This is a genomic window from Streptomyces morookaense, assembly GCF_013030945.1.
GTDB classification, from domain to species: Bacteria; Actinomycetota; Actinomycetes; order Streptomycetales; family Streptomycetaceae; genus Streptomyces; species Streptomyces morookaensis.
In genome coordinates this window covers 57,672-113,464 of record NZ_JABBXF010000044.1, presented here as the reverse complement: position 1 = coordinate 113,464, position 55,793 = coordinate 57,672, and the positions used below count along the sequence as shown (strand labels likewise).

56 protein-coding genes and 1 pseudogene (1 of these 57 only partly in view) are annotated in these 55,793 nt (G+C 72.7%); 33 read left to right on the top strand and 24 right to left on the bottom strand.

Annotation, left to right across the window (positions count from 1 at the left end; genetic code table 11):
- Positions 1-898: the 5' portion of a glycosyltransferase family 4 protein gene (locus HG542_RS20215; RefSeq protein ID WP_171083426.1), read on the bottom strand. Its footprint begins 245 nt before the window's first position; 898 of the gene's 1,143 nt are visible here — the first part of the coding sequence; its start codon is at positions 896-898; its stop codon lies off the left edge, out of view.
- A gap of 180 nt (positions 899-1,078) precedes the next feature.
- Between HG542_RS20215 and HG542_RS20210 the strand changes: the two genes are divergently transcribed.
- From HG542_RS20210 to HG542_RS20195, 4 genes are all read left to right on the top strand, one after another.
- Positions 1,079-1,507: an SPW repeat protein gene (locus HG542_RS20210; RefSeq protein ID WP_190076322.1), complete on the top strand. Its 429-nt coding sequence runs from the start codon at positions 1,079-1,081 to the stop codon at positions 1,505-1,507.
- Positions 1,508-1,954: 447 nt separating this feature from the next.
- Positions 1,955-2,092 (top strand): hypothetical protein, encoded by a 138-nt coding sequence (locus HG542_RS20205; protein ID WP_171083424.1) that lies wholly within the window; start codon positions 1,955-1,957, stop codon positions 2,090-2,092.
- Positions 2,089-3,528: a cytochrome P450 gene (locus HG542_RS20200; protein WP_171083422.1), complete on the top strand. Its 1,440-nt coding sequence runs from the start codon at positions 2,089-2,091 to the stop codon at positions 3,526-3,528. Before HG542_RS20205 ends, HG542_RS20200 begins: the two co-directional genes overlap by 4 nt.
- Positions 3,525-5,279: a peroxidase family protein gene (locus HG542_RS20195; protein WP_171083420.1), complete on the top strand. Its 1,755-nt coding sequence runs from the start codon at positions 3,525-3,527 to the stop codon at positions 5,277-5,279. The genes HG542_RS20200 and HG542_RS20195 overlap by 4 nt, the downstream gene beginning before the upstream one ends.
- Positions 5,280-5,379: 100 nt before the next feature.
- Here the strand turns inward: HG542_RS20195 and HG542_RS20190 are convergent, their stop codons facing one another.
- Positions 5,380-5,691: a hypothetical protein gene (locus HG542_RS20190; RefSeq protein ID WP_171083417.1), complete on the bottom strand. Its 312-nt coding sequence runs from the start codon at positions 5,689-5,691 to the stop codon at positions 5,380-5,382.
- 483 nt (positions 5,692-6,174) lie between these two features.
- Here HG542_RS20190 and HG542_RS20185 point away from each other — a divergent pair, with 483 nt between their 5' ends.
- A complete protein-coding gene (locus HG542_RS20185; RefSeq protein ID WP_227724886.1) occupies positions 6,175-7,464 on the top strand; it encodes an FtsW/RodA/SpoVE family cell cycle protein in 1,290 nt (429 codons plus the stop codon).
- Positions 7,465-7,500: 36 nt separating this feature from the next.
- The gene (locus HG542_RS20180; RefSeq protein ID WP_171083414.1) at positions 7,501-9,033 is read left to right on the top strand and encodes an ATP-dependent DNA ligase; all 1,533 of its coding nucleotides are present in this window, start codon (positions 7,501-7,503) and stop codon (positions 9,031-9,033) included.
- Positions 9,034-9,065: 32 nt separating this feature from the next.
- On the opposite strand, the gene HG542_RS20175 is transcribed toward HG542_RS20180, so the two are convergent.
- Positions 9,066-9,485, bottom strand: coding sequence for an ankyrin repeat domain-containing protein (locus tag HG542_RS20175; RefSeq protein ID WP_171083412.1), 420 nt, complete (start codon positions 9,483-9,485; stop codon positions 9,066-9,068).
- A gap of 104 nt (positions 9,486-9,589) precedes the next feature.
- On the opposite strand from HG542_RS20175, the gene HG542_RS20170 reads away from it, so the two are divergent.
- Both HG542_RS20170 and HG542_RS20165 read left to right on the top strand, forming a co-directional pair.
- Positions 9,590-9,784, top strand: a complete 195-nt coding sequence (locus HG542_RS20170) for a hypothetical protein (RefSeq protein WP_171083410.1) — start codon at positions 9,590-9,592, stop codon at positions 9,782-9,784.
- 22 nt (positions 9,785-9,806) lie between these two features.
- Entirely contained in the window at positions 9,807-11,363 is a 1,557-nt protein-coding gene (locus tag HG542_RS20165; protein ID WP_171083408.1) for a hypothetical protein, read from the top strand.
- On the opposite strand, the gene HG542_RS20160 is transcribed toward HG542_RS20165, so the two are convergent.
- Positions 11,351-12,859: an SCO1417 family PLP biosynthesis transcription factor gene (locus HG542_RS20160; RefSeq protein WP_171083405.1), complete on the bottom strand. Its 1,509-nt coding sequence runs from the start codon at positions 12,857-12,859 to the stop codon at positions 11,351-11,353. The two genes, HG542_RS20165 and HG542_RS20160, sit on opposite strands and share 13 nt — an antisense overlap.
- Before the next feature lie 121 nt (positions 12,860-12,980).
- On the opposite strand from HG542_RS20160, the gene yczE reads away from it, so the two are divergent.
- Positions 12,981-13,661, top strand: coding sequence for a membrane protein YczE (gene yczE, locus HG542_RS20155; protein ID WP_171083403.1), 681 nt, complete (start codon positions 12,981-12,983; stop codon positions 13,659-13,661).
- Positions 13,662-13,881: 220 nt separating this feature from the next.
- Positions 13,882-14,256, top strand: a complete 375-nt coding sequence (locus HG542_RS20150; RefSeq protein WP_004948858.1) for an RNA polymerase-binding protein RbpA — start codon at positions 13,882-13,884, stop codon at positions 14,254-14,256.
- Between the two features lie 87 nt (positions 14,257-14,343).
- On the opposite strand, the gene fxsA is transcribed toward HG542_RS20150, so the two are convergent.
- On the bottom strand, positions 14,344-14,940 hold the full coding sequence (fxsA, locus tag HG542_RS20145) for an FxsA family membrane protein (protein ID WP_171083401.1): 597 nt from the start codon (positions 14,938-14,940) through the stop codon (positions 14,344-14,346).
- Complete coding sequence (locus HG542_RS20140) at positions 14,937-16,181, bottom strand: FAD-dependent monooxygenase (protein ID WP_171083398.1); 1,245 nt, start codon at positions 16,179-16,181, stop codon at positions 14,937-14,939. The genes fxsA and HG542_RS20140 overlap by 4 nt, the downstream gene beginning before the upstream one ends.
- Before the next feature lie 95 nt (positions 16,182-16,276).
- Here HG542_RS20140 and HG542_RS34545 point away from each other — a divergent pair, with 95 nt between their 5' ends.
- Positions 16,277-16,942 (top strand): TetR/AcrR family transcriptional regulator, encoded by a 666-nt coding sequence (locus HG542_RS34545; RefSeq protein WP_218039058.1) that lies wholly within the window; start codon positions 16,277-16,279, stop codon positions 16,940-16,942.
- A 182-nt stretch (positions 16,943-17,124) separates the two neighbouring features.
- Here the strand turns inward: HG542_RS34545 and HG542_RS20130 are convergent, their stop codons facing one another.
- The 5 genes from HG542_RS20130 to HG542_RS20110 form a co-directional block, all read right to left on the bottom strand.
- A complete protein-coding gene (locus tag HG542_RS20130; protein ID WP_171083396.1) occupies positions 17,125-18,195 on the bottom strand; it encodes a methyltransferase in 1,071 nt (356 codons plus the stop codon).
- A 230-nt stretch (positions 18,196-18,425) separates the two neighbouring features.
- The gene (locus HG542_RS20125) at positions 18,426-19,196 is read right to left on the bottom strand and encodes a polyprenol monophosphomannose synthase (protein ID WP_171083394.1); all 771 of its coding nucleotides are present in this window, start codon (positions 19,194-19,196) and stop codon (positions 18,426-18,428) included.
- Positions 19,193-20,845 (bottom strand): apolipoprotein N-acyltransferase, encoded by a 1,653-nt coding sequence (gene lnt / locus HG542_RS20120; RefSeq protein ID WP_373313222.1) that lies wholly within the window; start codon positions 20,843-20,845, stop codon positions 19,193-19,195. The genes HG542_RS20125 and lnt overlap by 4 nt, the downstream gene beginning before the upstream one ends.
- Before the next feature lie 514 nt (positions 20,846-21,359).
- Entirely contained in the window at positions 21,360-22,979 is a 1,620-nt protein-coding gene (locus HG542_RS20115; protein ID WP_171083390.1) for an amidohydrolase, read from the bottom strand.
- 24 nt (positions 22,980-23,003) lie between these two features.
- Entirely contained in the window at positions 23,004-23,447 is a 444-nt protein-coding gene (locus tag HG542_RS20110) for an Lrp/AsnC family transcriptional regulator (protein WP_030365423.1), read from the bottom strand.
- 191 nt (positions 23,448-23,638) lie between these two features.
- Here HG542_RS20110 and HG542_RS20105 point away from each other — a divergent pair, with 191 nt between their 5' ends.
- Positions 23,639-23,998 (top strand): hypothetical protein, encoded by a 360-nt coding sequence (locus tag HG542_RS20105; protein WP_171083388.1) that lies wholly within the window; start codon positions 23,639-23,641, stop codon positions 23,996-23,998.
- 176 nt (positions 23,999-24,174) lie between these two features.
- Here HG542_RS20105 and HG542_RS20100 read toward each other — a convergent pair whose 3' ends face one another.
- Positions 24,175-25,347: an acyl-CoA dehydrogenase family protein gene (locus HG542_RS20100; RefSeq protein WP_171083387.1), complete on the bottom strand. Its 1,173-nt coding sequence runs from the start codon at positions 25,345-25,347 to the stop codon at positions 24,175-24,177.
- Between the two features lie 293 nt (positions 25,348-25,640).
- Between HG542_RS20100 and HG542_RS20095 the strand changes: the two genes are divergently transcribed.
- Positions 25,641-26,861, top strand: a complete 1,221-nt coding sequence (locus HG542_RS20095; RefSeq protein WP_171083384.1) for a glycoside hydrolase family 18 protein — start codon at positions 25,641-25,643, stop codon at positions 26,859-26,861.
- Between the two features lie 27 nt (positions 26,862-26,888).
- On the opposite strand, the gene HG542_RS20090 is transcribed toward HG542_RS20095, so the two are convergent.
- Positions 26,889-27,518, bottom strand: a complete 630-nt coding sequence (locus tag HG542_RS20090) for a TetR/AcrR family transcriptional regulator (protein ID WP_171083382.1) — start codon at positions 27,516-27,518, stop codon at positions 26,889-26,891.
- A gap of 80 nt (positions 27,519-27,598) precedes the next feature.
- Between HG542_RS20090 and HG542_RS20085 the strand changes: the two genes are divergently transcribed.
- The 5 genes and pseudogenes from HG542_RS20085 to HG542_RS20065 all read left to right on the top strand — a co-directional run bounded on the left by HG542_RS20085 (position 27,599) and on the right by HG542_RS20065 (position 31,409).
- Positions 27,599-28,213, top strand: a complete 615-nt coding sequence (locus HG542_RS20085) for a DUF6230 family protein (RefSeq protein ID WP_171083380.1) — start codon at positions 27,599-27,601, stop codon at positions 28,211-28,213.
- On the top strand, positions 28,204-29,046 hold the full coding sequence (locus HG542_RS20080; protein WP_171083379.1) for a DUF6114 domain-containing protein: 843 nt from the start codon (positions 28,204-28,206) through the stop codon (positions 29,044-29,046). The genes HG542_RS20085 and HG542_RS20080 overlap by 10 nt, the downstream gene beginning before the upstream one ends.
- Positions 29,047-29,071: 25 nt before the next feature.
- Positions 29,072-29,695 (top strand): annotated as a pseudogene (gene dhaL, locus HG542_RS35195) (dihydroxyacetone kinase subunit DhaL); the annotation flags it as partial.
- Positions 29,696-29,782: 87 nt separating this feature from the next.
- Positions 29,783-30,175, top strand: coding sequence for a PTS-dependent dihydroxyacetone kinase phosphotransferase subunit DhaM (locus tag HG542_RS35190; protein ID WP_227724882.1), 393 nt, complete (start codon positions 29,783-29,785; stop codon positions 30,173-30,175).
- Between the two features lie 73 nt (positions 30,176-30,248).
- Positions 30,249-31,409 carry a PP2C family protein-serine/threonine phosphatase gene (locus HG542_RS20065; RefSeq protein WP_171083377.1) on the top strand — a complete coding sequence of 387 codons (1,161 nt, stop codon included), beginning with the start codon at positions 30,249-30,251 and terminating at the stop codon, positions 31,407-31,409.
- Here HG542_RS20065 and HG542_RS20060 read toward each other — a convergent pair.
- The gene (locus HG542_RS20060; RefSeq protein WP_171083375.1) at positions 31,399-32,130 is read right to left on the bottom strand and encodes a PIG-L deacetylase family protein; all 732 of its coding nucleotides are present in this window, start codon (positions 32,128-32,130) and stop codon (positions 31,399-31,401) included. The genes HG542_RS20065 and HG542_RS20060 overlap by 11 nt on opposite strands.
- 158 nt (positions 32,131-32,288) lie before the next feature.
- On the opposite strand from HG542_RS20060, the gene HG542_RS20055 reads away from it, so the two are divergent.
- From HG542_RS20055 to HG542_RS20045, 3 genes are read left to right on the top strand one after another with little or no spacing between them, the layout of a single operon-like run.
- Positions 32,289-33,356, top strand: coding sequence for an ABC transporter substrate-binding protein (locus HG542_RS20055; RefSeq protein WP_171083373.1), 1,068 nt, complete (start codon positions 32,289-32,291; stop codon positions 33,354-33,356).
- Positions 33,357-34,424, top strand: a complete 1,068-nt coding sequence (locus HG542_RS20050) for a FecCD family ABC transporter permease (RefSeq protein WP_171083372.1) — start codon at positions 33,357-33,359, stop codon at positions 34,422-34,424.
- Positions 34,425-34,429: 5 nt separating this feature from the next.
- A complete protein-coding gene (locus tag HG542_RS20045) occupies positions 34,430-35,218 on the top strand; it encodes an ABC transporter ATP-binding protein (RefSeq protein WP_171083369.1) in 789 nt (262 codons plus the stop codon).
- A 9-nt stretch (positions 35,219-35,227) separates the two neighbouring features.
- On the opposite strand, the gene HG542_RS20040 is transcribed toward HG542_RS20045, so the two are convergent.
- Positions 35,228-36,151 carry an L-tyrosine/L-tryptophan isonitrile synthase family protein gene (locus tag HG542_RS20040; protein ID WP_171083367.1) on the bottom strand — a complete coding sequence of 308 codons (924 nt, stop codon included), beginning with the start codon at positions 36,149-36,151 and terminating at the stop codon, positions 35,228-35,230.
- 4 nt (positions 36,152-36,155) lie between these two features.
- The gene (locus tag HG542_RS20035; RefSeq protein ID WP_171083365.1) at positions 36,156-37,430 is read right to left on the bottom strand and encodes a cytochrome P450 family protein; all 1,275 of its coding nucleotides are present in this window, start codon (positions 37,428-37,430) and stop codon (positions 36,156-36,158) included.
- A gap of 219 nt (positions 37,431-37,649) precedes the next feature.
- Between HG542_RS20035 and HG542_RS20030 the strand changes: the two genes are divergently transcribed.
- From HG542_RS20030 to HG542_RS20020, 3 genes are read left to right on the top strand one after another with little or no spacing between them, the layout of a single operon-like run.
- Complete coding sequence (locus HG542_RS20030; protein ID WP_171083363.1) at positions 37,650-37,859, top strand: hypothetical protein; 210 nt, start codon at positions 37,650-37,652, stop codon at positions 37,857-37,859.
- Positions 37,859-40,285, top strand: coding sequence for a heavy metal translocating P-type ATPase (locus HG542_RS20025; protein WP_171083361.1), 2,427 nt, complete (start codon positions 37,859-37,861; stop codon positions 40,283-40,285). The genes HG542_RS20030 and HG542_RS20025 overlap by 1 nt, the downstream gene beginning before the upstream one ends.
- Before the next feature lie 9 nt (positions 40,286-40,294).
- Positions 40,295-40,771 carry a copper chaperone PCu(A)C gene (locus HG542_RS20020; RefSeq protein WP_171083359.1) on the top strand — a complete coding sequence of 159 codons (477 nt, stop codon included), beginning with the start codon at positions 40,295-40,297 and terminating at the stop codon, positions 40,769-40,771.
- Positions 40,772-40,835: 64 nt separating this feature from the next.
- On the opposite strand, the gene HG542_RS20015 is transcribed toward HG542_RS20020, so the two are convergent.
- On the bottom strand, positions 40,836-41,423 hold the full coding sequence (locus HG542_RS20015; protein WP_171083358.1) for a sigma-70 family RNA polymerase sigma factor: 588 nt from the start codon (positions 41,421-41,423) through the stop codon (positions 40,836-40,838).
- 25 nt (positions 41,424-41,448) lie between these two features.
- Between HG542_RS20015 and HG542_RS20010 the strand changes: the two genes are divergently transcribed.
- Positions 41,449-41,673: a zf-HC2 domain-containing protein gene (locus HG542_RS20010; RefSeq protein WP_171083356.1), complete on the top strand. Its 225-nt coding sequence runs from the start codon at positions 41,449-41,451 to the stop codon at positions 41,671-41,673.
- Positions 41,674-41,795: 122 nt separating this feature from the next.
- Here HG542_RS20010 and HG542_RS20005 read toward each other — a convergent pair whose 3' ends face one another.
- Together HG542_RS20005 and HG542_RS20000 are read right to left on the bottom strand one after the other, a co-directional pair.
- A complete protein-coding gene (locus HG542_RS20005; protein ID WP_229922879.1) occupies positions 41,796-42,449 on the bottom strand; it encodes a hypothetical protein in 654 nt (217 codons plus the stop codon).
- Positions 42,450-42,765: 316 nt separating this feature from the next.
- Entirely contained in the window at positions 42,766-43,005 is a 240-nt protein-coding gene (locus HG542_RS20000) for a holin (protein ID WP_171083351.1), read from the bottom strand.
- Positions 43,006-43,146: 141 nt separating this feature from the next.
- Here HG542_RS20000 and HG542_RS19995 point away from each other — a divergent pair, with 141 nt between their 5' ends.
- Both HG542_RS19995 and exaC read left to right on the top strand, forming a co-directional pair.
- A complete protein-coding gene (locus HG542_RS19995) occupies positions 43,147-44,391 on the top strand; it encodes a helix-turn-helix domain-containing protein (protein ID WP_171083442.1) in 1,245 nt (414 codons plus the stop codon).
- A gap of 56 nt (positions 44,392-44,447) precedes the next feature.
- Positions 44,448-45,971: an acetaldehyde dehydrogenase ExaC gene (gene exaC / locus HG542_RS19990; RefSeq protein ID WP_171083349.1), complete on the top strand. Its 1,524-nt coding sequence runs from the start codon at positions 44,448-44,450 to the stop codon at positions 45,969-45,971.
- Positions 45,972-46,233: 262 nt separating this feature from the next.
- Here the strand turns inward: exaC and HG542_RS19985 are convergent, their stop codons facing one another.
- Positions 46,234-47,283: a fatty acid desaturase family protein gene (locus tag HG542_RS19985; RefSeq protein ID WP_229922881.1), complete on the bottom strand. Its 1,050-nt coding sequence runs from the start codon at positions 47,281-47,283 to the stop codon at positions 46,234-46,236.
- A 780-nt stretch (positions 47,284-48,063) separates the two neighbouring features.
- Between HG542_RS19985 and HG542_RS19980 the strand changes: the two genes are divergently transcribed.
- From HG542_RS19980 to HG542_RS19965, 4 genes are all read left to right on the top strand, one after another.
- Positions 48,064-48,432, top strand: coding sequence for a hypothetical protein (locus HG542_RS19980; protein WP_171083347.1), 369 nt, complete (start codon positions 48,064-48,066; stop codon positions 48,430-48,432).
- Positions 48,433-48,536: 104 nt separating this feature from the next.
- Positions 48,537-48,716 carry a hypothetical protein gene (locus HG542_RS19975; RefSeq protein ID WP_171083345.1) on the top strand — a complete coding sequence of 60 codons (180 nt, stop codon included), beginning with the start codon at positions 48,537-48,539 and terminating at the stop codon, positions 48,714-48,716.
- Between the two features lie 340 nt (positions 48,717-49,056).
- Entirely contained in the window at positions 49,057-49,398 is a 342-nt protein-coding gene (locus HG542_RS35180; protein WP_227724767.1) for a DUF6083 domain-containing protein, read from the top strand.
- A 246-nt stretch (positions 49,399-49,644) separates the two neighbouring features.
- Positions 49,645-50,049 (top strand): FKBP-type peptidyl-prolyl cis-trans isomerase, encoded by a 405-nt coding sequence (locus HG542_RS19965; protein WP_171083341.1) that lies wholly within the window; start codon positions 49,645-49,647, stop codon positions 50,047-50,049.
- Positions 50,050-50,724: 675 nt separating this feature from the next.
- On the opposite strand, the gene HG542_RS19960 is transcribed toward HG542_RS19965, so the two are convergent.
- On the bottom strand, positions 50,725-51,726 hold the full coding sequence (locus HG542_RS19960) for an ACP S-malonyltransferase (protein ID WP_171083340.1): 1,002 nt from the start codon (positions 51,724-51,726) through the stop codon (positions 50,725-50,727).
- Positions 51,727-52,111: 385 nt separating this feature from the next.
- On the opposite strand from HG542_RS19960, the gene HG542_RS19955 reads away from it, so the two are divergent.
- Positions 52,112-52,291: a hypothetical protein gene (locus HG542_RS19955; RefSeq protein WP_171083339.1), complete on the top strand. Its 180-nt coding sequence runs from the start codon at positions 52,112-52,114 to the stop codon at positions 52,289-52,291.
- Positions 52,292-52,328: 37 nt separating this feature from the next.
- Positions 52,329-52,568 (top strand): hypothetical protein, encoded by a 240-nt coding sequence (locus tag HG542_RS19950; protein ID WP_171083338.1) that lies wholly within the window; start codon positions 52,329-52,331, stop codon positions 52,566-52,568.
- Between the two features lie 70 nt (positions 52,569-52,638).
- Here the strand turns inward: HG542_RS19950 and HG542_RS19945 are convergent, their stop codons facing one another.
- Genes HG542_RS19945 through HG542_RS19935 form a run of 3 tightly spaced genes read right to left on the bottom strand, consistent with a single transcriptional unit; the run spans position 52,639 to position 55,542 of the window.
- Complete coding sequence (locus HG542_RS19945; protein ID WP_171083337.1) at positions 52,639-53,589, bottom strand: DMT family transporter; 951 nt, start codon at positions 53,587-53,589, stop codon at positions 52,639-52,641.
- The gene (locus HG542_RS19940) at positions 53,586-55,115 is read right to left on the bottom strand and encodes an acyl-CoA dehydrogenase family protein (RefSeq protein WP_171083336.1); all 1,530 of its coding nucleotides are present in this window, start codon (positions 55,113-55,115) and stop codon (positions 53,586-53,588) included. The genes HG542_RS19945 and HG542_RS19940 overlap by 4 nt, the downstream gene beginning before the upstream one ends.
- Positions 55,116-55,161: 46 nt before the next feature.
- A complete protein-coding gene (locus HG542_RS19935; protein WP_218039056.1) occupies positions 55,162-55,542 on the bottom strand; it encodes an acyl-CoA thioesterase in 381 nt (126 codons plus the stop codon).
- Positions 55,543-55,793: the final 251 nt, after the last annotated feature.

The window sequence follows — 55,793 nt, the reverse complement described above, 5'->3', positions numbered from 1 at the left end:
CGCCCGCCGCGGGGGCCACCACGGGGACGCCGCTGGCCTGCGCCTCCTGGACCGTCTGGCAGAACGTCTCCTGCGGGCCTGGGTGCACGAAGACGTCGAGCGAGGCGAAGATGCGGGCGAGTTCGCGGCCGGTGCGGGTGCCGAGGAAGCGCGCCCCGGGCAGGGCGGCCCGCAGCCGGGCCGCGTGCGGGCCGTCGCCGACGACGACCACGCGCACGCCGGGCAGGGCGCAGACCGGGGCGAGCAACTCCACCCGTTTCTCGGGCGCGAGGCGGCCGACGTAGCCGACGATCAGCTCCCCGCCGGGGGCGAGGGCGCGCCGCAGCTCCAGGTCGCGGTGGGCGGGGTGGAAGCGCTCGGAGTCCACTCCGCGCGGCCACAGCCACACCCGCGGGACGCCGTGGCCGATCAGGTCGCGGGCGGCGGCGGTGGACGGGGCGAGGGTGCGGTCGGCGGCGCGGTGCACGGCCCTGATGCGGCGCCAGGCGACGCCTTCGCCGGTGCCCAGGTAGGTACGGGCGTAGCCGCCGAGGTCGGTCTGGTAGACGGCGACGGCCGGCACGCCGAGCCGGGCGGCGGCCGCCATGCCGCGCGCACCGAGCACGAAGGGGCTCGCGAGGTGGACGACGTCGGGGCGGTGCGCGGCCAGCGCGCCGGCCAGGCGACGGCCCGGCAGGGCGACCCGGACCTGCGGATAGCCGGGCAGCGGCAGCGAGGGCACCCGCACGACCGGGCAGGGCGCGCCGTCCGGGTCCCCGGCGGCGTGCCCGGCGCCCGCCGGGGTCACGACGAGCGGTTCGTGCCCGCGGCGCCGCAGGTGCCGGGCGGTCTGCCAGGCGCAGTGGGCGACGCCGTTGACGTCCGGCGGAAACGATTCGGTGACGATGGCGACCCGCATACGGCTGTTGTCGGCCCTGCGCGCGTGGTGCGGGCCACGTGGATCTTTCCGCCCGGCGAACGTCCTATGAGCGTTGGCCCGGGCCGGCCCGGATTCCACCCTCCCCATTCGGGTGAATTCAGGGGGAATTGGGTTAAAATAGGGACAGGTCCGACTTGACAGCGAAAGAAGGTGGCTGATGTGACCGCCCCTACGTCGCCCCGGATCGACCAGCACCCGGACATCATGGCGCTCCGCGCCCACTCCGAGGAGACGACGGCGACCCCCGCCGCCCAGGCCGTCGAGGCCCTGGCCGTTCTCTGTGGCATCTATCTGGCCGCTTCACCATGGATTGTGGGCTTCAACGCCGCACCCACGCTGACCATCACCAACCTGATCACCGGTGTCGCCTTTGCCTGTCTGGTAGGCATCGGTCCCGCGTACGAACGCACACACTCCATGAGCTGGGCCGCCCTGGGCATCGGCGCGTGGGCGATCATCGCCCCCTTCGTGGTGGCGGGCCATGCGTTCGTCACCCGTGCCGTCGTCAGCAACGTCATCGTCGGAGCCGTGGCCTTCCTGACGGCCCTGGCCCTGGCGGGCCTGGGCAGCGCGAGGCTGCGCCGCTGACCGCGCACCGCCCCCCGTAAGGGGCGCGGGGAACTGCGCGAGCAACCACGACGCGCCCGCAGTCAAAGTTCTCGGGGGGCGGGGCGAAGCCCCGGGACTTCGGCTGCGGGCGCGTCGTGCCCGGTCGCGCAGTTCCCCGCGCCCCTTACGGGGCGCCCCGTGTGCGGCCCCGGCTCCGGATCCGCCTCACCGGCCGGGGGCTCGGCCGCCCGGCCGGCCCGCTTGCGGAGTTGCACGTTCATGTCCCGGCGGATACGTCGGATCATCTCATCCATGTCATGCATGCGGTGAAGGTAGAGCCCCCGGTTCCGCAACGCCGCGCCCGCCCGGGGCTGTTCACCCGCGCGGATGAATACTCAGGTGATCTTCGGCTGCCGTGGCTTCGCGCGACGGGAAGTGGCAATGCTCCCCTCTCCCGACCGGCCCCCACCCCAAGAGGTACGAGGCATGACGTCCGTACGCGCAACCGCCGCCGAGCCGTTGCCGTCCCGCCCCGCCGAACTCGCCCCGCACGCACGGGACTCCGGGCCCGACGGCCCGCCGCGCGCCCCGCGGCCGCCGCACCGCGGGAGGGCCGCCGCATGAGCACGGCGAACGGCGCCCGCAGCGGCACGGGCGGGGAAGGCGGGCTGCCCGTCGCCTCGGCCGGCGAGAACCTGCGGCTGGCCCTCGTGTACTTCCTCCCCGACCACCTCAAGGGCGTCTTCCGCTGCCGTCCCCGGATGGCCCGGCTCATGGCCCGGCTGGACCCGGGGCGGCGGCGGCTGGAGGCGATGCGCGGGCTGCGCCGCAGGCACGGCCGCGGGCCCGTCGTGGTGCACGGCACCTGCGGCCCCACCCTGCTGGTGCTGGACGCCGAGGACGCCCGGCAGGTGCTCTCCGGGCCGGTGGACGTCTACGCGGTGGACACCTGGGAGAAGGTGAACGGCTTCGCGGCCGTGCAGCCCGATGCCCTCGTCGCCTCGCACGGCCGCCAGCGCACCGCCCGCCGCGCCTTCAACGACGCAGTGCTGGACGCCGGTTGCGACGTGCACCGGCTGGCGGGCCACTTCCTGCGGGTCGTGGGCGAGGAGGCCCGCAGGCTGCTGGGCCCCGAGGCGGAGGCCGGGCTGACGGCCGACGTGGTGCGCGAGCGCTTCGAGCGGATCGGGCGGCGCTGCTTCCTGGGCGAAGCGGCCGCCGACGACACGGAGTTCTCCCGCCTCCTGGGCGAACTCCTCGCCGAGGCCAACTGGATGGGCGCCCGGCGCTGGCGCACGGGCCGGGCCCGCAGGACCCGGCGGACGATGATGCAGCGCCAGTCGCGCTACCTGTGCGACGCCGACCCGCGCAGCCTGACCGGGCTGTTCCGCAGCGCGCCCCGCGGCCCCGAGACCGCGCCCGAGAGCCAGCTCACCCAGTGGTTCATGGCCCTGGCCGTGGTGCACAGCGCCGTCGTGCAGACCCTGGCCCTGCTCGCCACGCACCCGGAGCACCACAGCCGCGCCGCGGCCGAGGTCGCCGACGCCGACCGGCGGCACGGCCCGCGCACGGTGGCCGGCTTCCAGGCCATGCCCTACGTGCGCGCCTGCATCCAGGACGCGGCCCGGCTGTGGGCACCCGTGCCCAGCCTGCTGCGCCGCACCACGGCCGAGACCCGCTGGCGGACGGCGGTCGCGCCGGGCGGGATGAACGTCCTGGTGCCCGCCGCCTTCCACGCCCGCGACGACGAACGGCTCGACTACGCGCACCGGTTCGCGCCCGAGAAGTGGATGGACGGCACGGCCGAGCGGGACTGGGCCGTCAGCCCCTTCAGCCGAGGAGAGGCCCGGTGCAGCGGCATGGAACTGGGGCTGCTGCTGGCCACCGGCTTCGTCGCGGAGTTCCTGCGCGGCGGCGAACTGGCCGTCGCGGGCGTGCGGTTGACCCACCGCAAACCGCTGCCGCACACCTTCGACACCACCCGCCTGCGGATCGGCTACCGCGCCCACCGGTCCCCGGCCCGCACCGTCCCCCCGCCCGTCCTGGAGAGCGACCGATGACCCAGGCCCCCCGCCCGCGCCGCGAATGGCACGCCCTGCCCCTCCCCCTGGCGCTCCTGGAGCTGCGCCGGCAGCGCCGGTTGCTGCGCGCCCACAACCTGTACGACGCCCACGGCGGAGCACGGCCCCCGGAGCCGGCCCGCGAACTGCTGCCCCACCGCGGCTACGACGGGTCGGGCTCCTGCCCCTCCGACACCGCCATGGGCCGCGCGGGCACCCGCTTCGACCGCAACTGCGCGCTGCCGCAGGCCTTCCCCGAACCCGAGGACGACGGCCTGTTCTCGCCCAGCCCGCGCGAGGTGAGCCGGCGGCTCCTGGCCCGCACCACGGGCTTCCGCCCGGCCCCGACGCTCAACCTGCTGGCCGCGGCCTGGCTCCAGTTCCAGCAGCACGGCTGGTTCCATCACGGGGACCGGCCCGCCGCCCCGCCGCTGGACGTCCCCCTCGCCGCCGACGACGACTGGCCGCAGTGCCCGATGCTGCTGCGCCGCACCCTGCCCGACCCGGCAGGCCCCGCCGACGCCTCCCTGCCGCCCGCCTACGCGAACACGGTGACCCACTGGTGGGACGGCTCGCAGATCTACGGGTCGGACGAGGAGCAGTGCCGGGCGCTGCGCACCGGCGAGGGCGGCAGACTCGCCGTCGTGGACGGCAGACTGCCGGACGAGGAACGGGCGGGCCTGTCCGGCATCGACCGCACCGGCTTCAACGAGGACTACTGGGCCGGCCTGTCGCTGCTGCACACGCTCTTCGCCAAGGAGCACAACGCGGTCTGCGACCGGATCGCCTCGGCCCACCCCACCTGGGACGACGAGCGCCTCTTCCAGACGGCGCGGCTGGTCGTCACCGCCGTCATGGCCAAGATCCACACGGTGGAGTGGATGCCCGCCGCCGTCGACCGGCCGGTGACCCGGGCCGCGATGCACCTCGACTGGTACGGGGTGCTCCCCGCCCGGCTGCGCCGCCGCGTGCGGCGGTTCGGCCGGGGCGAGACGCTGTTCGGCATCCCGGGCTCGCCGACCCGGCACCACACGGCCCCGTACGCGATGACGGAGGAGGCCGTCGCCGCCCACCGGATGCACCCGATGATCCGGGACGAGTACGAGATCCGCTCGCACCTGACGGGCGACCTCGTGGAGCGCACGGACTTCGAACCGCTCCAGGCGCTCGCCACCCGCAAGGCCGTCGACCGCTGGGGCACGGCCGACCTGCTCTACTCCTTCGGCACCATGCACGCGGGCGACGTCGTCCTGCACAACCATCCCGACTGCCTGCGCGAGCTGGTGCGCGTCTCCGGGGAGCGCATCGACCTCGGCACGGTCGACGTGCTGCGCGACCGCGAGCGCGGCGTCCCCCGCTACACCGCCCTCCGCGCGGCGCTGCACCGGCCGCCGGTGCGCAGCTTCGACGAGCTCACGGGCGGGGACACCGTCCTGGCCGGTGAGCTGCGCGAGGTCTACGGCGGGCGGCTGGAGCGGGTCGACACCCTGGTCGGCCTGTACGCGGAACCCCGGCCGCGCGGCTTCGCGTTCAGCGACACGGCGTTCCGGATGCTCGCGCTGATGACGGCGCGGCGGCTGAAGAGCGACCGCTTCTTCACCGCCGACTACCGGCCGGAGGTCTACACGGCCGAGGGCCTGGAGTGGATCGACCGCACCTCGCTGGGCGATGTCCTGCTGCGCCACCATCCGGAGCTGGCGCCGGCCCTGGAGGGGGCACGCAATGTGTTCGCACCCTGGAGGCTGCTGTAACAGCGCCCCGCAAGGGGCGCTGGGGGAGGAACTGCGCGAGCAACCACGACGTGCCCGCACAGTTCCCCGCGCCCCTTGCGGGGCGCGACATACCGCCGTCTCAGCGGCTGGCGTACCAGCGGTCGCCGCGCAGCTCCGCCAGGCCGTGGCCCGCGAGGCCCTGCACGTGCTTGAGGATCGTGCGCGACTGATAGCCCACGGACGCGCACAGTTCGTCGACGGAGGCTCCCCCGTCCCCGCAGGCCTGCAGGCCGTCCCAGGTGCGGGCCTCGTGGCGGCCGAGGGCGGGGAGCACCCGCTGGGGCTCGGGCCGCGCCTCCGGCCGCGGGGCGTACGGGCGGGAGGCGGCGCCCATGGGGCGCGGGGTGCGGTTGACCCGGCGGTGCCGGCGGCCCTTCTGGCGTTTGCTCATGGCTGAGACCACTGCTCCGTCCTGCGTGCGAATCGTTCTTCTTCCACCGTGTTCCGTCGCGTCAACTCGACGCGTTGTCGGCCGGTTACGGCCGCCACCACCGAGTGTGCGCGACGTCACGCGCCGTCACGCAGCACCCACGCCGGAGGGCGTGACTCCGCCCCGGCCGCCGGACCGGCGGACCTGGCGCCGCCGGATGCCCGGCACCCCGCGTACGCTTGACCGTCACCGCCGACGTGCCCGTGCCGCTGCACGGACGCCCGTGCGCGCGTCCCCGGACGAGCGGGCGCGGGAGGCGGTGCCGGAGGTGGCCGACGACGGTGCCGGGACCCCGGCGGCGGAGCGGCAGCGGGTCTTCAGCCGACCCCGAGGATCATGGACGGTGTGACCGTGGAAACCGTACGAGTCGAGAGCGACGACGGGAGCGGCGTGTCCGCCGAGGCACGCGCGGCCTCGGCGAAGTGGCGCCGCCACGAGGCGGTCATGCTCTGCTTCGGCGTGCTGATCTGTGTCGCCGGCTATGCGTACACGGGCCTTTCGACCACCGGCCGCATCCCCGGCGGGCTCGCCGGATTCGCGGCCAGCATGGTGTGCCTGGCCCTGGTGCCGCACCTGGCGGTGCGCCGCTGGGCGCCGTACGCGGACCCGCTGATCCTGCCGCTGGCCGTGCTGCTGTCCGGGCTCGGGCTGGTGCTGCTCTACCGGCTGGACTACTCCTACAAGGAACGGTTCAACTCCGCCCCGACCGCCTCCGGCCAGCTGATGTGGACGGTCATCGGGGTGGCGGTCTGCGTCGCCGTGCTGGTGCTGCTGAAGGACCACCGCTGGCTGCAGCGCTACATCTACCTGATGATGGCGGTCGCCCTGGTGCTGCTGATGGCGCCGGCCTTCTTCCCCGGCGACACCTACGGCGCCAAGCGCTGGATCTTCCTGGGCCCGCTGTCCTTCCAGCCGGGCGAGTTCGTCAAGACCATGATCGCGGTCTTCTTCGCCGGCTATCTGGTCATCCACCGCGACGCGCTCGCGCTCACCGGCCGGAAGGTCCTCGGCATCCGGCTGCCCCCGGGCCGCCAGCTGGGGCCCATCCTGGCCGTGTGGCTGCTGAGCCTGTTCGTCCTGATCATCGAACGGGACCTGGGCACCTCGCTGATCTTCTTCGGCCTGTTCGTGGTGATGCTCTACGCGGCCACCGAGCGCGGCAGCTGGGTGATCGTCGGCGTGCTGATGGCGTCGGTCGGCGCGGTCGTCGTCGGCTCGATGGAGCCGCACGTCAAGGGCCGCATCCTGGCGTGGCAGCACCCCTTCGACGCGTACAAGCCGGGCAGCGGGGTCTCCACCCAGCTGGCGAACGCGCTGTTCGGCTTCGGCAGCGGCGGCGTCACGGGCACCGGCCTCGGCCAGGGCCACCCGGAGCTGATCGGCTTCGCGGGCCGCAGCGACTTCATCCTCACCACGGTGGGCGAGGAGCTCGGTCTGGCCGGGGTGATGGTGGTGCTCACCCTGTACGGGCTGATGGTCCAGCGCGGCCTGAGCGTGGCCCTGCGCTCGCGCGACCCGTTCGGCAAGCTGCTGGCGGTGGGCCTGGCGGGCGCGCTGGCCCTGCAGGTCTTCGTGGTGGCGGGCGGTGTGATGGGCCTGATCCCGCTGACGGGCAAGGCCCTGCCCTTCCTGGCGAAGAGCGGTTCGTCCCTGGTGGCCAACTGGCTGATGGTGGCGGTGCTGATCCGGATCAGCGACGGGGCGGGCCGCGGGAGGATCCGCCCCGGTCCCTGACCTGCACCCGCGGCGCGCCCGCTGCACGATGGAGCCATGCTCCTGGCCGACCTCGCCCGCGTCTCCGCGGCCGTCGCCGCGACCCGCTCCCGCTCGGAAAAGGTCCGCCTCCTGGCGGACCTTTTCCGTCGTGCCGCACCGGAGGACGCCCCGGTCGTCATCCCGTACCTGGCCGGCCGCCTCCCCCAGCGCCGCACCGGCGTCGGCTGGAGCACCCTCCGCACCGCCCCCGCCCCTGCCGCCGCCCCCGCCCTGACCGTCACCGAGGTGGACGCCGCCCTCACCGGCATCGCCGCCGTGGCCGGCCAGGGCGCACAGGCCGAACGCAAGCGCCGGGTGGACGCCCTGCTGGCCCGCGCCACGGCGGAGGAGCAGCACTTCCTGCTCCGTCTCATCGGCGGCGAGCTCCGCCAGGGCGCCCTGGACGCGCTGGCCGCCGAGGGCCTCGCGGCGGCAGCGGGCGCACCGCCGGAGGACGTCCGGCGTGCGGTGATGCTCGGCGGTTCGCTGGGCACCGTGGCCCGTGCCCTGCTGGCGCGGGGCCCCGCCGCCCTGGCGGAGTTCCGGCTGGAGGTGGGGCGCCCGGTGCTGCCGATGCTGGCGCAGAGCGCCGCGGACCTCGACGAGGCGCTGGACCGGGTGGGCCCGTGCGCGGTGGAGGAGAAGCTGGACGGCATCCGGGTGCAGGTGCACCGGGACGGCGACGAGATCCACGTCTACACCCGCACCCTGGACGAGATCACCGGCCGGCTGCCGGAACTGGCCGCGGCGGCACGGGCGCTGCCGGTGGCGTCCGCCGTGCTGGACGGCGAGGTGATCGCCCTGGACGGGACGGGCCGGCCGCGGCCGTTCCAGGAGGTCGCGGGCCGGGTGGGCACCCGGCAGCCGGTGGCCGGCACGGCCGTGCCCCTCTCGCCGGTCTTCTTCGACGCGCTGTCCGTGGACGGCCGCGACCTGCTCGCCCTGCCGACGCGCGAGCGGCACGCGGAGCTGGCGCGCGTGGTGCCCGTGCCGATGCGGGTGCGGCGGCTGGCGGTGGAGGACCCCGCGGACCCGGGGGCCCGGGCGGCGGCACGGGAGTTCGCGGCGGACGTGCTGCGGCGCGGCCACGAGGGCGTGCTGGTCAAGGCGCTGGAGGCACCGTACGCCGCGGGCCGGCGCGGGGCGTCCTGGGTGAAGGTCAAGCCCGTGCACACCCTGGACCTGGTGGTGCTCGCGGCCGAGTGGGGGCACGGGCGGCGGACGGGGAAGCTGTCCAATCTGCACCTGGGGGCGCGGCGGCCGGACGGCTCGTTCGCCATGCTCGGCAAGACCTTCAAGGGGATGACGGACGCCATCCTGGCCTGGCAGACCGAGCAGTTGCTGGGGCTGGCGGTGCAGGACGACGGCCATGTGGTGACCGTCCGGCCCGAACTGGTCGTGGAAATAGCCTTCGACGGCCTCCAGCGGTCCTCGCGCTACCCGGCGGGCGTGACACTGCGCTTCGCCCGGCTGATCCGCTACCGCGAGGACAAGGGGCCGGAGGATGCGGACACGGTGGAGACGGTATGGGCGCTTCGCGCCCCTTAAGGAGGCGCTGCCCATGGGGAGTTGACGTTGCGTCACCCGTTGCCGCGGAACAGCTCCATGAGGTCCTGGCGCCCGAAGACCTGCGCCGCCTCCACAGCGGAAGGCGTCCCGGCGGACGGGTCGGCGCCGTGTGCCAGCAGGATGCGCACGACCTCCTCCTCGCCCTTGAAGACCGCGCCCGCGAGAGGCGTCTGGCCGCGGTCGTTGGTCCTGTCGGGGTCGGCGCCGCGGTCCAGCAGCGCGGTGACGGCGTCGGGGTGCCCGTGGTAGGCGGCAAGCATGACGAGCGAATCGCCGCGGTCGTTGGTGAGGTTGACCGGGACGCCTGCGTCCACGTAGGCGGCGAGGGTGGCGGTGTCACCGTGCCGGGCCAGGTCGAAGACCTTGGCCGCGAGCTGGAGCACCTCGGGGTCGTGGGCGGGCTCGGTCGACTCGGGGGTGGGTCCGGTCATGGTGGGCGGTCCTCCGCTCGGGTTACCAACAGTTGCCGTGCTGACGCATTCTGTGAAGCTGGAGGAGCTCATGGTGACCGTCCCCCAGCACCCAGGAGATTCCCATGATCCTCTCCATCTCCGGCGTCGTCCTGCTCGGTGTCGTGGTGTTCCTGTTCTTCCGCAAGGACGGGCTCAAGGCTTCGCACCTGATCGTCTGCTCCTTGTTCGGCTTCTACCTCGCCAGCACCGGGATCGCCCCGAGCATCAAGGCCGGCGGCGCCAGCCTGGCGAGCCTGCTGGGCGGGATCAAGTTCTAGCGGCGCCCGTCAGGAGACCGACGTGGGCCGGCGAGGACTTCCGCGCACCGTGCACCGCAGCCCCCGGCTGCCGCAGGGCCGGGAGTTCGCACAGACGGTCGCCGAGAGTGCCCGGGACGTCTTCCACCCGCTGATCGTCATCACCCGCGGCCTGCAGGCGCTGGCCGTCTCCGGGCGGCGGCGGTGGGCGGAGACCCCTCGGGAGCGGCGCGGCTCGGCGGTGCTCCTGGCGGCCTCCTGCCTGGCCATCGTGGCGCTGGTGCCGTACGGGCCGCCGCTGGCCACGGTCTCGCTGCTGGCGGCCGGCGCCTGGGCCGGCCGCGCCCGGCGGACTCAGCGGACGCAGGACCCCGAGCCCGCCGAGGCGGCCCGGCTGCAGGCGCTCTACGAGGCCCTGGTGCCCTACCTGTCCGACCCGCAGGACCCGCGCCCGCTGTACGAGCACGGGGGCAGCTGGCGGAAGGCGTTCGACGAGTACGTCTTCGACGACCGGGGGCGGCTGGCCGCGCTCCAGCTGCGCTACCCGGGCTGGTTCACCGACGGCGAGAACGCCTCCCGCGCCCGGATCGAGCAGCTGCTGCGCCTCAAGGCCGGGCGGGACCGGGAGTACGGCTTCGACTGGGACGAGTCCGCCAACCGGCTGTGCCTCACCGTGCTGCCCCCGCTGCCGACGGACGTCCGCGCCCAGCGCTTCGTGACCGCCCCCGGCGAGACCGTGCTGGGCTTCACCGACCCCGAGGCGGTCCAGCGCACCCTGCCGGTGGCCGACGGCGACGAGCTGCACGACGCCTCGCCCGTGGTGTGGCGCACGGGCCCGCGCTCCGCCGAACCGCACCTGCTGGCGCTGGGCCGGCCGGGTGCGGGCGTCACGACCCTGCTGCGCTCGGTCCTGCTCCAGGCGCTCCCGCACGGCGACGCGGTGATCGTGGACGGCGGCGGCACCGGGGAGTACGCGGCGCTCGCCGGGCGCCACGGGGTGCTGGCCGTGGAATCCTCGCTCACCGGGGCCCTCGCCGTGCTGGAGTGGGCGGGGCACGAGACGGAGCGGCGCCTCATGGCCGTCAACTCGGCACGGCAGCAGGGGCATCCGGTGCCGGAGGACGCCCGCCGCCCGCTGTGGATCGTCGTGGACCGGCCCGTGGCGCTGAGCCGCCTCGCCGCCGCCCAGGGACGCCCCGACCCGCAGATGCTGCTGCAGGTGCCGCTGTTCAACGGCCGGGTCGCGAACGTCACCGTCGCGATCGGCGAACAGCTCGACGCCGAGGGGCTGCTGGACGCCCAGGTGCGCACCCAGGCCCTCGCCCGGGTGCTGCTCGGCGGGGTCACCTCCGAGCAGGTGCTCGCGGCGCTGGGCACCCCCGCCCGCTCCACGACCGTCGACGACGTGCCGCCGGGCCGGGGTTACGCGCGGCTGGGCTCCGGTCCCGTGCACCGCCTGCAGGTGCCGGCCACCCCGGACCCGTACGACGAGGACGCCGGCGAGGCCCAGCGGCAGGCCGTGCTGGACCTGCTGCCGGAGGCGGTTTTCCCGACGGTCCCGACGACCCCGGCGTACCCGGCGGCGGATCAGGCCACGTAGGTGCGCGGCGTCTCGGCCGCCGCGGTCGCCCCGCTGGCCACCAGGTGCGCGGCCTCGGCCAGCCGGGTGGCGGCCTCCTCGGCGACCGCCCCGTTGACGGTGAACGGCAGCCGTACATAGCCCTCGAAGGCACCGTCGACCCCGAACCGCGGCCCGGACGGCACCCGCACCCCGAGCCGCTCCCCCGCCTCGGCGATCCGTGAGCCGGAGAGTCCGCCGGTGCGCGCCCACAGGGTCAGGCCGCCGTGCGGGACGGTGTACTCCCAGTCGGGCAGGTGCCGTTGGAGCGCGTCGACGAGCGCGTCGCGGTTCTCGCGGGTCGTGGAGCGCCGTATGGCGATGGACTCCTCCCAGCCCTCGGTGTTGAGCAGCCAGGTGACGGCGAGCTGGTCGAGCACGGGGGTGGCCAGGTCGGCCCAGGCGCGGGCGGCGACGAGGCTGCGGATGATGTCGGGCGCGGCCCGCACCCAGCCGATGCGCAGGCCGGCCCAGAACGACTTGCTGGCCGAGCCGACGGTGATGACAGAGCTGCCCGCGGGGTCGAAGGCGCAGACGGGACGCGGCAGTTCCACGTCCTCGTCGAGCACCAGGTCCGACATGGTCTCGTCGGCGATCAGCACCGTGCCCGCGGCCCGCGCCGCCTCGACGAGCTCGCGGCGCTGCTCCTCGGGGGCGAGGGCACCGGTGGGGTTGTGGAAGTCGGCGATGACGTAGGCCATGCGCGGGGCGGCGTCCCGCAGCACCTGGCGCCAGGCCGCCAGGTCCCAGCCGGCGAGCCGGTCCGCCATGGCGACGGGCACCAGCCGCGCCCCGGCCTCGCGCATCAGCTGCAGGACATTGGCGTAGGAGGGCGACTCGACGGCGACCCGCTCGCCGCGCCCGGCCAGCAGCTTGCAGATGGCGGCGACGGCGCCCATGGCCCCGGTGGTGACCATGATCTGCTCGGGCATGGTGGGGATGCCGCGGGCGGTGTAGCGGTCGGCCAGGGCCTGGCGGAGCGCGGGCAGGCCCGCGGGATAGTCGCCGTGCGTGTGGGCGTAGGGCGGAAGTTCGCCGAGGGCGCCCTGGAAGGCGCGGGTCAGCCAGGGCTCGGGGGCGGTGAGGGCGGCGCAGCCGAGGTCGATCACCGAGCCGGCGGCCTCCGGCGGCAGCGGGTCCAGGCCGCGCGTGGGCAGCGGGTTCCCCGCGGGCACGGCGGTCCAGCTGCCCGCGCCGCGCCGGGACTCCAGGAACCCCTCGCCGCGCAGGGCCTCGTAGGCGGCGGCGACGGTGGTGCGGCTGACGGAGAGGGCGGCGGCCAGCTCCCGCTCGGCGGGCAGCCGGGCGGCCACGGGGACGCGGCCTTCGAAGACCAGCAGCCGGATGCCGTCCGCGAGCGACCGGTAGGCGGGCGCCCGGCGGCCGCCCAGCGGCGTCACGGTGCCGCCGCGGGAGTGCTGCGAGCCGAGGAGGCGCGCAAGTTGCGTCGCCCCCACCGAAGAAGTCCACTGACTCATCGTTCCGGTCCACCTTTCCGGGATTGGCCATGGATCTTGTCTTGACCCAGTCCACAGACTGTCACGCCACAGGCCACTTGCACCACTGCCGGGAGCTGCCCGGAACCACCGAGGAGGAGTCTTGTCCGCATCAGGGGGGTCGCACCTCGCCCGCCGTCTCGTCCAGCTCTACGGCGGGCTCACGCTGTACGGGATCAGCTGCGCGCTGCAGCTGCGGGCGGGACTGGGGCTGGCGCCGTGGGACGTGCTCAACCAGGGCATCGCACGGCATTCCGGGCTGTCGGTCGGCACGGCCACGATCCTCGTCGGGGTCGCGGTCCTGCTGCTGTGGATCCCGCTGCGGCAGCGGCCGGGACTGGGAACGGTCTCCAACGTGCTGCTGATCGGCCTGGTCATGGACGCCACGCTGAGCCTGGTGCCCGCGCCCGGGTCGCTGTGGGTGCGGGTGCCGCTGCTGCTGTTCTCGGTCGTCCTGTGCGCACTGGCGACAGGCCTCTACATCACACCCCGCTTCGGCCCGGGCCCGCGCGACGGGCTGATGACCGGGCTGCACCGCAGGACGGGACGCTCGGTGCGGCTGGTGCGCACGTGCATCGAGATCGTGGTGCTGGCGACGGGGTACCTGCTCGGGGGCACGGCCGGCGTGGGGACGGTGCTGTTCGCGGCGGCCATCGGCCCGCTCTCGCAGCTCTTCCTGCGGCTGTTCGCCCCGCGTCCGGAGGTGCGCGGCGAGCCCGTGGCATCCGGAACAGGGGCCCTGGTGCAGGCGCCGGAAATGCGAACCGGTAGTGTACGCCTTTGATTCACCGGACGGACCGTTACTGCGCGCTGAAGCATCAAAAGCGCAGGGTGACATCTATTGCCAGATGTGACAAACCGGGCGCCGGTGGGTACAAAAGGGGCGGCACGACGGGCGACGCATGTCCCTCAACGGGGAATCTTCACCGCCGACCGGACGTTGACCGGATGACGACGACAGCGACACCTGTCCTGTGGGCGACAAAGCCCGGGAGGCACGATTCATGAGTGAGCGAGCTCTCCGCGGCACGCGACTTGTGGTTACCAGCTACGAGACCGACCGCGGCATCGATCTGGCCCCGCGCCAGGCGGTGGAGTACGCATGCCCGAACGGCCATCGATTCGAGATGCCGTTCTCGGTGGAGGCGGAGATTCCGCCGGAGTGGGAGTGCAAGGCGTGCGGCGCCGTGGCACTCCTGGTGGACGGGGACGGTCCCGAGGAGAAGAAGGGGAAGCCCGCGCGTACGCACTGGGACATGCTCATGGAGCGGCGCACCCGCGAGGAGCTCGAGGAGGTGCTGGCCGAACGGCTGGCGGTCCTGCGCTCCGGCGCCATGAACATCGCGGTGCATCCGCGGGACACCCGCAAGTCCGCCTGACGGCGGCGGGGTACAGACCCGAACAGAGGGCCCGGGCCGCTGCGTTCGCAGCGGCCCGGGCCCTTTTGTGCATATGGAACCGAAGACTCAGCGCGGCAGCTGGGGGTCGCCGTGGCGCGGCGCCGGGGGCTCGTCGTCCCGGATGACCTCGCCCTGGACGACCTTGCCGTCCGGCTGATGCATACGTGCCTGCCGGAAGGCGTCGCCGAGCGAGCCCGGCGCCGGGGCCGTACGGCCCATCCGGCGCTCGAAGCCCTTGCGCAGCAGGTTGCGGGTCGGCGGGAAGAGGCACAGCAGCCCCGCCACGTCGGAGATCAGGCCGGGCACCATCAGCAGCAGCCCGCCCAGCATCGTCAGGGCGTTGCCGCCGCCCGCCCCATCCCGGCCGCCGACCTCGTCCCGGCCGGCGGCGGACGGCTCCTGGGGCTGCTGCATCGAGCGGGTCAGCCGCTGCCAGGCACGCCGCCCCGCGCGCTTGATCACGTACGCACCCGCCACCACGCCCGCGGCCAGCAGGGCGGCGACGGCGACCCCGCCCGCCGCCCCGGCCACGAGCGTCAGCAGCCAGATCTCCAGGACGGCCCAGACGGCCACTCCCAGCGGGACGAGCCTGCGGGCGCCGCCGCCCCGGGGCGGACGGCTTGCTCGGCTGCGGGCGGACTGCTGCTGTGCTCCGAACGTCATGCCTCAAGTGTGCCTGGACCGCGGCGGAACCCGGCCGCCGCACCCTGCGGCCGCAGCAGACCGCCCAGGAACCGGCCCACCGCCTGCGTGCCGGGGCTGGAGGCGACCCTGACGAACGCATCACGAGCCAGCTTGCCGACGGTGTTGGCCGGCATGAAGTAGTGCTGCATGTAGAGCGCCGTCTTCTGGTGTCTGGCGATCTCCGGGCGCAATTCCTGCTCCCACGCACCGAGGGCGACGGCGATGTCCCCGGGGTGCTCTGCCAGCTTGCGGGCGAGCAGTTCCCCGCCCGCGATGCCCATGCCCGAGCCCTGGCCCGAGTGGAGCGTCATGCACCACGCCGAGTCGCCGACGAGCACCACGCGTCCCTGGCTCCAGCGGTTGATGTGGATCTGGCTGACCTGGTCGAAGGCGGTGGACTCCGCGCCGTCCATCGCCGCCAGCATCGGCGGCACGATGCGCCCGCCGAACCCGGCGAAGGCGGCGCGCAGCGCATCGGCGGGCGGTTTGCGGACCTCGGCGGCGGGCCAGGGGGTGCGGTAGACGAAGAAGGCCACCGGCGGGTGATCCACGTAGCTGGTGATCCATGCGGCGCGGCCGGCATCGGTGGCGATCATGCAGTCGCCGTCCTTCAGCCCCGGAATGGACCGGTCCATCACACAGGCCGCGACGACGTGGCCGAAGTCCTTGCGGTAGAGGTCCTCGGGCCCGAACACCAGGGAACGGACGGTGGAATGGATGCCGTCGGCCCCGACGAGGAGGTCGGCGCTCTCCTCGCCACCATCGGCGAACACGGCCGTCACCCGGTTCCGGTCCTGGGTGATGCGCACCGGGCTCGTGCTGTAGCGGATCTCCACGCGGTCGCGCACCTGCTCGTACAACACCTGCTCCAGATCGCTGCGGAGCAGGGTGAGCAGCGGGGTGCCGCCCATGAACTTCGGGAAGGCCAGCCCGCGGGAGAGACGGCCCCGGTGGTCCACCTCGTACACGCGCCCGCGGGGATGGCGCCGGTCCGGTAACTCCCCGACGATGCCCAGGCGTTCGGCCGCCCGGTAGCCCGGGCCGTTGAAGCGGACGAAGTAGCCGCCGGTGCGGCGCCGGGGGGCGCGTTCGACGATCAGCGCGTCCCAGCCCGCCCGGTGCAGGGCGAGGGCGGTGGTGAGGCCCGAGATGCCGGAACCGACGATCAGAGCGCGGGGACGGTGTGAACTGTGAGACGAGGGGGGCGTCTGTGGCGTCATATCGGCGACCGTAACACCGCGCAATACCGGGTGACCAAGTTTGAAATTCAGTCATACAGGTCCCGGACGGCGGTTTTCGGCTACATTCCGGACCCATGGACGACGAGCGCGCCGAGCGCATTCTGGGGGCGGCCCGCGAGCTGCTGCTGCGCTGGGGCTACAAGCGGGTCACCGTCGACGACGTGGCCCGCCGGGCCCAGGTCGGCAAGGGCACCCTGTATCTGCACTGGAAGACCAAGGAGGAGCTCTTCACGACGCTCCTGCGGCGCGAGTTCGCGGCGATGCTCGGCGACGTGGCCGCCCGGATCGAGGAGGACCCGGCGGGCGTCCTCCCGCACCGGCTGCTGCGGTACGTGTACCTGGAGCGGCTCCGGCAGCCGATCGTGCGGGCGATCCACGCCGAGGACGACGAGGTGCTGGGCGCACTGCTCGCCACCGCCCCCACCGGGGTGCCGCTGGCGGAGGAGCTGCGGATCCGCACGACGCTCGCGGACATCGTCCGCGCGCAGAGCCGGCACGGCCTGCTGGTGGCCGCGGAGCGGCTGGAGGAGCAGGTGTATGCGATCGACTCCGTGCTGATCGGCTTCTTCTTCACGGCGGACACCGGCGCCCTGCCGCCGGAGCGGCAGGGGGATCTGCTCGGGGAGACGGTGCGGGCGGCGTTCGAGCCGCGGCGGTCCGCCGGCGCGGCAGCGGTGCGCGCCGCCGCGCGGGAGGTCCTGGACGTCCTGGGCGAAGCCCGGAAGGCCCTTTGCCCGTAACGGGGTTGCCGCGGGGTGGTTGCTGCCCGGTGGTCGGGTTGTGCCCACCCTCCCCCAGCTACCGCTGGGAGGTGCCCCCAGCCCGGCGGAACGATTGCCCACAACCCTGGGCGCCCCGTCAGGGGCGCGGGGAACTGCGCGATCGGCCACCGACAACCCGCAGCCGTCGAGCCGGGCGCAGCCTAGACCGCCTCGGCCTCCACGATCGACTGCCACGACGCAGTCGGAACGACCCGTACCACCCCGAACCCCGACTCCCGCAGGAGCGCAGCGAATTCGGCCTCGGTGCGCTCCTTCCCCCACAGCGTGGACAGCATGATGATGTCCGCCGCCTTGCCGTAGTGCGGCTCGTTCCCGGCAGGGAGCACCGCTTCCACCACCAGCAGCCGGCCGCCCGGCCGCATCACCTCGCGCAGGCCGCGCAGGATGCGCACGGAGTCCTCGTCGCTCCAGTCGTGGAGGATGTTCTTCAGCAGGTAGAGGTCCCCGCCCGCGGGCAGCTTCGAGAAGAAGTCGCCCGGCTCGATGCGCCAGCGGCCCGCGAGTTCGGGCACGTCGAGGATGTGCTCCCGGACCGTCTGCTCCTGGTCGAACAGCACGCCGGACAGGCCGGGGTTGTGCTGCAGCACGGCCCGCAGCAGTCCGCCGCGGCCGCCGCCGACGTCGATGACGGTGCCCTCGGCGGGGAACTCGTAGGCCTCGGTCACGATGTCGTCCAGCGGGCCGGAGAAGGAGGACATGCCCCGGTCGAAGAGCTTCTGCAGCTCCGGCTGCGTGGCCAGGTAGTCGAACAGCGGCATTCCGTAGGCCGCTTCGAAGGCCGGCACGCCGGTGCGCACGGCCTCCGGCATCCCGGCGACCGAGCGCTGGAAGAGCTCGTTGGTGAGCAGCAGCGTGCCGTCGTGCTGGGAGACGGGCGCGTCGGCACGCAGCAGCTCGGCGGCGGGGGTGAGCCCGAAGGCCCCCTTCTCGTCCTCGCTGAAGACCCCGCGGCTGGCGAGCAGCCGCAGCACCCGCCGCAGGGACGGCGCGTGGACGCCGGTGCGCCCGGCGATGTCCTCGGGGGTGAGCGGGCCGTCGGCCAGGCAGTCGGCGACGCCGAGTTCGACGGCGGTGCGCAGGGCGCCGGAGAAGATGTGGCCGAGCATGAGGTCGATCAGGACGGCGCCGGGGTCATCGGTCGGTGTGCTGGAGAACGTCGACGTGTAGAGCGGGTTGCTGGGCGAGGTGGTCAACGGTCGTCTCCCGTTCATCGGCTGATACTGGTTGACACTTGACCCAATGTGTCAGCCCGACGTCCCGGCTGTCACCGGTGGTCCCGCGGGGAATGGCGCACTCCGGCGTGTTCCTGCAGTTCATTGGCCGAAACACGACGGACGTCAACGCGCCGCACGGAACCGGGTTTTGGCCAGTCACCCCCGGACGACGACGAAGGGCGGGCACCGTCGCGGTGCCCGCCCCTCGTCGTCCTGCTGCCGCCGGTTCAGCCCCGGCCCAGCGCCTTCACGGCCTTGGCGGCCCGGGAGCCGATGCCCCAGGACGTCACCCGCCACAGCGCCTCCGCGACGATGTCGCGGCTCATCTTGCTGTCGCCCAGCTCCCGTTCGACGAAGGTGATGGGCACCTCCACCACGTGGAAGCCGGCCTTGACCGCGCGCCAGGCCAGGTCGACCTGGAAGCAGTAGCCCTGGGAGGCCACCTCCTCCATGCCGAGGCCCTCCAGCGTCTCGCGGCGGAAGGCGCGGTAACCGCCGGTGACGTCGCGCAGCGGCACGTCCAGGAGCAGCCGCGAGTAGGTGGAGCCGCCGCGGGAGAGGAACTCGCGGGACTTGGGCCAGTTGACGACCCGGCCGCCCGGCACCCAGCGCGAACCGAGCACCAGGTCGGCGCCCTTGAGGGCGGTGAGCAGCCGGGGCAGCTCCTCCGGCTGGTGCGAGCCGTCGGCGTCCATCTCCACCAGCACGCCGTAGCCGTTCTCCAGGCCCCAGCGGAAGCCCGCCAGGTAGGCGGCGCCGAGACCCTCCTTGCCCTTGCGGTGCAGCACCTTGACGTGGTCGTCGTCGGCCGCCAGCTCGTCGGCTATCTTCCCGGTGCCGTCCGGGCTGTTGTCGTCGGCGACGAGGACGTGCGCCTCCGGTACGGCCGACCGCACCCGGGCGACGATGGGCTCGATGTTCTCCGCCTCGTTGTAGGTCGGGATGATCACCAAGGTCGTGCCGAGCGGACCGTATCGCCGCTGACCACCGTCGTTCACTCTTGCCCCTTCTTGTCCAGTCGTCCTCGCCGGCCGATCAGGATCGCGGCCGCGCAGGACAGGAGGCCCACCATAGCGAGCGCCCATTCGGGCCCCGCACCCACGCGGTCCGCGACGGTCGTGCCGTCCCGCAGCGGGATGCGCGCGGTGATCACGTCCTGGGTGAACTCCTCGCTGCGCTGCAGCACCCGGCCGTCGGGAGCCACGACGGCGCTGATGCCGCTGGTCGCGGCGGTCACCACGGCCCGGCCGTGCTCGACGGCCCGCAGCCTGGACATCGCCAGCTGCTGCTCGGGCTGGCCGGTGCGGCCGTAGGTGGCGTTGTTGGTCTGCACGACGAGCGCCCGGGCGCCGGCCGTGACGGTGTCGTGCACGATCTCGTCGTAGGCGACCTCGAAGCAGATGACGTCGCCGAGCCGGGCCGGGCCGACCTGCAGCACGCCCGTGTGATCGCCGGGGTAGAAGTCGCGGGGCACGCGCTGGAGCCGGGTGATGACCTTGCTGAGCTCTGCCCGGAACGGCACGTACTCGCCGAACGGCACCGGGTGCTGCTTGGCGTACGAGGCCCCGGGGCCGGTCTGCGGGTCCCAGACGATGCCCTTGTTGTCGATGTAGCCCGGCTTGCCCGGGTGGTCGACGAGGGCGCCGACGAGGACGGGCACGCCGACCGAGCGCACGGCCGAGTCGATGCGGTCGTACGCCTCCTGGTACTGGAAGGGGTCCAGGTCCGAGGAGTTCTCCGGCCAGATGACCAGGTCGGGCTTCTTGACCTTCCCCGCCCTGATGTCATCGGCCAGCTGGAGCGTCGCCGAGACATGGTTGTCGAGGACCATCAGCGGGCGGCCGAGGAAGTCCATGCCGGGCTTCTCCACATTGCCCTGCACGATGGCGATGTCCACGGTGCCGTCGGCCTTCGTGGGCACCGGCACGGCGTACCCGGCGACGGAGACGGCCACCGCCAGGGCGACCGCCTCCACGGCGGGCAGCAGGGCACGCAGCCTCCGCCCCGCGCCGCGCGCCCGCCAGAGCGCGGCCGCGGCGTACGCCAGCAGCCCGCCCGCGAGGGCGACGGCGAAGCTCACCAGCGGCGCCCCGCCGAGCGCCGCCAGCGGCGTGAAGGGCGAACCGGTGTTGGCGAAGGCGAGCCGGCCCCACGGGAAGCCGCCGAACGGCACCCGGTCCCGGGCCCACTCCTGCGCGATCCACAGACAGGCACCCCACAGCGGCCAGCCGCGCAGCCGCGAGGTCAGCGCGAGCCCGGCGCCGAGCGCGACGACGAAGAGCGCCTCGACCAGTGACAGGCCCGTCACCGCGTCGTAGCCGACGACATGCAGCCAGCGCAGCAGGCAGAAGAAGAAGGGGAACGCGAAGGCGAAGCCCGTCCACGCCCCCTGGCGCACCGTGCGCCCCCGGGTGAGCAGCGCGAGCGCCGCGACGGCGACGACGGACAGCGGCCACACGTCGTACGGCGGGAAGGCCGCGGCCAGGGCGAGCCCGGCGGCGGCCGCCAGGGCGGTGCGGGGGGCCTCGCGGCGGGCCAGCCGGGCCAGGCGCACGGCCCGGCGGGGGCGTGCCGGGGCCGTGGTGTCCGGTGCCGGTGCGGCATCGGTCACCGCGGCTTCGGGGGAGATTTCGGGGCCCGCGGGCACGGTCGCGCCTTCCTGACAGCTTCGGGGTGCAGAAGCCGACCGTACCCGAAGCCGCTGAATGGGGGCCCGGCGTCCTTCGGGCCGGCCCGGGCATCCGCTGGCTGCGGCGGCCGAGAGCCGTTGTCTACTGAACGTCCGGGCCCCACCCGGGTCGCACCTGCCGGACGGGCGGAACCATCCCTCGCCACCGCACGCTGGACCTGGCTCCCAGTGGCGGGCTGCCTGACCGGCACCCCGCCCCATGGCCCAGCGGACGGTCGACGACTGCGCGGAGATCTGCCGGCCGGACGTCCTGTGGTGGACTCGGCAGAACCTACCGGCCGCAGGCCGCACCGTGTCAACACCCTCGCCACCTGCGTGGCTTCCTCAAATCAGCAGGTCAGTACGGCAGATGGGGCGCCGGCGCGACAGGCCGACGGCACGTCGTTCGGCGGTACGCGATGATCTCCGCATCACTCGTTCGGGCGCGGGGCGCCCCGTCAGGTCCGCGCCCCTACGGGGCGTGAAGGTCCGCTTAGACCCGTCCCTCGTGGACGACCCGCCCCCCGACCACCGTGCGCAAGCACACCGGCAGCGCAGCACCCGGCGTGAGGTCCGGCAGCCCCGGCGTGCCCGAGCGCGGGTCGGTGGACCAGTTGGCCACCCGGGTGTCCGGGACCTGCACCAGCAGGTCGCCCGCCGCCCACACCGCGTAGTCCGCGGGCGCACCCGGCACCAGCACGCCCGCGTCGTCGCGGCCGATCGCCCGCCAGCCGCCGCGGGTGTGCGCCGTGAAGGCGGCCCGGACCGAGACACGGTGCTCGGGCGTGCGGTGGAAGGCGGCGGCCCGGACGGTGCCCCACGGGTCGAGCGGGGTGACGGGGCTGTCGGAGCCCAGCGCCAGGGGCACCCCGGCGCGCAGCAGCGCGGCGTACGGGTTGAGCATGCGCGCCCGCTCGCGGCCCAGGCGCTGCGCGTACATGCCGTCCTCGCCGCCCCAGGCGGCGTCGAAGGCCGGCTGCACGGAGGCGGTGAGGGCGAACTCCGCGAAGGCGGCGATGTGTTCGGGGGTGAGCATCTCCGCGTGCTCGACCCGGTGCCGGGCGGCGCGGACGGCGGCGAGGCCGATCTTGTCGGCGGCGGCGCGCACGCCCTCGACGACGGCGGTGAGCGCGGCGTCGCCGATGGCGTGGAAGCCCGCCTGGATGCCGGCCTCGGTGCAGGCGGCGACGTGTGCGGCGACGGCCGCGGCGTCCAGGTTCGCGGTGCCGGTGCGGCCGGGCGCGTCGGTGTAGGGGGCGTGCAGGCAGGCGGTGTGCGAGCCGAGCGAGCCGTCGACGAAGAGGTCGCCGGCCGCGCCGTGCGCGCCGAGCTCGCGGATGCGCTCCGCGTCCGCTGCGGAGGCGAGGGCCTCGGCCCAGTAGCCGGTGACGCGCGGGCCCGGCTCCTCGGCCGCCAGCCGCAGCAGACCGGTGAAGTCCTCGGTGCCGGAGATCTGCGGCCCTGCGCACTCGTGGACGGAGCCGATGCCGAGCGAGGCCGCGTGGGCCAGCGCGGCGCGCTGCAGTTCCGTGCGCTGGGCGGCACCGATGCTGCCGAGCGCGGCGGCGCGCACGGCGTGGTGGTCGTCACCGGTGAGCGGTGCGCCGTCGCCGGCGGCGACCTGCGGGACGAGGTCGAGCAGGGCGGTGGTGACAACGGCGGAGTGGACGTCGGCGCGGGTCAGATAGAGGGGACGCCCGCCGGTCGCCTCGTCGAGCTCCCGGCGGGACGGGGGCCGCTGCTCGGGCCAGCGGCTGGCGTCCCACCCGTGCCCGAGCAGCACCCGGTCCGCGGGGCGCGCGGCGGCGTGCGCCCGCACCCGGTCGAGCGCCTCGCCGAGGGTGCGGGCGCCGGTGAGGTCGAGACCGGTGAGCGCGAGACCGGTGGCGGTGGTGTGCACGTGCGCATCGGTGAACGCGGGCGTGACGAGCGCGCCGTCGAGGTCGACGACCTCGTCCACCCCGTCGGCGAAGGAGTCCGCGGCCCCCTCGGAACCGACCCAGGCCACGCTGCCGCGCTCCACCACCATCGCCGTCGCGAACGGGTCGGCGGGACTGTGCACGGTGCCGTTGCGCAGCAGGACGGTACGGAGCGGTTCAGTGGACTGGCTCATGGGGGTCATTCTGCCCCGGGCCGGTCAGCCCACCCGCGGCGGCCGGGCCTCGTACGGGGTCGACAGGACGATGGTCGTCCGCGTGGAGACCCCGGCCAGCGAGCGGATGCGGGCCAGCAGGTGCTCCAGCTCCAGCGGCGTCGCCACCCGCACCTTGAGGATGTAGTTCTCGTCCCCGGCCACGCTGTGGCAGGCCTCGATCTCGGGGATCTCGGCCAGTCGGTCCGCGATGTCGTCGGGGGCACTGGGATCGAAGGGCTTCACCGAGATGAACGCGGTGAGCGGCAGCCCGACCGCCTCGGGGTCGACCACCGCCGCATAGCCCCGGATCACGCCGCGCTGTTCGAGACGCCGTACGCGCTGGTGCACCGCCGAGGTGGACAGGCCGGTGGCCTTGCCCAGGTCGGTGTAGCTCATCCGCCCGTCCTTGACGAGCAGTTCCACGATCTCTCTGTCCAACTCCTCCACGCGGATCAACCTACTGGGTCCGCGTGCGCCCGGCACAGTCGGCTGCACCTCTGGCGCACAAAGTATGTGATGAACGCCACAGGCATGCACCCGTGTCCTCCCGGCCGGAGCGATTACCGGCCTCGCCGCCAGGGAAGTGCTTGCTGTGGCCGAGACGGGGTCCGGCCGGACAGTCGAGGGGGAGAAAGACTATGCCCAGCCCGGAACGCACCGATCACGAGAGCGACGGCGGCCTGTACGAGGGCTACGAGATCACCGAGATGTTCCGGGTGGTCTGCCCGGCCTGCGCCCGGCCGATCGCGCTGCTCCCCGACGAGGAGGCGCTTCCCGAGCACGCCCTGTGCCCGTCCCCGTGGAACCCGTTCGGGCTCACGGTCTGCCCGGGCTCGGGCAGCAGCGCGGACGAGGCCGGCCCGGCGGACGACGCGGCGGAGGCCCAGGGGCTCGACACGGCGCTCCTGCTGACGCTGCCGGAGAGTCTGGACTGGCGCACCCAGCCGTTCTCCCACATCGGCGGCCCGGGCTCCCGGCCGTTGCGGGTCGCCCACTAGGCCAATTCCCGCGCCCCGAAGGGGCGCGGGGAACTGCGCGAGCAATCACGACGCGCCCGCAGCCGAACTACCCGGGGCTCCGCCCCGGACCTCTGGGGTGGTACATCAACTTCGGGCCGGTGGGGGCTGGTCGCGCGGTTTCCCGCGCCCCTGACGGGGCGCCGTAGTACCGGCAACTACCGGGACTCGGGCCCGGCCAGGTGCCGGGCCACCACCATCCGCTGGATCTGGTTGGTGCCCTCCACGATCTGCAAAACCTTCGCCTCCCGCATGTACCGCTCCGCCGGGAAGTCCGCCGTGTACCCGTAACCGCCCATCAGCTGCACCGCATCCGTGGTGACCTGCATCCCGGCGTCGGTGCAGAACAGCTTCGCCATGGCGGCCTGCTTGGAGAACGGCAGCCCCTGGTCCCGCAGCCGCGCCGCGGCCAGGTAGAGGGCGCGGCCCGCCTCGATCTGCGTGGCCATGTCGGCCAGCAGGAAGCGCAGGCCCTGGAAGTCGGCGAGCGGCCGCCCGAACTGCCGGCGCTCCTCGACGAAGGCCAGGGCCTCGTCCAGCGCCGCCTGGGCCACGCCGATCGCGCAGGCCGCGATGCCGAGCCGCCCCGAGTCGAGGGCGGAGAGGGCGATGGCGAAGCCCTGGCCCTCGTCGCCGATGCGGCGTGCGTCGGGTACGCGCACCCCGTCGAAGTGCAGCTGCGCCGTGGGCGATCCCTTCATCCCCATCTTGCGCTCGGGCGCCGCCGCGGTGAGGCCGGGGGCGTCGCCCGGCACGAGGAACGCCGTGATGCCGTGGGCGCCTTCGCCGCCGGTGCGGGCGAGCACGGTGTAGAAGTCCGCGACCCCGCCGTGGGTGATCCACGCCTTGGTGCCCTCGAGGATCCAGGTGTCGCCGTCGCGGGTGGCGCGGGTGCGCAGGGAGGCCGCGTCCGAGCCGGAGGACGGCTCCGAGAGGCAGTACGCGCCGAGCAGACCGCCGCCCAGCATGGCGGGCAGGTGCTCCGCCTGCTGCTCCTTGGTGCCGTACCCGGCGAGGGCGTGGCAGGCGAGCGTGTGCACGCTGACGCCGAGGCCCACGGTGAGCCGGGCGCCCGCGAGTTCCTCCAGGACCTGCAGGTAGACCTCGTACGGCTGCGCTCCGCCGCCGAACTCCTCGGCGTACGGCAGGGCGAGCAGCCCCGAGCGGGAAAGCAGCCGGAAGACCTCACGGGGGAAGTGCCCGGCGTCCTCCTCCTCGGCGGCACGGGGCCTGATCTCCCGCTGGACGAGCTCGCGTACGAGCGCGATCAGATCGCGGGCCTCCTCGGTGGGCAGCTGACGCTCCACCGGCTGTGGGCCGTGGTCGGTCATGGGGGCGCTCTCCTCCCTGTCAGGGCGCTGCGGCGGCCGGCGCGCAAGGGTGGCGGCGCCGTCACCGTGGGTGCCCAGTCGACGATCACGTTGCCGGGTCTCGGACTAGGCGTGACCTGCGGCTGTGGCGACTCGGAGTATGCCCGATCGGGGGCTCTGCGTCACGGGTTGACGGATCGTGACGGAGCCCCCTCGGGGGTCTCCCCCGTTTTGGTCCGAACCATTGACCCAACTGGTCTAGTCCTTCTACGGTTCCCCAACGCTTGATCTCCCCACCCCACCGAGGAGAACCCATGCACCGACCGTACGGACCCGCGGCCGCCCTCACCGCCGTCGCGGCCCTGCTCGTCACCGCCCTCAGCGCCGCTCCCGCCGGTGCCGACGACTCCGGTCCCGGCGACACGGGAGCCGGGCACAAGGTCGTCGGCTACTTCACCAACTGGGGCGTCTACGGCCGCAATTACCACGTCAAGAACATCGAGACGTCCGGCTCCGCGAACAAGCTCACCCACATCAACTACGCCTTCGGCAACGTCACGGGCGGCAAGTGCGCCATCGGCGACGCCTACGCCGACTACGACAAGGCCTACGACGCGGCGGGCAGCGTCGACGGCAAGGCCGACACCTGGGACGCCGGTGCGCTGCGCGGCAACTTCAACCAGCTGCGCAAGCTCAAACAGCTCCACCCGGGCCTGAAGATCCTGTGGTCCTTCGGCGGCTGGACCTGGTCCGGCGGCTTCGCCGACGCCGCCAAGGACCCGGCGGCCTTCGCCGACTCCTGTTACGGCCTCGTCAACGACCCGCGCTGGGCCGGGGTGTTCGACGGCATCGACATCGACTGGGAGTACCCCAACGCCTGCGGCCTGACCTGCGACGCCGGCGGGAGCGACGCCTTCCGCAACCTGATGGCCGCGCTGCGCGCCCGGTTCGGCGGCAGCAGCCTGGTGACCGCCGCCATCACCGCGGACGGCTCGCCGGGCGGCAAGCTGGAGGCCGCGGACTATGCGGGCGCCGCCCGCTACGTGGACTGGTACAACCCCATGACGTACGACTACTTCGGCGCCTGGGACGCCAAGGGCCCCACGGCCCCGCACTCGCCGCTCACCTCCTACGACGGCATCCCCAAGCCCGGCTTCCACTCCGACGCCGCCATCCAGAAGCTCAAGTCCCTGGGCGTACCGGCGAACAAGCTCCTGCTCGGCATCGGCTTCTACGGCCGCGGCTGGACCGGCGTCAATCGGTCCGCCCCCGGCGGCACCGCGACGGGCCCCGCCGCGGGCACCTACGAGCAGGGCATCGAGGACTACAAGGTCCTCAAGGCCAAGTGCCCCGCCAACGGCACGGTGGCCGGCACCGCCTACGCCTCCTGCGGCAGCGACTGGTGGAGCTACGACACCCCGTCGACGATCGCCGGGAAGATGGCCTACAAGGACCAACAGGGCCTGGGCGGAACGTTCTTCTGGGAGCTGAGCGGCGACACGGCGGACGGCGAACTGGTCCGGTCCATCACCTGACGCAGCGGACCGGTGCCCCCGGCGCCCTCACGGCCCGCTCCGTGCCGGCGCCGGGCACTCCGGTGCGTAGTCCTCGATCATCCGCAGTGTGTCGCCCAGCCACCGCACCAGCAGCGAGCACACCACCTCGCGCGGCAGCCCCTGGTGGTTCAGCCAGTCCAGGGTGACACCCTCGACGCCGGCGAGCCAGCCGATCAGTGCGGTGCGGGCGACGAGGGGGACGTCGCCGCGGCCCCAGGCGCCGCGGGCGATGGCCAGCACCAGCTGCTCGCGGACGCCGTCCCGCAGCGCGAGCACTTCGGCGTCGAAGCCGACGCCGCCCGTGACGATCGCCCGGTAGGCCGCCTGGTGGTGCTGGGCATAGCGCAAGTACCCGTCCACCGTGTGCTGCACGCGCTCGGCGGGCGGCAGGTCGTGGGTGGAGGCCGCGCGCACCACGAGCTCGGCGACGGAGTCCTCGATGATCGCCAGGTAGTAGCCGCGCTTGTTCTTGAAGTAGTAGTAGATCAGGCCCTTGGCGACACCCGCGTGCCGGGCGATGTCGTCCACCGACAGGGCGTCGTAGGACGTGTCGGCGAACAACTTCCGCCCGATGGCGATGAGTTCGGCACGCCGCGAACGGGAACGGCCCGTACCGCACTGTTGACTATTGTTCAAATTCGGTCCTAGTCTCCCAAGCACCGGACGTCCGCAGTATCGCAGAGAGCCCCACCACTCACTCCCTGCGGGAGGAAGCAGTGAGCGGATCCGACCGACGTCTGCCCGAGGGCCGAACTGCCTGGAGGAGGACCGCCGTTGTCGCCGTCCCCGCCCTGGCCGCGGTGGCGGCGATGGGCGTGGTGATGGCGCAGGGCGCCCTCGCCGCCTCGTTCGCGGTCTCGGGCACCAACTTCCAGGTCCTGTCCGGGAAGCTGACGAGCAAGGGCCTGGCCTCGTACGTCCAGACGGACCGGGCCGTGGACGGCAAGGGCCACCCGGTCGCCCTGCTGGGCATCGGGGACGCGACCCTGAGCGACATCTGCCAGTCGGCGTCCGTGGACACGCCGCTGGGCAAGGTCACCTTCCGGCTCACCGCGGGCGGCGACGCCGGGCAGGTGACGGCGGACAGCCTCGTCATCGACGGCGAGGACCTCGTCGGCGACGCCCGCTTCGGGACCGCGCAGATCGGCCGCGACGCGTCCACCCTGGACCGGGTGCCGGACGTGAAGGGCGAACCGGGCAAGTTCGGCCTCCAGGCCGGGGACATCACCGTGGTCGGGGTGCGCTCGCACGCCTGGTCGGCGACCGGCGGCAACTTCCGCCTCAAGGGCCTGCGGCTCGCGGTCGGCATGGACGGCAAGCAGTGCTTCTGAGGCCGGACGCCCGCGCCGCGTTCCGGTCCTGGCGGCGGACCCGGCCCTTCTGGGCCGGGCTGCTGCTGATGCTCGGCGGGACGGAACTGCTGGTGGTCCCGCTGTCGCCGCTGACCGTGCTGGTGAGCCTGGGGCTGGGCGGCCTGGCCGCGATCGGGATCGGCCTGGCGCTGATCGCCGCGGGCCAGTTCCTGTGGTGGCTGCCGTCGGCGCGGCACTACGTCAGCATCAACGCGCTGATCCTGTCGGTGCTTTCGTTCGCCGCGACGAACCTGGGCGGCTTCCTGGCCGGCATGCTGCTGGGCATCGCGGGCAGCGCGATGGGGTTCGGCTGGACGCCGCGCGCCTCCCGCGGGGGTTCCTCGGGGACACTCGCCGCCGCACTGCCGGTCGTGCTCCTGGCGGCGCTCGTCCCCGCGGGAGACGGCACGGACCGGATCCTCCGCGCGGCGGCGGAGCCCGCATCCGTCACCACATCGCGCTTCGCGCCACGGGGGTTCGCCTTCGCGGGGATCGACCGGGTGCCGACGGCCGACGGCCCGCTGAAGGTTCTGGTGCTGACGATGGGCGCCGCCTCGCTGACGGACTACCGCCTGAAGACGCGCGAACTCGGCCTGGCGGCCGGGAAACTGGACCTCAGCGGCCATGTGACCCTCTACCTCACGCGCTTCAGCGGCTGCCTGGAGGGCGTGCTGTGTGTGACGTTCTCCCCGGACGGACTGCCGGTGCCGCCCGTGATCCCGCCGTTCGTCTTCATGACGCGGGTGGTGGCGGAACAGGCGCTGGTGACGGCGGACATGATCGTGGCGGACGGACTGCGGCTGACGGTGTGAGGGTGACCGGGCCTACCCTGACCCCATGACCGTCACGCTCGACCTGGCCTTCTTCCGCCGGTTCCTCGACCGCGCCACCCGTGTCATCACCGCCGAATCCACCCGCCTCACCGAGCTCGACGCCGCCATCGGCGACGCCGACCACGGCGTCAACCTCAAGCGCGGCTTCACCTCCGCCGTGCAGGCCCTCGCAGCCGATCCGCCGGACAGCCCCGGTGCCCTGCTCACCGCGGCCGGTGTGCACCTCACCAACACCGTCGGCGGCGCCTCCGGACCGCTCTACGGAACGGTGCTGCGCCGCATGGGCAAGGTCCTCGGCGAGGACCCCGTCGTCGCGCCGGAGGCGCTCGCCCGGGCGCTGGCCGCGGCCGTGGCGAGCGTGCGGCGGCTCGGTGACTCCGCGCCCGGCGACAAGACCATGGTCGACGCCCTGCAGCCGGCCGTCGACGCCTACGCCGAGGCGCTCGACCGGGGTGCCGGCCCCGTGGCCGCGCTCGACGCCGCGGCCCAAGCGGCCCGCGACGGCGCCGAGGCGACCGTCCCGCTGCAGGCGCGGCGCGGACGCGCCAGCTACCTGGGCGAGCGCAGCATCGGCCACCTGGACCCGGGCGCCGCGTCCTCCGCCCTGCTGCTCACCGCGCTGTACGAGGCCACGGACCCGGAACTCTGTGCGGCGGAGATCCCCACCGCCGCGGAACCGCAGCAGGAACACGGACAGCAGCCGCCCGCAGGGCGCGTGGGCACCGTGCTCGTCTCGCACAGCCGCGACGTGGCCGCCGCGACGGCCGCCCTCGCCCGGGCCCTGGTGGGCACGGGCGACCCGGCCCCGGTGGCGACGGCCGGCGGGCTGCCCGACGGCTCCGTCGGCACCAGCGCCGAGCTGGTCCGGCAGGCGGTGCGCACCGCCGACGAGGGCGCGGGCGTGGTGGCCGTGTGCGACATGGGCAGCGCGGTCCTCACCGTCAAGGCCCTGCTGGCCGAGAGCGGCATCTCGGACGCCGGTGTGCGCATCGCGGACGCCCCCTTCGTCGAGGGCGCGGTGGCGGCCGTGGTCACCGCGTCGGCGGGCGGCGACCTCGCCGCCGTCCTCGCGGCGGCCGACGACGCCCGCACGTACCGCAAGATCTGACCGGTGGCCGGGGCGGACCGCCCGTGGAAGGCTGGACGGGTCGGTCCGTCCCTGTCCGCGGAGGTCTGCCCCGGTGCGCCCCCTGTCGCGCAGACTGCCCTTCGCGCTGGTCCTGGCCTATCTCACCGCCGTCGTCTGGCTGGACCTGGTGACCCGTGCGGCCCTGCGGCTGGACGTCTACGCCGCCCTGGCACCGGTGTTGGCGGCGGTGCTGTGCACGTACCGCCAGACGCTGTTCGTCGGCGCCGTCGACTTCGTCCTGATGGTGACCCGCCACGGGGTGATGCTGCCCTCCGAGGTGACCCTGGTCGACCGCGTCGGGGCGATCCTCGGCAACGTCCTCATGGTCGGCGCGGCCGTCGCCGTGGCCCGGCTGCGGCGGGACGAGGACGCGCTGCTCGACCGCGTGCGGGCCACCGGCGAGGCCGCCCAACGGGCCCTGCTGCGGCCGCTTCCGCTGCGCACGCACGGCGTGCTGGTGGACGGTTTCTACGTGTCCTCGCAGCGGGAGGCGCTGATCGGGGGCGACATCTACGAGGTCGTCGACACCCCGTACGGCACCCGGGTGCTCATCGGCGACGTCCGGGGCAAGGGGCTCGGCACCCTGGGCGCGGGGGCCGCCGTGCTCACCGCCTTCCGGGAGGCGGCGTACCACCGGCGGGACCTGGTCAGCGGCGTGGAGGCGATGGAGCAGGGACTCCAGCGCTACCACCGGTCGGCCGAGTACCAGACGAGGTCGCAGCCGGACGCCCGCATACCGCCGGAGGAGGTACGGATGCGGGCGTCGGAGGAGTTCGTGACGGCCCTGGTCCTCGGCGCGGAGGAGCCCGGGCCCGCCGGCGGGGACGACCGGATCCACCTGGTGCTCGTGGACTGCGGGCATCTGGCACCGTTCCTGCTCGGCCCGGACGGCGGCGTACGCGAACTGGAGGCGGCGGAGCCCGGCCTGCCGCTCGGCCTGGGGCACCTGGTGGCGGCGCCCCGCACCGCCCAGCGCGTCACGCTGCCGCCGACGGCCCGGCTGCTGGCCTGCACCGACGGGGTGACCGAGGCGCGGGCGCCGGACGGCGCGTTCTATCCGCTGACCGAGCGGCTCACCGCCTGGTCCGCGCTGCCGACCGCCGAACTGCTGGCCCGGCTGCAGAACGACCTCGTCGCGCACACCGGCGGGCGGCTGCAGGACGACGTGGCCGTGCTGGTGATGGAACGGGCGCCGACGAAGGTCAGCGGGTGACGAGTTCGAATGCGACGGCGGGGCGGCCGCCGAACCGCTCGGCGGTGCGGTTCATGGCGCTCTCCAGGAAGGACCGGCAGTAGCCCTCCGGATCGTCTGCGGTCAGCGCCTCGATATAGGTGCGGTGGCAGAGCAGGGACTGCACGGCGCGCTCGAACCCCGCGCTCGCGTCGACCGCGTGGGTCGGCCGCGGGGAGCCCGCGACGGCCACGTACCGGACCCCGTTCCACGGCTGGAGGCCCTGCTCCGCGAGGTCGGGGAAGATCCACCGGTTGCCCGCGTCGGCGACGGCGTCCAGGACGGCCCGGCCGACGTTGCGGTGGTCGGGGGTGTTCCAGGCGGTGCCGCCCCAGGTGTCGTGGTGGTTGAGGGTGAGGACGAGTTCGGGGCGGTGGCGCCGGACGGCGGCCGCGAAGTCCCGGCGCAGCGCGGTGCCGTACTCGATGATGCCGTCGGGGTGCCCGAGGAACTCCACGCTCCGTACCCCGACCGCCGCGGCGCTCGCCCGCTGTTCGCGCTCGCGCAGCGGGGCGGCCTCGGCGGGGGCGAGGGTGTCGATGCCCGCCTCGCCGGAGGAGGCCAGCACGTAGACGCAGGAGCGTCCGGCATCGGTCCAGGTGGCGACGGCGGCGGAGGCGCCGTACTCCAGGTCGTCGGGGTGGGCGACGATCGCCAGGGCACGCTGCCAGTCGGTGGGCATCTCCTGCAGTTGCTCCGCCATGCCGTTCGTCTCCTTCGCCGGGTTCGCATGTGCAGGGTATGCCGCACTTCTTCATGAGGCCGGGAACCGGCCGCGCATTCCGTCCGACTACCTGATCCGGGCCCGCTCCGGCGGGTCCGTGTGTACGTCGGACTTGTCGAACCCTGGAGAGTTTTCTGATGCGCGCTCGTGCGTGGAGCGGTGTGCTGGCCGCAGTGGCCCTGTCGGCGACGGCGTGCGGCGGCGGTGGCGGCGGCACGTCGGAGAAGAAGGACGACGCGGGCGCGTCCGCCGCGGCAGCCGGCTTCCCCGTCGCCGTGACCGACTGCATGGGCGCGAAGACCACCTTCGACGCGGCGCCGAAGCGCATCGTCACCAGCAACGCCTCCGGCCTGGAGCTGCTGATGTGGCTGGGCGCCGGCGACAAGGCCGTCGGCACGGGCTTCCCGCCCGGCAACGGCGCCATGCCGCAGCAGTACGCGGAGCAGGCGGCGAAGGTGCCGGTGCTCGGCAGGACGGTCATACCCAAGGAGAAGCTGCTGGGTTCGGGCGCGGACCTCTACCTCGACTCCTTCTCCTCCATGAAGAACATGGGGAAGACGGGCGACGCCCCCACGGCCGACGAGTTCAGGGCCGCGGGCATCAAGCACGTCTTCCTGAAGTCCTCGGCGTGCGCGGCCATGAGCAAGTCCCCGCGCACCGACCTGTCGGGGGTCGAGGCGGACATCGAGGAGCTCGGCAAGGTCACCGGCACCTCGGCGCGCGCCGCCGAACTCGTCGCGTCCATGCGGAAGAAGACGGGTGCGGTGCAGGACGCGCTCAAGGACGTGCCGCAGGACAAGCGGCCGACGTACTTCCTCTTCGACTACGACGCCGGCACCAAGCAGCCCATGGCCGTCTGCAACCGGCAGGTCGCCAACGCCGTGATCAGCCAGGCCGGCGCCCGCAACGTCTTCGACGGCTGCGACGGCGACTTCCAGCCCGTCGGCTGGGAGGACGTCGTGGCCAAGAATCCCGACTGGATCCAGCTCGCCGTGCGCAACCGCGGCAGCGAGGAGGCCAACCGCAAGGCCTTCGACGAGGCCGCCGAGTTCCTGAAGACCTTCCCCGCCACCAAGGACCTCAAGGCCGTGCAGGAGGGGCACTTCCTGCGCATCGCGTCCGAGCGCACCACGATCGGCGGGGTGCGCAGCGCGGACACCGTCCAGGAGATCGCGCACACCCTGTACCCGGAAAAGGTCAAGTAGGTGACGGCCGTGGCCCCGGCCGCCGTGGAGCGGCGCGAGCGGGGTGCGGGGGTACGGGCCGGCCGGGCCGGCATCGCGCTGGGCGCCGTCCTGCTGGTGGCGCTGACCGCCTCGGTGTGCCTGGGCTCGACCCGGGTGCCGCTCGGCGAGGTGTGGTCGGCGGTGGAACGCGGCCTCACCGGGCAGGCCCCGGCGCCGGGCACGCAGGACCTCATCGTGTGGCGGCTGCGGGTGCCGCGGGCCCTGCTGGCGGCCGTGGTGGGCGCGGGCCTCGGCCTGGTCGGCACGGCCGTCCAGGCCCTGGTCCGCAACCCGCTCGCGGACCCGTACCTGTTGGGCATCTCCAGCGGCGCATCGCTGGGCGCCGTCTCGGCGATCGTGCTGGGGGCGGGCGCGGGCGGCGCGCTCGGACTGGGCCTGTCCTCGGCCGCGTTCGCCGGGGCGCTCGCCTCCTTCGCGCTGGTGTGGGCGTTCGCCCGACGCGGGGGAGGCTTCCGGCCGCTTCGACTGGTGCTCGCGGGGGTGGGGATCGGCCAGTTCCTGTCCGGCTTCACCCACTATCTGGTGCTCCGGTCCGGCGACGAACAGCAGACGCACGGCGTGCTGTTCTGGCTGATGGGCTCCCTCGGCGGGGCCCAGTGGACGACGCTCGCCGCCCCGACGGCGGCCGTCCTGCTGGGACTTGCCGCCCTGCTGGCCCGCGCCCGCGCCCTCAACGCCCTGCTGATGGGCGACGAGACGGCGGCCAGCCTCGGCGTGGACGTCACCCGGCTGCGGCGCGAACTCTTCGTCGTCACCAGCATGCTGACGGGCGTGCTGGTGTCCGTCTCCGGGGCGATCGGCTTCGTGGGCCTGATGGTCCCGCACGCCTGCCGGATGGTGGTCGGCGGCGACCACCGCCGGCTGCTCCCGGTCTCGGCCCTCTTCGGCGCCGTCCTGCTGACGGTCGTCGACCTCATCGCCCGGACCGCCCTGCCCGACCAGGAGCTGCCGGTGGGCGTGGTCACCGCGCTGATCGGGGCGCCGACACTGCTGTATCTGCTGGACCGACGCCTGGAACGGGGCTGATCCGTATGAGGATCTCGGTGGAGGACCTGGAAGTGGCCCTGTCCGGGCGGACGGTGGTCTCCGGAGTGCACATCGTCGCCGAGGAGGGCGAGATCGCCGGCCTCATCGGCCCCAACGGCAGCGGCAAGTCGACGGTGCTGCGCACCGTCTACCGCCATCTGCGCCCGCAGGCCGGCCGGGTGCTGGTGGGCGGCACGGACGTACGCACCCTGACGGCCGTCGAGTCCGCCCGCCGGGTGGCGGCGCTGCCGCAGGAACGCGGGACGGACTTCGAACTGTCCGTCCACGAGGTCGTGGCCATGGGCCGCACCCCCTACAAGCGCGCCTTCTCCGGCGAGGACCGCACGGACACCGACACGGTGGCGGCGGCCCTGTCCCGCGTCGGCATGAGCGGCGCCGGCCGCCGCCGCTTCTCGGCCCTGTCGGGCGGCGAACGCCAACGCGTCCTGCTGGCCAGGGCCCTGGCCCAGGACCCGCAGGTCCTGGTCCTCGACGAGCCGACGAACCACCTGGACGTGCGCCACCAGGTGGAGCTCCTGACCCTGCTGCGCGACCAGCGCCGCACGACACTGCTCGCCCTGCACGACCTCAACGCGGCGGCGTCGGTCTGCGACCGGCTGCATGTGCTGCACAGGGGTGCGGTGGTGGCATCGGGGGCACCACGGGAGGTCCTGACCCCGGAACTCCTGGCGGAGGTGTTCGGGGTGCGGGCGGCAGTGGTGGAACATCCGCTGACGGGCGATCCGTTGATCGCGTTCGACCATCGGGGGGCGGTGGAGGCGGCAGCGGTGTAGGGGGCTCCCCTACACCGCCACGTAGTGACTCGGCCGCCCCTCCCGCCACACCAACCGCCCAACCGTCTCGGCCTCCACCCGCCGCATGAGCCGGGCCCCCGGACCGGTCCCCCGGACCACCACCGAATGCCACGGCGTGGCCCACACATCGACGGAGTCGAGCAACCGGATCCCGAACTTCCCCGACCCCGCCGGCTGCGGATGGATCGACAGGCGCACCGACCGCGGAAAGTGGTCGGCGATCAGGTCGCCCCACGCCCGGCTCCGGGCGATCACTTCGTACGCCCGCTCCCTGCACTCCCGTTGCAGCGCCGACCGGCTGCCCGCGTACCCCGCAGGCGTGTCCTCCACCAGGAACCGTGTGATGCCGCGGTACAACCGCGCGGTCTCCTCGTCCGTCCGCGTCTGCGCCCGCAGCGCGGCCGGCGAGGGCGCGTACGCCTCGGTCACCAGCCGCCGCTTCTCCGCGTGCGGCAGGTCGCCGTGGACCTGCCGGAGGTCGAAGGTCTCCAGGTGCCGCAGCCCTTCCCTCCGGATCAGGGCGCGCAGTTCGTCCCCGTACGCGTCGATGTCCGCGTCGGACACCTTGATCTGGTCCGCGAAGATGTGCCCGTCCGAGCAGATGACCATCCGCGCCCCGGGCGCGTAGATCGCGCCGATGCGCGCGCAGAGCCCGTCCAGGAAGGTGAGCGAGAGCCGCTCGCCCTCGTCGGGCAGGTGGCCGAGGACCTTCTCGGGGTTGGGGGACTTGCACGGGAACCCGGGGAGCGTGAACAGGACGGGTTCGTCGCGCTCGGTGAACTGGCGTATCTGGCGCAGCTGTTCCGGGTGGTTCCGTGGATCGGAGGACGGCGCCGGGCCGGTGGTGGTCCGGTGGTACGGGAGGAGCAGGCCGAGAATCGTGGCCTCGACGGAGGCCGTTTGCGTGATCACCGCATCACCCGCGCTTGTTGCGGGGGCACACGCCCCGGTCGACGGTCCCGAAGGTCACGGGCAGCTCGGAGGTGCCGCGGCCGAGGACGGCCGGGATCCACGGCAGTTCCTCCTCCGGCACCGCGAGCCGCAGCCCCGGCAGCCGCCGGATCAACGTGCCGATGGCGACCTGGAGTTCGATACGGGCGAGGGCCGCGCCGGGGCAGAAGTGGATGCCGTGCCCGAAGCCGAGGTGCGGTCCCTGCTGCCGGTCGAGGTCGAGTGTGTCGGGGTCGGGGAAGCGCCCGGGGTCGCGGTTGGCGGCGCAGAGGGAGACGATCACGGAGTCCCCGGCGGGCACCCGCGTGCCGTGCAGCTCGGCGTCCTCGGCGAGGAAGCGCCAGGTGGTGAGCTCGAACGCGCTGTCCAGACGCATCAGTTCCTCGACGGCGGCCGGCATCAGCCCCGGCTCGGAGCGCAGCCGCTCCATCGCCTCCGGGTGCCGGAACAGCGACACCAGCGCGGTGGTGATCTGGTTGGTGACAGGCTCCTGCCCGGCCACCAGCAGCTGGAAGATCATGGAGTCCAGCTCCTCCTGCGACAGTTCGCCGGCATCGCGCGCGGCGACCAGCCGGCCGAGCAGGCCGTCGCCGGGGTGTTCGCGCCGGTCGGCCACCACGTCGGCGATGTAGCCCTCGAGCCCGCGCAGCAGTTCCTCGTAGGCGGGCCGCCGGGGGTCGTCGGGACCGACGGGCGCGACGACCCCGCCCCATTCGCGGCGGAAGCGGGCGGCGAGGTGCGGCGGCAGCCCGATGACCTCGGCGAGCACCTGGAAGGGGAACCGGGCGGCGAAACACTGCACCAGGTCGACGGCGTCGGTGTCGGCACCGGCCGGCATTCCGTCGACGAGTGCGTCCGCCATCTCCTGGAAGCGCGGCCGGAGTTCCTCGACACGGCGCGGCGCGAAGGCGTCGGTGATCAGCCGGCGCATGGCGGTGTGCTTGGGCGGGTCCTGGTGCAGGAGGTGCACCTGGAGCCGGGAGTGCTGCGGCTCGGGCATGATCGAGGCGCGGGCGCGCCACCGGTCGTTGCCGCGCGCGTGGTTCTTGCCGAGCCGGGGGTCGGCGAGGGTGCTCTGGGCCGCGGCGTGGCCGGTGACCAGCCAGGCGGTGACGCCGCTGGGGAAGAGCACCCGGTGGATCGGCCCCTCCTCGCGCAGCCGCGCGTACAGCGGGTAGGGATCGCGCTTGTACGCGGAACCGGAGAGGTGCACGGGTTGCACGGGTTCGGACGGCGGCACGGCGGAAGTCTCCTCGGGAAGTCGTGGACCCCTGAGAAGTCGTACGGACACGGGTTCGAGTTCCCGGAGGTTTGCGGGACGGTTCCGGAACGCCCCTCGATCTCCAGGTAGTCGGCCGGACGCGGCCACTGGTTCCCGGCCGCGAAAGGGACAATCCTCACGTGCCGCGCAACGGGCACAAGGCACGGATCGCCCGCCGGGCCGTGCCACGATGCCCCGATGACCGCACGTCACCCCCTCAGTCCGTACGCGACACTGATCGGCTTCGCCCTGCTCCTGACCGCGCTCTTCGGCGTCGCGTACGCCGTCGGCTCCATGGCCGGTCCCGTCTCCCCCGGCATGCACCGCACCGGCGGCGGGACGGGCTCCGGTTCCGGCGGCGGCGGAACCGGAGGCGGCATGGACGGCATGCCGGGGATGGGCCACTGATGAGCAGCACCGCGACAACACCTCCGGCCGCCGAGACCGAGCTGATCGTCGGCGGCATGACCTGCGCCGCGTGCGTGGCCCGCGTCGAGAAGAAGCTGGGCCGCCTGGACGGCGTGACCGCCACCGTCAACCTGGCGACCGGCCGCGCCCGTGTCAGCCACCCGGCGGCCGTGACGCCGGCCGAGCTGATGGCCGTGGTGGAGGGGGCGGGCTTCACGGCCGCGCTGCCCGAACCGGAGCGAACCGCCGCACCCGACGACGAGAGGTCCGACACCTCGGCCCTCACCCGACTGCTGATCACGGCCCTGCTGTCCGTACCGGTGCTGGTGCTGTCCATGGTTCCGGCGCTGCAGTTCCGCAACTGGCAGTGGCTGTGCTTCGTACTGGCGACACCGGTCGCGGCGTGGGGCGCCTGGCCGTTCCACGAGCGCGCGCTGCGCGGGCTGCGGCACTCGGCCGCCACGATGGACACGCTGGTCTCGCTGGGCGTCCTGGCCTCGTACTCCTGGTCGGCGTACGCGCTGTTCCTCGGCGGCGCCGGGGACCCGGACATGCGGATGCCGTTCACGCTGGTGCCCTCGATGTCGGGCGGCACGGCGGACGTGTACCTGGAGGCGGTGGTCGGCGTCCCGCTGTTCGTCCTGACCGGTCGGCTGCTGGAGTCCCGGGCCCGCCACGGCACGGGCTCGGCGCTGCGGGCACTCGCCTCCCTCGCCGCCAAGGACGTGACCGTCCGGGCGGCGGACGGCACCGAACGCCGCGTGCCGATCGCGGAGTTGCGGGTCGGCGACTGCTTCGTCGTACGGCCCGGGGAGCGCGTGGCGACCGACGGCACGGTCGTCGCGGGCAGTTCGGCGCTGGACCTGTCCCTGGTCACGGGCGAGAGCGCGCCGGTGGAGGCCGGCCCGGGCGCATCCGTGGTGGGCGGTGCGGTCAACTCCGGCGGGCTGCTGGAGGTACGGGCGGAAGCGGTCGGTGCGGACACCCAACTGGCCCGGATCGCGCGGCTGGTGGAGGAGGCGCAGGCCGGCAAGGCGAAGGTGCAGCGGCTGGCGGACGCGGTGGCGGGTGTCTTCGTCCCCGCGGTCCTCGCCGTCGCCGTCACCGTCCTCGGCTTCTGGCTCGGCGCGGGCGCGTCCCCGCAGGCGGCGGTCACCGCGGCGGTCGCGGTCCTGGTGGTCGCCTGCCCGTGCGCCCTGGGCCTGGCCACCCCCACCGCCCTGCTGGCGGCAACCGGCCGCGGCGCGGGCCTGGGCATCCTGGTCCGCGGCCCGCAGGCACTGGAGGGCCTGCGGCGCGTGGACACGGTCGTCCTGGACAAGACGGGCACGCTGACGACGGGCTCGATGACGGTGACGAGGGTGACGCCCCGCCCGGGCGGCCTCGGCACGGAGGCCGCGGTCCGCCTGGCGGCGGCGGCGGAGTCGGGCTCGGAACACCCGGTGGGACGGGCGATCCACGCGTATGCGGGGGCCGGGGGGCTGCCGCCGGCAACGGAGTTCACGGCGACGCCGGGGGTCGGCGTCAGCGCGACGGTGGAGGGGCACCGGGTGGAGGTGAGACGTCCGGAGGCCGCCGCGACCGGTGTTCGGGGCGCGGCCCCGGAAAATCCCTCGGCCGAACCCCGGGAGGGGGCCCGGGGCGGAGCCCCGGAGGATGCTCCCGCCGCAACGGCGAGCAACCCCGACGTCGAGGGTCCGGCGGAATCACGACGGCGGCAGCCCGACCGCCCCCTGCCGGAGGCCCTCGCAGCGGCGCTGCGAACCGCCGGACAAGACGGCCACACGGCCGTCACCGTCACAGTGAACGGCACCGCCGAAGCCGTCATCGCCCTCGGCGACACCGTGCGGGCCGGCAGTTACCGCGCCGTCGACCACCTCAAGCGACTCGGCCTGCGCCCCGTCCTGGCCACCGGCGACAGCGAGGCCGCGGCCCGCGCCGTCGCGGCCGAGCTCGGGATCACGGAGGTCCACGCGCGGGCGACCCCCGAGGACAAGGCCCAACTCGTGCGCGCGCTGCGCGCGAAGGGCCACCGGGTCGCGGTCATCGGCGACGGCGTCAACGACACCGCCGCCCTCGCGGGCGCCGACCTCGGCATCGCGATGGGCGGCGGCACGGACGCGGCCATCGGCGCCGCCGACGTCACCCTCGTCCGCGAGGACATGGGCGCCCTGGCCGACGCCGTACGCCTGGCCCGCCGCACCTCGGTGACCGTACGGGCCAACCTGGCCTGGGCATTCGGCTACAACCTCGTGACCGTGCCGCTCGCCGCGGTCGGACTGCTGAGCCCGATGGTCGCCGCGGCGGCGATGTCGGTCAGCTCCCTGCTGGTGGTCGGCAACAGCCTGCGCCTGCGCACCTGGCAGCCGGTGCCGGCCCGGACCGGCCGGACCCGGCGCCCCGCTCCGACGCGCAAGGAATCGTAAGGAATCGTGATGAAGGACTCGCTCCTCCGCACCGCCCGCGCGGCCCTCGTGCCCGTCGCCGCGTGCGCGGTCGCCCTCGGCGGGCTGACCGCCTGGACGGCCTCCGGCGCCGCGGGCCGCCCCGCCTCCGTGACGGTCGAGGACGCGCGCGTCCTGGTCCCGTTCGGGACGGACGACACCGCGGCCTTCTTCCGGCTGCGCAACGCCGGTGACACCGACGACGAGCTCGTCGGCGTCGACGTCCCCTCGGCCCGCGGCGCGATGCTCAGCCGCACGGTCGTGAAGAACGGTGCCGGAACGATGCGGATGGTGCACTCCGCGACCGTCCCGGCGCACGGCACGCTGGAGATGTCCCCGCACGAACTGGACGTGATGGTGTCCGGACCGCCGCGCCTGCGCGTCGGCGACCGGCTCCCGTTCGTCCTGCGCTTCCGCGAGAGCGGCGAGGTGCGCGGCGAGGCGGTGGTCGTCCGGCCGGGCAACTGACCCGGCACGTGCGAAGGGGGCCACGGGCGCTGTCGCCCGTGGCCCCCTTCGTACGCGGTGACGCCTACCCCGCCATGGCCGGTACGCGCCCGCGCACCGGCACATCGCGCTCGGCCGTCTCCAGCTGACCGATCAGCGACTCTCGGGCCCGCGCCACGCGGGACCGCACGGTGCCGACCGGGCAGCCCGCGACCACCGCGGCCTCCGCGTACGGCAGTCCGAGCAGCTGGGTCAGGACGAACGCCTCACGGCGCTCGCAGGGCAGCCGGTCGAGCAGCTGCGAGAGGGCCACGCCCTCGTCGAAGCCCGGCAGTCCGGCGGACTGTGCCCGCTCGGCGGCGGACAGCCAGTCGTCGGTGTCGGACAGCCGCGGCCGCGCGGCCTGGAAGCGCAGCCGGTCGACGACCGTGCGGCGGGCGATGGACAGCAGCCAGGTGCGGGCCGAGGAGCGGCCCTCGAAGCGGGCCAGCGAGCGCAGGGCCCGCAGGTAGGTCTCCTGCACGAGGTCGTCCGCGCCCTGCGGGTCGTTGCTCAGCCGGGCCACGTACCGCCGCACGTCGCTCTGCGTCGCGCGGATGAAGCGCTCCACCGCGTCGGCGTCGCCGCTGCGGGCGGCGAGCGCCCAGGCGGTCACCGTCTCGTCGTCACGCACGGCGGCCTCCTGCGACGATGGCCGGGTGCACTGCAGCCAGGCCCGTACCGCCATATCCGCCCGCATCGACCGCGAGGAGCTGCCGCCGGGGACGACCGGCGCGGCGCTCGACGCACACCTGCGCGGGTGCGCCGAGTGCCGCCGCTGGGGCGAACGGGCGCTGCGGCTCAAGGTGCTGGCCAGGCAGTTGGACACCGGCTCGGGCATCGGCACGGACATCGGCACGGACGTCGGCACGGACATCGGCTGACGAAGCCGGATAAATCAGGGTTGTTCGGGCAGGGGTCATCGCCCTGGGTCCTTCCTGGATTCCGGGCGCCCGGTCGTGGGGAGCGGGCGGCCCGGTGACGTGATCGGCCGGGTGGGTCGCCGTCAGCAGAAGGCGACACGGGCGGCCGGCGGACCACGCGTGGCGATGACATGGGCGTACAGCAGCTGACGCAGCCGCTGTGCGGCACGCGACCGGTCGGCGCGGATGCGCGGCGGGCCGGAGCGGGCCGGTACGTCGTGGAAGAGGAGGAGCAGCGGGGCGCGCAGCCGCGCGCCGATGGTGCGGCCCAGGCGGAAGGCGGCCTGCTCGCCGCCGGAGAGCCAGATGCCGCAGACGACGGCGACCAGGACGTGCGCGGACCACATGCCGAGGGCGCCGTGGCCGGCGCCCATGGACATGTGGTCCATGGCCATGTGCCCGGTGTGTTCCGGGGGCATGGGCATCGTCATCGCCGTCGGCGGAAGTCCGCCGCAGGTGAGGCGGTCCCCGACGGGAGCGGACAGGGTGTCCGCCGCCTGGGCGGCCGCAGCCCGTTGGGCCACGCTCTGCGCCACCGAGAAGAAGGAGTGCAGACCCGTCTGCGCGCCCACGGTGGCGAGCGTGATGAGCAGCGGCCCGCGTTCGCGCCCCGCGAGGAACCAGGCGCAGCTGCCCGTTCCGGTCAGCGCGACGGCGACGGCCCACCACGGAACCGTGGTCCCGGACATGACGGCGTGGCCCAGGGCTGCGAGCAGCACGCAGACCGCTGCGAACACGGCGGCTCGCAACGCCCGCGGCATGTGTCCCGCCTGCTGCCCACTTTTCATGACCCGCACATCGTTGCACCCGCTCCGTGCGGAGCGAAGGCGGGGTACGTACTGCACCCGGGTGCATGGCCCCGCCCCGTACCGTCCGCCCGGCGGTACGGGGCGGCGGGCCTCCGGCTCGGGGGGATGGACCGGGGCCCGGTCCCGTCGCGCCAAGTGGGACTCGCAAGGGCAAGTCTTCCGCGCGGCGGGCCGGGCCGGGAACGTGTGCGAGGGGGTGTGCGCGGGCACATCGCGCACACCCCGTGTGAAGGGAGGGATTCCGCTATGCCGTGCCCCGCCGGAGGCGGCCCGGCAGCCAGGCGGCACTGTCCTTGTCCCCGAACCGGCTCCCGATGGCCCCCTTGATCACGGAGAGGGCGGCGGGAATCGCGGCAATGGCGGCGGCCTTGACGGCGGAGACACTGGCGAGGTTCGCTCCGTCGGCGATGAGCAGGCCGAGGAAGGTGGTGACGTAGGCGGCGAGGGTCCGTTCGGCTATGTCGGCGAGCACCTTGGAGGACATGCTTCTTTCTTCTTTCCGTTCCTGGGGTCGGGGGGTACGAGCGGGCAGGGCCGCGCGGAGTGGTGCAGTGCCGTCGCGCGTGGTCTCGTGTGACGGGGTCTCGTGTGACGGGGCCTCGCGTGACGTGCTCACTGCAATCCCCTGCCTGTTCCGGATGTACCCCGTACGGCCCCGTCCCGCACCGCTCCCGCACCACGACCTTCGAGGAGGTTCCTCGTGGCCAGCACCCATGCGGAGTTGGTGGCCGCGTCCTGGCGGCGCTCGGCGGCCGCCCTGCCGGCTCCCGAATTCCTGGCCCCCGTCGAGCTGTCCGGCCCCGAACTGGACGGCTACCGCCGGGCGCATCCGCTGTCCCGGGCGATGCCGCTCTTCCGCGAGCTGCTCGGCTCCCTCGCCGACGACGGGACGCACCTGCTGGCGGTCTGCGACGCGGCGGGCCGCATGCTGTGGGTCGAGGGCCACCGCGGGCTGCGCGGCCGGGCCGAGCGCATGAACTTCGTCGCGGGCGCCCGCTGGGACGAGCGGCACGCCGGCACCAACGCGCCGGGCACCGCCCTCGCCCTGGGCCATGCGGTGCAGATCGTCGCCGCCGAGCACTACAACCGGCTGGTGCAGCCGTGGACCTGCGCCGCCGCGCCCGTCCACGACCCGCGCACGGGGCGGCTGCTGGGCGCCGTCGACATCACCGGCGGCGACCACCTCGCCGCCCCGCACTGCCTGGCGCTGGTCCGCGCGACGGCCCGCGCGGCCGAGGCCCAGCTGGCCGCCGACCGCGGCGGCTCGGCCGGCGGCTGGTCGCTGTCGGCGCTCGGCAGGGACGAGGCGCTGCTGACCGGCGCCGGCCGCCGGATACGGCTGGGCCGCCGGCACAGCGAGATCCTGGTGCTGCTGGCGGCACATCCGGAGGGCCTCACCGGGGACGGTCTCGCGGCCGGGCTCTACGGCTGCGAGCGCGCCGTGCCACCGGTGACGCTGCGCGCCGAACTCTCCCGGCTGCGGCGCCTGGTGGGCCCGTTGCTGGGCTCTCGCCCGTACCGGCTGTGCGCCGTCGTGGAGACGGACGCGGCGGGCGTGGAACGGGAGTTGGCGGCGGGCGATCTGCGTGCCGCGCTCGACCGGTACGACGGCCCCCTCCTCCCCCTGTCCGAGGCGCCGGGCGTCTGCAGGCTGCGCCGCCTGCTGGAGGACCGGCTGCGGCGCGCGGTCCTGGGCAGCGGGGACGCGGGCGCGCTGCAGTCGTGGGCGGACAGCCCGTGGGGCGAGGACGACCTGGAGGTATGGGAACGGCTGCTGGCAGCGCTCCCGGAGAGCGCGGCACACCGCCGCTCGGTCGCGGTGCGGGCCCGGCTGCTGCGGGCAACGTTCGCGCAACCTGTCCGGCGCTAGCGTCCTTGGCCGCACAGTCGAACGGCGACCGGCAACTGCCCACCGGAGGACGTCCCATGACCCGCTACGCAAGCCCCGGCTCCCCCGACGCGATCGTCTCCTACCGTTCGCGCTACGACCACTGGATCGGCGGCGCGTACGTACCGCCCAAGCAGGGACGGTACTTCGAGAACCCGACCCCGGTGAACGGGCAGCCGTTCACCGAGATCGCCCGCGGCACGGCCGAGGACGTCGAGGCCGCCCTGGACGCCGCCCACGCCGCGGCCCCCGGCTGGGCCCGTACGTCCCCGGCCGAACGCGCCGCGGTGCTCAGCCGCATCGCCGACCGCATGGAGCAGAACCTGGAGCTGCTCGCGGTCGCCGAGTCCTGGGAGAACGGCAAGCCCGTCCGCGAGACCCTCGCCGCCGACATCCCGCTCGCCGTCGACCACTTCCGCTACTTCGCGGGCGCGATACGGGCCCAGGAGGGCACCCTGTCCGAACTGGACGAGGACACGGTCGCGTACCACTTCCACGAGCCGCTGGGCGTGGTGGCCCAGATCATCCCGTGGAACTTCCCGATCCTCATGGCGACGTGGAAACTGGCCCCGGCCCTGGCCGCGGGCAACGCGGTGGTCCTGAAGCCGGCGGAGCAGACTCCGGCGTCGATCCACGTCTGGCTCGACCTGGTCTCGGACCTCCTCCCGCCGGGCGTGGTGAACATCGTCAACGGCTTCGGTGTGGAGGCTGGCAAGCCACTGGCGTCGAGCCCGCGGGTGGCGAAGATCGCGTTCACCGGCGAAACGACGACAGGCCGGCTGATCATGCAATACGCCTCGGAGAACCTGAAGCCCGTCACCCTCGAACTCGGCGGCAAGAGCCCGAACATCTTCTTCGACGACGTCTCGGCCGCCGACGACGACTTCCTCGACAAGGCCCTCGAAGGCTTCACCATGTTCGCCCTCAACCAGGGCGAGGTGTGCACCTGCCCCTCCCGCGCCCTGATCCAGCGCGGCCACTACGCCTCCTTCCTGGAGGCGGCCATCACCCGCACCGAGGCCATCGTCCCCGGCCATCCCCTCGACACCACCACGATGATCGGCGCCCAGGCCTCCAACGACCAGCTGGAGAAGGTCCTCTCCTACCTCGACATCGGCAAACAGGAAGGCGCCCGCATCCTCACCGGCGGCACCCGCGCCGACCTCGGCGGCGAACTCAAGGGCGGCTACTACGTCCAGCCCACGGTCTTCGAGGGCACGAACCGCATGCGCATCTTCCAGGAGGAGATCTTCGGCCCGGTCGTGGCCGTCACCTCGTTCACCGACTTCGACGACGCGATCGGCATCGCCAACGACACCCTCTACGGCCTCGGCGCCGGCGTCTGGACCCGCAACGGCACCACGGCCTACCGCGCAGGCCGCGCCATCCAGGCGGGGCGCGTCTGGACCAACTGCTACCACGCGTATCCGGCTCACGCCGCGTTCGGCGGGTACAAGCAGTCGGGGATCGGGAGGGAGGGGCACAAGATGATGCTGGATCACTATCAGCAGACGAAGAATCTTCTGGTGAGCTACTCGGCGAAGAAGCTGGGCTTCTTCTAGAGGCACGAGAAAAGGTGGTTGGCTTGCTCCCGGCCGCCGACTGCGTTCCGTTACTGCATCGCTCGGGCGCACCGCGCGTGGTGAACACGTCCAGGCCGCGCTCAACGCGATCACCGTCGTGTACGCGAACGCGCTGTGGGAGGAGGGCATCCGGGACAACGTGGCCAACCGGTCTGGTGGCCACCGGCCTCAACGCCGACGCCCCCGTGCGGCTTGCGCCCACGGGGGCGTGGACGGGCTCCGCCCGGAGCCCGGGTGCGGCTCAACGAGGCCCGGCTCCTTGTCCGTCCCGCAGTGGGGCTCCGACGGCGTGCATATGGCGCAGCGCCTGCGCATAGGACTCGACGAGTCCGGTTTCGGTGTACGGCAGGCCGGTCGCCCGGCAGTGGGCGCGGACCAGAGGCCGGGCGAGCCGCAGGTGGGGACGCGGCATGTTGGGGAAGATGTGGTGTTCGATCTGGTAGTTCAGCCCGCCCATGAACCAGTCGACGACCACGCCGCCCCGGACATTGCGGGAGGTGAGGACCTGGCGTCGCAGGTGCCCCCAGCGCTCGCCGTCCGGGTCCGGCATCTCCATGCCCTTGTGGTTGGGGGCGAAGACCATACCGAGGTGAAGGCCGAAGAGGGCGTGGTGGAGCAGAGCGAAAGCCATTGCCTTGCCGGGCGACATGGCGGTCAGCAACAGAGTTGCGTACCCCGCCGCGTGCAGTGTCAGAAGTATCGCTTCGATGTGGCGGTCGCGCGGCTCCCGCTGTTTGAGGTCGCGCACGCCCGAGACCTTCAGGTTGATGCCTTCGAGCAGCAACAGGGGGAAGAAGAGCCGTGCTTGATGGAGGGTCAGCCAGCGGGCGAAGCCCTCCCGCCGGGCGGCCTGGCTCTGGGTCCACACGAGTGCGCCCACCCCCACGTCCGGGTCCTTGTCGACGTGATTGGGATTGGCGTGGTGGCGGTTGTGCTTGTCGTTCCACCAGCCGTAGCTCATACCCAGCAGCAGATTGGCGTGGACAGTCCCGAGGACACGGTTGACCCGGCGGGTCCTGGATATCTGGGCGTGTCCGCTGTCGTGTCCGATGAAGGCAACACGGGCGGAGAAGACCGCCAGGGGCACGGCGAGCAGCAGGTTCCACCAGGTGTCGCCGGTGAGCACGACCACGGTGGCAGTGGCGGCGAGCATGAACAGATCGCCGGCGATGGCCGCCGCATACCGGCCGCGTCGGCGCTCCAGGAGCCCCGTTGCCCGCACCTGGCGCAGCAGCGGGGCGAAGTCACTGCCTGCGGCGGGTTCCGCGAGGGCGGCACTGGCCTGTGTCACGAGGGCTTCTCCGATGGCTCGATGGGCGGTTCGACCTCATGAAACGTATGGCCGGCGGGCATGGCGCGACCATGGCGGCACCACCCGTACGGCCAGGGGGGACAACCCCCGGTGGCGGCAAGGGGCCTGGCTCCCGACGGGCAATGCCGAGCCGGCCTGCGTGCCCGAGGACCGGTGCGCAAACGCCGGTCGGCCGTCCAGTCGCGCAGGTCCACTTCGCAGGCAGCCAGCTGGTCGGCGCGCACGGTCAGGGAGCCATCGGGGCGGACGGCGACTTCGGCGCCGCGTCGCTGGAGCGCCTCGGCGTACTGGTACGCGGCCGGAGCGAGTAAGGAGGGGGGGCAGCAGGTGGACGGCGCCGTGGGGGGCGCTCGACGAGCTGCGGGTCCAGTGACTGCCCGGTCAGGCCCAAGGGGCCGACGAAGTGGTGTTGCTGTACTTCCAGTCCTTGCCGGGTTCGAAGTCGCCCTTGTGCTGCAGAGCGAGGTCGAGGAGTTCGCGGGCACCTTGGCGCCGGTGACGCCGACGCCGACGCCCGCGGTGTACGTACGGGTGTGCCCCTTACCGTCCGTGACACTGGCCAGGGCGGCGGGCATGCCGTCGGAGCGCACGAACGCGTTCGGCCCTGCTGCGCGGTGCCGTGCCCAGCGGCGGAGGGCGCTGCCACGGCAGGCGGCACCGCGCCCCCGCCGCGAGCACGCCTGGATCCGGCGCCTCGGCAGCTCCGGGCGGAGCACACACGACGCCGTTCCGCGGCGGCCGTCCGGACCGAGTGTCCTGGTGTCCACACATCCGGAGTCCGCCCAGTTCTGGTGGCAGTTGGCTGCCGGTGCCGGTCACCGTGCGGCCGGCTACTGCCTGTACCTGCACCATCTCTCCCTGGGCGAGGACCGCGAGGCGACCCACTGGCGCCACCAGGTGACACACTCCACGACCCACACGGACGTCTCGCTGGACGAGGACTTCATCGAGGGGATGGAGCTCGTCGCCCGCTACGTGCATGCCCATGGATCCGAGGCTGCCGCCCCCACGAAGACTTTGGAAAGGGAGGTCGACCGGCTCGCGGATGACGGCACCGGCGACTGCATCATCGTCCGCCGCCCGGACCGGCAGCTTGCCGAACGGCTGAGGGACTTCATACGCCCCTGACCAGAGCAGCAGCAAGGAGCCCCATTGCGAGCAACCCGGTTTCCCAGGCCGAGGGTTGCACAGGGCTCCTCGTGCGACATCCCCCGACGACAAGGACATCTTCCATGCACGACAGCCGCCTCCGCCGCTTCGCACATCGGCTCTGCCGCACGCCGAACCGCCTGCTCCGGTGGGCTGCCGCCCGTCGGCGCGCTGCCATCGGGCTGATGCTGCGCGGCATCTGCTACGGAACGGGCACCGGCCTGGTGAGCCTGTTCGTCTACTGGTTCCAGCGCCACGGCTGACCTGCACGGAGCAGGTCAGGGGCTGCGTCGTTACGAGTCGGTTCCCTGTCAACTCCTGCGTGCATCGTGGAGGCAACTCCTTCCAGAACGGTCATGGCGTCGGCGAGAGCCGATGGGGAGGGGACGGTGCCGTTGTTGGTATCGGCGAAGATGCGGACGAGCTGGGGGCGCAGACCGAAACCTTTGGGCAAGACCGCCTCACCAGCCAACAGCCCTGCCTGCCACCGGGACACGAGGCGACGCCCTGGCCGACCGGCAGCCCACCCGCACCCCCGCCACCAGCACAAACGACCGACCTGGCCACTGACCAAGCGGACCACAAAGCGGCAATCTCTGAGGAATGGGGGTAAACAAGACCACGCGAACCGTCGCCTGTCCCGAATGCGATTGGCCCCAGCAACTCCGCCGAACCCCAGAAGACCGCTGGATCCTCCTCGAACTTGAACCACTCCCCAGCGCCGAAGTCCCTCAAGGACAACGCTGGCTGATGACACCAGGCGGATGGGCCAGCACCGGACCCGAAGGCGAACCTCTCCCCGGCGGCTGCTGCTACATCGCGCACCACTACGTCTGCAGCCGCCGTACCCACACGAACGACATGCCCGACATCTACGCCGTCACCTGGAGCCGCAACCGGGCCCGCGACGGACTACCCGTCGAGGGCACCACCTCAGAACCCTGACCTGACAACCGGGCGACTCACTGTCGCCTGGCCCCAGTTCACCCGACGCCGAACTCGTCCCCCTGCCGCCTGACCGTGCGTGCGGAGTCGCGTTCATCGGCTACACGAAAGATCATCACGCCTGGCCACTGGATCTGATGTGCTCCGGGAATCGGCACTCTCGGTAGCGTGACCATCTGCTGCACGGGGTGCCCACGCGCCCGGCTGGTCCGTGCGGGACTTTCGACGAAGAGTGATGAGGCTGCCATGAGTGAACTGACGAAGCCCGAGGTCGACGTTCCGGAAGGTGACGCTCCTACCGAGCTGACCATCCGGGACCTGATCGTCGGGGACGGGGCCGAGGTGGAGCCGGGCATGGTGGTCAGGGTCCACTATGTCGGGGTGACCTTCGAGTCCGGGAAGGAGTTTGATGCCTCCTGGGACCGGGGCCGGCCGTTCAAGTTCGCCCTGGGCAGTGGCAGGGTCATCAAGGGCTGGGACCGGGGGGTGAGGGGGATGAAGGTCGGCGGTCGGCGCGAGATCATCGTTCCCCCGCGTCTCGGCTACGGCAATCAGTCGCCCTCGCCGTTGATCCCGCCGGGCTCGACCCTGGTCTTCGTGGTGGACCTGCTCGACTCGTATTCCAGCACAGCCGGGTGGAGCAACGCCTAGCGCTGCGCCGTCTACCGGGGCTGACGGACGGCGGATGTGCGGAGCGGCCGCCGGTACGGCCGTAATGGCGCGACTGGTCGGCAGCCACATCACCGCTGTCGCCGAGCACCGCACACGCCAGAAGCTGGGCTTCTTCTAGGGGAGTCACCGAAGGCCTCTGAGCCCGAACCGCAAGGACGCGGCTCGGGCTCAGGGTCCTTCGGCAACCGCACAGGCGCCCCGGCGCCTTGCGCTTGACGCCGTAGCGGAGAACTTGCGGCTCGCCGACGACACCTTCGATGCCGGCATGACCACCTTCAGCGTGCATCAATGGAGCGACCTCAAGGCCGGCCCGCGGGAGATGCGACGCGTGGCGCGCGGACCCGTCGTCATCCTCACCTGGGACCCCGACCGCGTACGCGACTTCTGGCTGTACGCCTACGCGCCGCTGATCCTGGACACACCGAAGCCAGGCGGTACCCGGCGATCGGCGACATCACCGAGGCACTCGGGGGCCGCTCGGTGGTGGAGCCGGTACCGATCCCCCTCGACTGCACCGACGGCTTCAACGAGGCCTGCTACGGACGCCCGGAGCGCCTTCTCGACTCCGGGGCCCACCAGACGTGTTCGGCATGGAGCTCCGTCGAACCTGCTCTGCAGAAGCAGTACGCCGACCACCTTCACCATGATCTCACCTCAGGCGCCTGGGACGACCGCTACGGATCCCTGCGCCGGCAGCCTTCGAACCGCCGGAGCCGCCCCCACCCCCTGCAGCACGCCCTCCACCTGCCCCGGTCTCTCGACATGCGCCACCGGCACCCGCGAGCGCAGATACCGGTCGAACTGCGAGGGGCCCAGCACAACTGCCAGTCCCGGGCCGTGCGTCATCAGGCCGTCCAGCAGCTTCGGGACGCTCACGCCCGTCGTGGTGATGCGCAGGAAAAGGTCGCGTACGTCACCGGCCGTCGTGAGCGTGCGCGTCTCCAGGCACGAGCAGACGGGAATGTCCGGATCGGTGAAGACCATGCCCGCGATCTCGGCCGCCATCGCATCGCCGATGTGCTGCTGGATCGGCGAATGCGTCGCGGGCAACTCGGCGGAGATCTTGGCGACTTGGTGCCCGGGTGGCAACGACTCCGCCAGCCGCTCCAACTGGTCCAGGTATCCCGAGAACATGACGCATCTCATCGTGCCGTCCCCCACCGGCCCGAGGTCGACCCCGCGGTACGAGCCGCCCACCCGGTCCGGCGCGTATGCATCCCCGTCCGGATCCTCCCCGACCGGGATCCCGACGAAGGCGACACCCTGCGCTCTTGCCGCTGCCTCTCCCCCGGGTCTGCCCGGCTCGTCCCACGACCGGGCGAACAGCGTGAACAGCGCCTCGCGGCTGACGGCTCCGGCGATGCACGCGGCGACCTGTGCCCCCAGGCTGAGCCCGCCCGTCACCGAGGGCCGCACGCCGAGCTCGGTCAGCACGTCGTGCACCGCGAGTGCCTGCGCGGCCTGCCGGATGGCCTTCACCCGCCGCGAGGGGGCGCCTAACGGCGGCTCGCTGCGGCCCAGCAGCTGGTCCGGGTCGTACCCGGTCCACTCCTCGACCTGTCGGTACGTGGACCGGGCAGCGGCGTACCGCTCGTACATCGGGGCGGCGGTCGAGCCCTCGTTGTGCATTCCGCCGAATACGTAGGCAATCGTCATGTGACTGCACAGTGCCAGGGGTTGATCACTCGGCGACAGATCGTCTTCGGCCATGGTCGGTGGGGGGCACACGTATATGCGGACGTCATCCGCTAGGGTCTTCTGCGGGCAAGGCCCGGGTCGTCCGCCGACCCGGGCCTTCCCGTTTTCCGAGCGAGCCAGGGGGTTTTCCGGTTTGTCGATCCGTGTGCTGGTCGTCGACGACGACGCTTTGGTGCGTGCGGGATTGAAGAGCATGCTGGAGTCGGCCGGGGCATGGAGGTGACCGTGGCCGTCGGGGCGGAAGCGCTGCAAGCGGCCCGGGAGTTCGGGCCGGACGTGGCGCTGGTGGACGTCAACATGCCCGATGTCGGCGGCCTGGAGGTGCTGGCCGCCCTACGGCTTCATGGACTGGATCAAGTGCGTCGGCAAGCAGAGCCAGGACACCGCCCTCGCGGGCGGGGTGGCCGGCTGCGTCGCAGGCCTGGAGACCGGCTGCGTCGCCGGCGCCGGTGTCGGCGGCTTCGGCGGCGCGCTGGGCGGCGCGGTCGTCGGGATGAAGAATTGCCAGTGCTCGCGGCCGTGACGTCGTCGCATCGTGGACCGCACCGAGGTGGTTGGTAGTGCAGCAGACGCAGGAGACCGGGACGCAGCCGCCGAACGGCACGCTGTACTTCTGGTGCGCGGTCGTCGCGGCGGTCGTCGTCGCGACCGCGCTCCATGGGCAGTTGTCCGGCTCACGCGAGGTGGTGGCGGACGTGGTGGCCGCCCTCGTCATCGGTCTGGCGGCCCGCCTGGCACAGCGCCGGGCATCCCGTCATGGTACGGGCCCGGATGAAGGGGACGATCCGGGCGGGCGCTGAACAGCGGCCCGGAGGCACCCGGCCGGGCCCGCCCCCACGCCGTCGTGGGGGCGGGCCCGGCCGGATCCGCTCAGGAACGCTCGGCCACCGGCACGGAATTGTCGCCGACCGGCGCCGCCGCCGGAACCTCCTCGGCACCGGACGACCGGCTGCTCCGGTTGAAGACGATGATCGAGACCACGATCACCGCGAACCCGACGATCTCCGACACGGTCGGGCGCTGGCCCAGTACGGGCCAGGCGATCAGCCCTGCGGCGATCGGCACCCCGTAGAAGTACGACGCCACCCGGTCCGCGCTCTCCGAGCGCATCAGGACGAACAGCAGGCTGAGCGCACCGATCGACACCCCGACCGACATCCACAGTTCCGACAGCAGGAACTGCGGTGTCCACCGGATGACGCCCTTTTCGAAGATCAGCGCGCCGACGAGCATGACGACGGCCGACGAGCCGGACTGGACGCATCCGTTGACGAGCGGGTGGGCGCCGGGGTTCTTCATCTGGAAGTAGAACTGCCCGGTGGAAAGCCCCAGCAGACCGAGAAATCCGAAGGCGACATTGGTCGGGGTGAGTCCGGACGACGACTCCAGGCCCCGGTACACCGTGATGGCGACACCGACCACCCCGCCGATGAGGGCCAGGACCGACATCAGCCGGACCTTTCTCGCGGTCACGACGGAGACCATCAGCCACACCAGAATGGGCTGCAGGGCGATGATCAGTGCCGAGACCGCGGGCGTCATGCCGCGGTACAGCGCGTAGAACACCCCGACGGAGAACACGCCTTGCAGCAGGATGCCGCTGACGACGAGGTGGAGATAGCCGGACCGCGGCCAGGCGACCCTCAGGCACATGATGAGGGCGAACAGGATGACTGCGGTCGCGCCGAACCGGATCGCCAGATAGTAGAGAGGTTCCGCATAGGGCAGGCCGTACCGGCCGCCCACAAAGCCTGATCCGTAGATGGTGACGAACACCAACACGATCAGCGAAACCCTGAGGTTCTTGTTTCCGCCGGTCACTGGCGCACGCCGGCCTTGGCGTCTGCCACCGCGCCGGCTCGGGCATCGGCAGCCGGCGTGCACGGGGCACCGGCAAGCTTCCCCGCCAACTCGTATTCGTTGACGAGGGAGATGATCTCGTTCTTCAGCACGGCGATCGCCTTGGGGAAGTCGGCCTCGTCCACGGCGAGCCGTGTGTTGGGCGCGGCCGACCGGGACGCCTTCTCCAGCATGCCGATTCCGTATATCCGGGAGAGGATGCGGCCCAGGATCACGGTCTTGTCCTGGGACGGCGCGTCGATGATGTGGCTGAGGTTGATGTCGGTGATGTGGAAGAACGCATCTTCCAGGTAGCCGAACCGGCCGACGTACTCGAGCGGCGACCGGAGGCCGGACTGCCGGAACTGGCGCAGGAACAGGTTCGCCAGGTGCTGGCACAGCAGGTCGTTCGTGCCGTCGAAGACGGTGTAGACGCGCGCGTCGAGGAGGGCGCAGGCGGCGATGTTGTCCGGCGCGTCCTTGCGGTATCCCTCGCCGCCGCACAACTGCTGGTAGTCGATGGCGGATTCCAGCATGAGCTCGGAGGCGAGCACCTTGGTCGCCAGGGAGGCGAACATGCTGTTTTCCAGGTCCGTGTAGTAGTCCTCCGCCAGCATCAGCTGCCGGTACAGCGCATTGCATACGACGTAGTTCTGCTTGATGCGGTCGACCTTGTACCGGACGTAGTCGATGTCGTGCAGGGTGCCGTCGCCGATGGCCCTCGTGGTGACGTGACGCAGCGCTTCCGTGCTCAGCCGGCGCAGAAATCCGCTGCCCATGGCGGCCTTGCTGAACCGGGACCCGCACAGGATCTCGGCGGCGTCGCCCAGGCTCTCGCGGGTCTTGGTGAGCCGGTAGTGGCGGGGCACGCGCAGGTCGAGGGTGTTCAGTCCGTATCCGAGGTTCTTCAGCCCCAGACTGTCGTAGACCTCGGTGGTCACGAACCCGCCGTCCGACCGCTTGTGGGCGAAGTACGCGAATTCCTTGCGCTCCGGATGCTTGGCGCAGACGATCCACCAGTCCGCCTGCTCGCTGAACGCCTGCCAGTGCTTGGTGCCGGTGATCCGGTAGGTGTCACCGTCGTCGTGGTAAGTGGTCTGCATGCGCGCGAGGTTGGAACCACTGCTCGGCTCGGTGAAGGCGAGACCGCCGATGACGGGGTTGTGGAGGAAGTCGTCGAAGACCTCCTTCTTCAGCACGTCGTCACCGCTGGACGCCACGTTGCGGAGGAAGAGCACGGTCACGATCATGGTGTACATGCCCATCGGCAGATTGCGCTCGGACATGATCTCGATGATCTCGCACATCTCCCGGTGGCTCTCCCGGCCGCCGTACGAGCGCGGGATGGCCGGCAGATAGAGGCCCAGGTCGACCAGCTTCTGCAGGCTTTCCTTGGACAACGGCTCCTGCGGCAGCCGGGCGCTGTCGAACTCCTCGATATTGCGCCGGAAGTTGTCGAGGAACTCGGACGAATCGAGGCCGACCAGCTGGTCGCGCGACACACTCATGACAAACATCCAATCTCGGCAGACAAGTCGGTGCTGGTGTGCGGTGCTACGCGGACAGCGCGGTCAGTTCGGCCCGCAGGTGGTCCGGGATGGCGGCGGTGGATTCCCGCTCGTAGTCGAAATGGACCATGATGCAGGTGCCGTGGGCGACTTCGGCACCGTTCTGCGTGGCCGTCTGCTCGATGGTGATCGAGGTGTTCCCGATCTTCGCGACCTTCGTCTCGATGACGACGTCGTCGGATGCGAAGATCTGCCGGGTGAAATCGATCTCGTACCGGCGCAGGATGAGCGCGAGGTCACGCATGTTCGGCTCTTTGCTGAACAGCCGGAAAATCGGCAGCCGGCCGTGCTCGAACCAGACCGGCACTGCGGAGTTGGTGACATGACCGAGCACGTCGACTTCGGAGAAGCGTGGCGAAATCGTCACCTTCAACGTTCTACCCCCGATTGATTTCAACGGTTCGAGTGATTGACGGGGCCTCATCGCTGATCCGCCGTCATGGGTGCGACAGAGCCGTATCGAACGCGCCGTCGCCGCCCGATGCTGAGCGATGCCGCCGAACGAAGTCAACCGTTTCCAGGGAGCTTGAACGGGCGCCTCCGCGCCCTGCAGTTGACACTCGGAGGGGGCCGGATGACGCCTGCGCACGCTTCGATCCGGGGCCCGGGAGGGGCGCA

Excerpts from the sequence above, each read along its gene's own strand:
- HG542_RS20205 (WP_171083424.1), top strand. The coding sequence starts at position 1,955 with ATGACGTCCGTACGCGCAACCGCCGCCGAGCCGTTGCCGTCCCGCCCC.
- HG542_RS20200 (WP_171083422.1), top strand. The coding sequence starts at position 2,089 with ATGAGCACGGCGAACGGCGCCCGCAGCGGCACGGGCGGGGAAGGCGGG.
- HG542_RS20195 (WP_171083420.1), top strand. The coding sequence starts at position 3,525 with ATGACCCAGGCCCCCCGCCCGCGCCGCGAATGGCACGCCCTGCCCCTC.
- HG542_RS20190 (WP_171083417.1), bottom strand. The coding sequence starts at position 5,691 with ATGAGCAAACGCCAGAAGGGCCGCCGGCACCGCCGGGTCAACCGCACC.
- HG542_RS20185 (WP_227724886.1), top strand. The coding sequence starts at position 6,175 with ATGCTCTGCTTCGGCGTGCTGATCTGTGTCGCCGGCTATGCGTACACG.
- HG542_RS20180 (WP_171083414.1), top strand. The coding sequence starts at position 7,501 with ATGCTCCTGGCCGACCTCGCCCGCGTCTCCGCGGCCGTCGCCGCGACC.
- HG542_RS20175 (WP_171083412.1), bottom strand. The coding sequence starts at position 9,485 with ATGACCGGACCCACCCCCGAGTCGACCGAGCCCGCCCACGACCCCGAG.
- HG542_RS20170 (WP_171083410.1), top strand. The coding sequence starts at position 9,590 with ATGATCCTCTCCATCTCCGGCGTCGTCCTGCTCGGTGTCGTGGTGTTC.
- HG542_RS20160 (WP_171083405.1), bottom strand. The coding sequence starts at position 12,859 with ATGAGTCAGTGGACTTCTTCGGTGGGGGCGACGCAACTTGCGCGCCTC.
- HG542_RS20150 (WP_004948858.1), top strand. The coding sequence starts at position 13,882 with ATGAGTGAGCGAGCTCTCCGCGGCACGCGACTTGTGGTTACCAGCTAC.
- fxsA (WP_171083401.1), bottom strand. The coding sequence starts at position 14,940 with ATGACGTTCGGAGCACAGCAGCAGTCCGCCCGCAGCCGAGCAAGCCGT.
- HG542_RS20140 (WP_171083398.1), bottom strand. The coding sequence starts at position 16,181 with ATGACGCCACAGACGCCCCCCTCGTCTCACAGTTCACACCGTCCCCGC.
- HG542_RS34545 (WP_218039058.1), top strand. The coding sequence starts at position 16,277 with ATGGACGACGAGCGCGCCGAGCGCATTCTGGGGGCGGCCCGCGAGCTG.
- HG542_RS20130 (WP_171083396.1), bottom strand. The coding sequence starts at position 18,195 with ATGAACGGGAGACGACCGTTGACCACCTCGCCCAGCAACCCGCTCTAC.
- HG542_RS20115 (WP_171083390.1), bottom strand. The coding sequence starts at position 22,979 with ATGAGCCAGTCCACTGAACCGCTCCGTACCGTCCTGCTGCGCAACGGC.
- HG542_RS20105 (WP_171083388.1), top strand. The coding sequence starts at position 23,639 with ATGCCCAGCCCGGAACGCACCGATCACGAGAGCGACGGCGGCCTGTAC.
- HG542_RS20100 (WP_171083387.1), bottom strand. The coding sequence starts at position 25,347 with ATGACCGACCACGGCCCACAGCCGGTGGAGCGTCAGCTGCCCACCGAG.
- HG542_RS20095 (WP_171083384.1), top strand. The coding sequence starts at position 25,641 with ATGCACCGACCGTACGGACCCGCGGCCGCCCTCACCGCCGTCGCGGCC.
- HG542_RS20060 (WP_171083375.1), bottom strand. The coding sequence starts at position 32,130 with ATGGCGGAGCAACTGCAGGAGATGCCCACCGACTGGCAGCGTGCCCTG.
- HG542_RS20055 (WP_171083373.1), top strand. The coding sequence starts at position 32,289 with ATGCGCGCTCGTGCGTGGAGCGGTGTGCTGGCCGCAGTGGCCCTGTCG.
- HG542_RS20045 (WP_171083369.1), top strand. The coding sequence starts at position 34,430 with ATGAGGATCTCGGTGGAGGACCTGGAAGTGGCCCTGTCCGGGCGGACG.
- HG542_RS20030 (WP_171083363.1), top strand. The coding sequence starts at position 37,650 with ATGACCGCACGTCACCCCCTCAGTCCGTACGCGACACTGATCGGCTTC.
- HG542_RS20025 (WP_171083361.1), top strand. The coding sequence starts at position 37,859 with ATGAGCAGCACCGCGACAACACCTCCGGCCGCCGAGACCGAGCTGATC.
- HG542_RS20020 (WP_171083359.1), top strand. The coding sequence starts at position 40,295 with ATGAAGGACTCGCTCCTCCGCACCGCCCGCGCGGCCCTCGTGCCCGTC.
- HG542_RS20000 (WP_171083351.1), bottom strand. The coding sequence starts at position 43,005 with ATGTCCTCCAAGGTGCTCGCCGACATAGCCGAACGGACCCTCGCCGCC.
- exaC (WP_171083349.1), top strand. The coding sequence starts at position 44,448 with ATGACCCGCTACGCAAGCCCCGGCTCCCCCGACGCGATCGTCTCCTAC.
- HG542_RS19975 (WP_171083345.1), top strand. The coding sequence starts at position 48,537 with ATGCACGACAGCCGCCTCCGCCGCTTCGCACATCGGCTCTGCCGCACG.
- HG542_RS35180 (WP_227724767.1), top strand. The coding sequence starts at position 49,057 with ATGGGGGTAAACAAGACCACGCGAACCGTCGCCTGTCCCGAATGCGAT.
- HG542_RS19965 (WP_171083341.1), top strand. The coding sequence starts at position 49,645 with ATGAGTGAACTGACGAAGCCCGAGGTCGACGTTCCGGAAGGTGACGCT.
- HG542_RS19960 (WP_171083340.1), bottom strand. The coding sequence starts at position 51,726 with ATGACGATTGCCTACGTATTCGGCGGAATGCACAACGAGGGCTCGACC.
- HG542_RS19955 (WP_171083339.1), top strand. The coding sequence starts at position 52,112 with ATGGACTGGATCAAGTGCGTCGGCAAGCAGAGCCAGGACACCGCCCTC.
- HG542_RS19940 (WP_171083336.1), bottom strand. The coding sequence starts at position 55,115 with ATGAGTGTGTCGCGCGACCAGCTGGTCGGCCTCGATTCGTCCGAGTTC.